Source organism: Stenotrophomonas genospecies 3, assembly GCF_054473855.1.
The window spans coordinates 113,854-168,570 of sequence record NZ_JBTMUR010000002.1 but is presented as its reverse complement, the minus strand read 5'-3'; the positions used below and the strand labels follow the sequence as shown (position 1 = coordinate 168,570).

The 54,717-nt window shown below is 66.5% G+C and carries 57 protein-coding genes and 2 pseudogenes (2 of these 59 cut by a window edge); 24 read left to right on the top strand and 35 right to left on the bottom strand.

Annotated features, from left to right (window positions below):
- The 12 genes from narI to moaA form a co-directional block, all read right to left on the bottom strand.
- On the bottom strand, positions 1-139 hold the 5' portion of the coding sequence (gene narI / locus ACX9OT_RS03180; protein WP_010485313.1) for a respiratory nitrate reductase subunit gamma. The gene continues 569 nt to the left of window position 1, outside the view; 139 of the gene's 708 nt are visible here — the first part of the coding sequence; its start codon is at positions 137-139; its stop codon lies off the left edge, out of view.
- Entirely contained in the window at positions 136-816 is a 681-nt protein-coding gene (narJ, locus tag ACX9OT_RS03175) for a nitrate reductase molybdenum cofactor assembly chaperone (protein WP_459000880.1), read from the bottom strand. The genes narI and narJ overlap by 4 nt, the downstream gene beginning before the upstream one ends.
- Positions 816-2,360 (bottom strand): nitrate reductase subunit beta, encoded by a 1,545-nt coding sequence (narH, locus tag ACX9OT_RS03170; RefSeq protein ID WP_012511273.1) that lies wholly within the window; start codon positions 2,358-2,360, stop codon positions 816-818. Before narH ends, narJ begins: the two co-directional genes overlap by 1 nt.
- Positions 2,360-6,115 (bottom strand): nitrate reductase subunit alpha, encoded by a 3,756-nt coding sequence (locus ACX9OT_RS03165; protein ID WP_459000878.1) that lies wholly within the window; start codon positions 6,113-6,115, stop codon positions 2,360-2,362. Before ACX9OT_RS03165 ends, narH begins: the two co-directional genes overlap by 1 nt.
- 72 nt (positions 6,116-6,187) lie before the next feature.
- Positions 6,188-7,606: a NarK family nitrate/nitrite MFS transporter gene (locus tag ACX9OT_RS03160; RefSeq protein ID WP_459000876.1), complete on the bottom strand. Its 1,419-nt coding sequence runs from the start codon at positions 7,604-7,606 to the stop codon at positions 6,188-6,190.
- A 145-nt stretch (positions 7,607-7,751) separates the two neighbouring features.
- Entirely contained in the window at positions 7,752-8,117 is a 366-nt protein-coding gene (locus ACX9OT_RS03155) for a hypothetical protein (protein ID WP_459000874.1), read from the bottom strand.
- Complete coding sequence (gene mobA, locus ACX9OT_RS03150) at positions 8,114-8,662, bottom strand: molybdenum cofactor guanylyltransferase (RefSeq protein ID WP_459000872.1); 549 nt, start codon at positions 8,660-8,662, stop codon at positions 8,114-8,116. The genes ACX9OT_RS03155 and mobA overlap by 4 nt, the downstream gene beginning before the upstream one ends.
- Before the next feature lie 138 nt (positions 8,663-8,800).
- Positions 8,801-9,301, bottom strand: coding sequence for a molybdenum cofactor biosynthesis protein MoaE (locus ACX9OT_RS03145; RefSeq protein ID WP_459000870.1), 501 nt, complete (start codon positions 9,299-9,301; stop codon positions 8,801-8,803).
- 3 nt (positions 9,302-9,304) lie between these two features.
- Positions 9,305-9,565 carry a MoaD/ThiS family protein gene (locus tag ACX9OT_RS03140; RefSeq protein ID WP_006371550.1) on the bottom strand — a complete coding sequence of 87 codons (261 nt, stop codon included), beginning with the start codon at positions 9,563-9,565 and terminating at the stop codon, positions 9,305-9,307.
- Positions 9,565-10,818, bottom strand: coding sequence for a molybdopterin molybdotransferase MoeA (locus tag ACX9OT_RS03135; protein WP_459000867.1), 1,254 nt, complete (start codon positions 10,816-10,818; stop codon positions 9,565-9,567). The genes ACX9OT_RS03140 and ACX9OT_RS03135 overlap by 1 nt, the downstream gene beginning before the upstream one ends.
- Complete coding sequence (moaCB, locus tag ACX9OT_RS03130; protein WP_459000865.1) at positions 10,818-11,813, bottom strand: bifunctional molybdenum cofactor biosynthesis protein MoaC/MoaB; 996 nt, start codon at positions 11,811-11,813, stop codon at positions 10,818-10,820. Before moaCB ends, ACX9OT_RS03135 begins: the two co-directional genes overlap by 1 nt.
- A gap of 8 nt (positions 11,814-11,821) precedes the next feature.
- Positions 11,822-12,802, bottom strand: coding sequence for a GTP 3',8-cyclase MoaA (gene moaA, locus ACX9OT_RS03125; RefSeq protein ID WP_459000863.1), 981 nt, complete (start codon positions 12,800-12,802; stop codon positions 11,822-11,824).
- Between the two features lie 194 nt (positions 12,803-12,996).
- On the opposite strand from moaA, the gene ACX9OT_RS03120 reads away from it, so the two are divergent.
- The gene (locus tag ACX9OT_RS03120) at positions 12,997-13,401 is read left to right on the top strand and encodes a ribonucleotide reductase subunit alpha (protein ID WP_075677990.1); all 405 of its coding nucleotides are present in this window, start codon (positions 12,997-12,999) and stop codon (positions 13,399-13,401) included.
- Here ACX9OT_RS03120 and ACX9OT_RS03115 read toward each other — a convergent pair.
- Positions 13,395-13,724, bottom strand: coding sequence for a hypothetical protein (locus ACX9OT_RS03115; protein ID WP_459000861.1), 330 nt, complete (start codon positions 13,722-13,724; stop codon positions 13,395-13,397). The two genes, ACX9OT_RS03120 and ACX9OT_RS03115, sit on opposite strands and share 7 nt — an antisense overlap.
- A gap of 569 nt (positions 13,725-14,293) precedes the next feature.
- On the opposite strand from ACX9OT_RS03115, the gene ACX9OT_RS03110 reads away from it, so the two are divergent.
- Positions 14,294-14,668: a hypothetical protein gene (locus ACX9OT_RS03110; RefSeq protein ID WP_459000859.1), complete on the top strand. Its 375-nt coding sequence runs from the start codon at positions 14,294-14,296 to the stop codon at positions 14,666-14,668.
- Between the two features lie 45 nt (positions 14,669-14,713).
- Here ACX9OT_RS03110 and ACX9OT_RS03105 read toward each other — a convergent pair whose 3' ends face one another.
- A complete protein-coding gene (locus tag ACX9OT_RS03105; RefSeq protein ID WP_049462758.1) occupies positions 14,714-15,049 on the bottom strand; it encodes a DUF6984 family protein in 336 nt (111 codons plus the stop codon).
- A 220-nt stretch (positions 15,050-15,269) separates the two neighbouring features.
- On the opposite strand from ACX9OT_RS03105, the pseudogene ACX9OT_RS03100 reads away from it, so the two are divergent.
- A pseudogene (locus ACX9OT_RS03100) lies at positions 15,270-15,531 on the top strand (IS3 family transposase); the annotation flags it as partial.
- 37 nt (positions 15,532-15,568) lie between these two features.
- On the opposite strand, the gene ACX9OT_RS03095 reads toward ACX9OT_RS03100, so the two are convergent.
- A complete protein-coding gene (locus tag ACX9OT_RS03095; protein ID WP_229298137.1) occupies positions 15,569-16,144 on the bottom strand; it encodes a hypothetical protein in 576 nt (191 codons plus the stop codon).
- 4 nt (positions 16,145-16,148) lie between these two features.
- Positions 16,149-17,426: pseudogene (locus ACX9OT_RS03090) on the bottom strand (RHS repeat-associated core domain-containing protein); the annotation flags it as partial.
- A gap of 264 nt (positions 17,427-17,690) precedes the next feature.
- On the opposite strand from ACX9OT_RS03090, the gene ACX9OT_RS03085 reads away from it, so the two are divergent.
- Complete coding sequence (locus ACX9OT_RS03085) at positions 17,691-18,539, top strand: aspartyl protease family protein (RefSeq protein ID WP_459000856.1); 849 nt, start codon at positions 17,691-17,693, stop codon at positions 18,537-18,539.
- 1 nt (position 18,540) lies between these two features.
- On the opposite strand, the gene ACX9OT_RS03080 is transcribed toward ACX9OT_RS03085, so the two are convergent.
- Complete coding sequence (locus ACX9OT_RS03080; RefSeq protein WP_107433727.1) at positions 18,541-19,170, bottom strand: cation efflux transmembrane domain-containing protein; 630 nt, start codon at positions 19,168-19,170, stop codon at positions 18,541-18,543.
- A gap of 84 nt (positions 19,171-19,254) precedes the next feature.
- Here ACX9OT_RS03080 and ACX9OT_RS03075 point away from each other — a divergent pair, with 84 nt between their 5' ends.
- Positions 19,255-19,665, top strand: coding sequence for a MerR family transcriptional regulator (locus tag ACX9OT_RS03075; protein ID WP_107433728.1), 411 nt, complete (start codon positions 19,255-19,257; stop codon positions 19,663-19,665).
- A gap of 73 nt (positions 19,666-19,738) precedes the next feature.
- A complete protein-coding gene (locus ACX9OT_RS03070; protein ID WP_459000854.1) occupies positions 19,739-21,721 on the top strand; it encodes a TonB-dependent receptor plug domain-containing protein in 1,983 nt (660 codons plus the stop codon).
- On the opposite strand, the gene arsH is transcribed toward ACX9OT_RS03070, so the two are convergent.
- Positions 21,722-22,450: an arsenical resistance protein ArsH gene (arsH, locus tag ACX9OT_RS03065; protein ID WP_049462762.1), complete on the bottom strand. Its 729-nt coding sequence runs from the start codon at positions 22,448-22,450 to the stop codon at positions 21,722-21,724.
- 17 nt (positions 22,451-22,467) lie between these two features.
- Here arsH and ACX9OT_RS03060 point away from each other — a divergent pair, with 17 nt between their 5' ends.
- The 7 genes from ACX9OT_RS03060 (at position 22,468) to ACX9OT_RS03030 (ending at position 26,329) form a co-directional block, all read left to right on the top strand.
- Positions 22,468-22,797 (top strand): ArsR/SmtB family transcription factor, encoded by a 330-nt coding sequence (locus tag ACX9OT_RS03060; protein WP_107433730.1) that lies wholly within the window; start codon positions 22,468-22,470, stop codon positions 22,795-22,797.
- Positions 22,798-22,812: 15 nt separating this feature from the next.
- Positions 22,813-23,316: an arsenate reductase ArsC gene (locus tag ACX9OT_RS03055; protein ID WP_459000851.1), complete on the top strand. Its 504-nt coding sequence runs from the start codon at positions 22,813-22,815 to the stop codon at positions 23,314-23,316.
- A gap of 14 nt (positions 23,317-23,330) precedes the next feature.
- The gene (arsB, locus tag ACX9OT_RS03050; RefSeq protein ID WP_132811141.1) at positions 23,331-24,362 is read left to right on the top strand and encodes an ACR3 family arsenite efflux transporter; all 1,032 of its coding nucleotides are present in this window, start codon (positions 23,331-23,333) and stop codon (positions 24,360-24,362) included.
- 161 nt (positions 24,363-24,523) lie between these two features.
- Positions 24,524-24,871 (top strand): RcnB family protein, encoded by a 348-nt coding sequence (locus ACX9OT_RS03045; RefSeq protein WP_459000849.1) that lies wholly within the window; start codon positions 24,524-24,526, stop codon positions 24,869-24,871.
- A gap of 72 nt (positions 24,872-24,943) precedes the next feature.
- Positions 24,944-25,231 carry a hypothetical protein gene (locus ACX9OT_RS03040; protein WP_459000847.1) on the top strand — a complete coding sequence of 96 codons (288 nt, stop codon included), beginning with the start codon at positions 24,944-24,946 and terminating at the stop codon, positions 25,229-25,231.
- On the top strand, positions 25,228-25,854 hold the full coding sequence (locus ACX9OT_RS03035; protein ID WP_459000845.1) for a hypothetical protein: 627 nt from the start codon (positions 25,228-25,230) through the stop codon (positions 25,852-25,854). The genes ACX9OT_RS03040 and ACX9OT_RS03035 overlap by 4 nt, the downstream gene beginning before the upstream one ends.
- Positions 25,855-25,936: 82 nt before the next feature.
- On the top strand, positions 25,937-26,329 hold the full coding sequence (locus ACX9OT_RS03030; protein ID WP_032129972.1) for a diacylglycerol kinase: 393 nt from the start codon (positions 25,937-25,939) through the stop codon (positions 26,327-26,329).
- Positions 26,330-26,378: 49 nt separating this feature from the next.
- On the opposite strand, the gene ACX9OT_RS03025 is transcribed toward ACX9OT_RS03030, so the two are convergent.
- From ACX9OT_RS03025 to ACX9OT_RS03005, 5 genes are all read right to left on the bottom strand, one after another.
- On the bottom strand, positions 26,379-27,134 hold the full coding sequence (locus ACX9OT_RS03025; RefSeq protein ID WP_134951469.1) for a DUF3307 domain-containing protein: 756 nt from the start codon (positions 27,132-27,134) through the stop codon (positions 26,379-26,381).
- A 96-nt stretch (positions 27,135-27,230) separates the two neighbouring features.
- Positions 27,231-27,707 carry a hypothetical protein gene (locus tag ACX9OT_RS03020; protein WP_071227913.1) on the bottom strand — a complete coding sequence of 159 codons (477 nt, stop codon included), beginning with the start codon at positions 27,705-27,707 and terminating at the stop codon, positions 27,231-27,233.
- A 36-nt stretch (positions 27,708-27,743) separates the two neighbouring features.
- Positions 27,744-27,923: a hypothetical protein gene (locus tag ACX9OT_RS03015; RefSeq protein ID WP_071227912.1), complete on the bottom strand. Its 180-nt coding sequence runs from the start codon at positions 27,921-27,923 to the stop codon at positions 27,744-27,746.
- Between the two features lie 2 nt (positions 27,924-27,925).
- On the bottom strand, positions 27,926-28,357 hold the full coding sequence (locus tag ACX9OT_RS03010; RefSeq protein ID WP_071227911.1) for a hypothetical protein: 432 nt from the start codon (positions 28,355-28,357) through the stop codon (positions 27,926-27,928).
- 62 nt (positions 28,358-28,419) lie between these two features.
- Entirely contained in the window at positions 28,420-29,337 is a 918-nt protein-coding gene (locus ACX9OT_RS03005; RefSeq protein ID WP_459000841.1) for a M14 family metallopeptidase, read from the bottom strand.
- 145 nt (positions 29,338-29,482) lie between these two features.
- Between ACX9OT_RS03005 and ACX9OT_RS03000 the strand changes: the two genes are divergently transcribed.
- The 6 genes from ACX9OT_RS03000 (at position 29,483) to ACX9OT_RS02975 (ending at position 37,542) form a co-directional block, all read left to right on the top strand.
- A complete protein-coding gene (locus tag ACX9OT_RS03000; protein WP_071227909.1) occupies positions 29,483-30,136 on the top strand; it encodes a DUF3348 family protein in 654 nt (217 codons plus the stop codon).
- Between the two features lie 10 nt (positions 30,137-30,146).
- Complete coding sequence (locus tag ACX9OT_RS02995; protein ID WP_459000839.1) at positions 30,147-32,411, top strand: DUF802 domain-containing protein; 2,265 nt, start codon at positions 30,147-30,149, stop codon at positions 32,409-32,411.
- The gene (locus ACX9OT_RS02990) at positions 32,408-33,046 is read left to right on the top strand and encodes an OmpA family protein (RefSeq protein ID WP_459000837.1); all 639 of its coding nucleotides are present in this window, start codon (positions 32,408-32,410) and stop codon (positions 33,044-33,046) included. The genes ACX9OT_RS02995 and ACX9OT_RS02990 overlap by 4 nt, the downstream gene beginning before the upstream one ends.
- Complete coding sequence (locus ACX9OT_RS02985; protein ID WP_459000835.1) at positions 32,976-33,413, top strand: DUF2894 domain-containing protein; 438 nt, start codon at positions 32,976-32,978, stop codon at positions 33,411-33,413. Before ACX9OT_RS02990 ends, ACX9OT_RS02985 begins: the two co-directional genes overlap by 71 nt.
- Positions 33,414-33,744: 331 nt before the next feature.
- Complete coding sequence (locus ACX9OT_RS02980) at positions 33,745-36,063, top strand: TonB-dependent receptor (protein WP_459000833.1); 2,319 nt, start codon at positions 33,745-33,747, stop codon at positions 36,061-36,063.
- Positions 36,064-36,084: 21 nt separating this feature from the next.
- Positions 36,085-37,542: an esterase-like activity of phytase family protein gene (locus ACX9OT_RS02975; protein ID WP_459000831.1), complete on the top strand. Its 1,458-nt coding sequence runs from the start codon at positions 36,085-36,087 to the stop codon at positions 37,540-37,542.
- A gap of 209 nt (positions 37,543-37,751) precedes the next feature.
- Here the strand turns inward: ACX9OT_RS02975 and ACX9OT_RS02970 are convergent, their stop codons facing one another.
- From ACX9OT_RS02970 to ACX9OT_RS02925, 10 genes are all read right to left on the bottom strand, one after another.
- Positions 37,752-38,198: an REP-associated tyrosine transposase gene (locus ACX9OT_RS02970; protein ID WP_459000829.1), complete on the bottom strand. Its 447-nt coding sequence runs from the start codon at positions 38,196-38,198 to the stop codon at positions 37,752-37,754.
- A 133-nt stretch (positions 38,199-38,331) separates the two neighbouring features.
- A complete protein-coding gene (locus ACX9OT_RS02965) occupies positions 38,332-39,090 on the bottom strand; it encodes a 2,3-dihydro-2,3-dihydroxybenzoate dehydrogenase (RefSeq protein ID WP_071229058.1) in 759 nt (252 codons plus the stop codon).
- Positions 39,081-42,971 carry an enterobactin synthase subunit F gene (locus ACX9OT_RS02960; RefSeq protein ID WP_459000827.1) on the bottom strand — a complete coding sequence of 1,297 codons (3,891 nt, stop codon included), beginning with the start codon at positions 42,969-42,971 and terminating at the stop codon, positions 39,081-39,083. Before ACX9OT_RS02960 ends, ACX9OT_RS02965 begins: the two co-directional genes overlap by 10 nt.
- A complete protein-coding gene (locus ACX9OT_RS02955; RefSeq protein ID WP_049462779.1) occupies positions 42,968-43,225 on the bottom strand; it encodes a phosphopantetheine-binding protein in 258 nt (85 codons plus the stop codon). Before ACX9OT_RS02955 ends, ACX9OT_RS02960 begins: the two co-directional genes overlap by 4 nt.
- Positions 43,225-43,857, bottom strand: coding sequence for an isochorismatase family protein (locus tag ACX9OT_RS02950; protein WP_049462780.1), 633 nt, complete (start codon positions 43,855-43,857; stop codon positions 43,225-43,227). The genes ACX9OT_RS02955 and ACX9OT_RS02950 overlap by 1 nt, the downstream gene beginning before the upstream one ends.
- Positions 43,857-45,509, bottom strand: a complete 1,653-nt coding sequence (locus ACX9OT_RS02945) for a (2,3-dihydroxybenzoyl)adenylate synthase (RefSeq protein ID WP_459000824.1) — start codon at positions 45,507-45,509, stop codon at positions 43,857-43,859. Before ACX9OT_RS02945 ends, ACX9OT_RS02950 begins: the two co-directional genes overlap by 1 nt.
- Positions 45,506-46,699, bottom strand: a complete 1,194-nt coding sequence (locus ACX9OT_RS02940) for an isochorismate synthase (protein WP_132810298.1) — start codon at positions 46,697-46,699, stop codon at positions 45,506-45,508. Before ACX9OT_RS02940 ends, ACX9OT_RS02945 begins: the two co-directional genes overlap by 4 nt.
- Positions 46,696-47,892: an MFS transporter gene (locus ACX9OT_RS02935; protein ID WP_071229063.1), complete on the bottom strand. Its 1,197-nt coding sequence runs from the start codon at positions 47,890-47,892 to the stop codon at positions 46,696-46,698. The genes ACX9OT_RS02940 and ACX9OT_RS02935 overlap by 4 nt, the downstream gene beginning before the upstream one ends.
- 154 nt (positions 47,893-48,046) lie before the next feature.
- Positions 48,047-48,376, bottom strand: coding sequence for a DUF3817 domain-containing protein (locus tag ACX9OT_RS02930; protein ID WP_223276944.1), 330 nt, complete (start codon positions 48,374-48,376; stop codon positions 48,047-48,049).
- A gap of 107 nt (positions 48,377-48,483) precedes the next feature.
- Complete coding sequence (locus ACX9OT_RS02925; protein ID WP_107432391.1) at positions 48,484-49,419, bottom strand: TIGR03571 family LLM class oxidoreductase; 936 nt, start codon at positions 49,417-49,419, stop codon at positions 48,484-48,486.
- Between the two features lie 66 nt (positions 49,420-49,485).
- Here ACX9OT_RS02925 and ACX9OT_RS02920 point away from each other — a divergent pair, with 66 nt between their 5' ends.
- The 5 genes from ACX9OT_RS02920 (at position 49,486) to ACX9OT_RS02900 (ending at position 53,511) form a co-directional block, all read left to right on the top strand.
- On the top strand, positions 49,486-49,935 hold the full coding sequence (locus tag ACX9OT_RS02920; RefSeq protein ID WP_107432390.1) for a GNAT family N-acetyltransferase: 450 nt from the start codon (positions 49,486-49,488) through the stop codon (positions 49,933-49,935).
- 119 nt (positions 49,936-50,054) lie between these two features.
- On the top strand, positions 50,055-51,575 hold the full coding sequence (locus ACX9OT_RS02915) for a thioredoxin family protein (RefSeq protein ID WP_459000820.1): 1,521 nt from the start codon (positions 50,055-50,057) through the stop codon (positions 51,573-51,575).
- A gap of 399 nt (positions 51,576-51,974) precedes the next feature.
- Positions 51,975-52,604, top strand: a complete 630-nt coding sequence (locus tag ACX9OT_RS02910; protein ID WP_049462787.1) for a superoxide dismutase — start codon at positions 51,975-51,977, stop codon at positions 52,602-52,604.
- Positions 52,601-53,176, top strand: a complete 576-nt coding sequence (locus tag ACX9OT_RS02905; RefSeq protein WP_100468778.1) for a flavin reductase family protein — start codon at positions 52,601-52,603, stop codon at positions 53,174-53,176. Before ACX9OT_RS02910 ends, ACX9OT_RS02905 begins: the two co-directional genes overlap by 4 nt.
- Positions 53,176-53,511: a tetratricopeptide repeat protein gene (locus tag ACX9OT_RS02900; protein WP_008267331.1), complete on the top strand. Its 336-nt coding sequence runs from the start codon at positions 53,176-53,178 to the stop codon at positions 53,509-53,511. The genes ACX9OT_RS02905 and ACX9OT_RS02900 overlap by 1 nt, the downstream gene beginning before the upstream one ends.
- A gap of 5 nt (positions 53,512-53,516) precedes the next feature.
- Here ACX9OT_RS02900 and ACX9OT_RS02895 read toward each other — a convergent pair whose 3' ends face one another.
- Complete coding sequence (locus ACX9OT_RS02895) at positions 53,517-54,665, bottom strand: fatty acid desaturase family protein (protein ID WP_071229068.1); 1,149 nt, start codon at positions 54,663-54,665, stop codon at positions 53,517-53,519.
- An 11-nt stretch (positions 54,666-54,676) separates the two neighbouring features.
- Positions 54,677-54,717 carry the final stretch of a ferredoxin reductase gene (locus ACX9OT_RS02890; RefSeq protein WP_071229069.1) on the bottom strand. Its footprint extends 1,030 nt past the window's final position, so 41 of the gene's 1,071 nt are visible here — the last part of the coding sequence; its start codon lies off the right edge, out of view; it ends in the stop codon at positions 54,677-54,679.

The following is a 54,717-nucleotide window of genomic DNA, read 5'->3' as shown; positions in this document are numbered from 1 at the left end:
TGTCCGACAGCATCTGGCTGGAGCCGGTGCGCCAGGTGTACATGGCCTTGTCGTAGCGGGCCCAGCTGCCGATCAGCAGCACCGCCACGGCGATGTACGGGTAGTACTGGAAGGCGAATTGATGCAGGGAGTAACTCATGGCTGGACCTCTCGATGCGAAGGACGGGCCGGTGAACGCACGGGCGGCTTGCAGTCTTCGGCAGGGGCTTCGGCGCCGAAGCGCACCGCCTCCTCCTCCCACAAGCGGTCCATGGCCTCGGCGGTATCGTCGCGGACTTCCTCGCTGGCACGCTGGCGCAGCGCCTGCAGATCGGCCTTGCCGTCGCCGGCTTCGACCAGGATCTCGAACAGCACCCGGTGCGGCAGCCCACGCTCGGCGGCACGCGCCGCCAGCATCCCGGCGATATGGCCGATGTGGTGCAGCCACTCGCGGGCCTCGCTGCCGGGGCGATGGGCCAGGAACTCCAGCAGCAGCGGCAGGTAGTCCGGCAACTCGCGCGCATCCAGTTCGAAGCCGTTGCGGCGGTAGGTCTCGACCAGATCGACCATGGCCTGGCCGCGGTCGCGCGATTCGCCATGGATGTGTTCGAACAGCAGCAGGCTCATCGAGCGGCCACGGTCGAAACTGGCCAGCCACGCCGCCTGCGCATCCAGCGCATCGGTGTCCAGCAGCTGCTGCACGAAGCTGCGCAACTGCTGGCGGCGGGCGGCATTCAGCGCCGGGTCGTCGCAGGCGGCGAGCAGTTCCTTGCCGTGCTCCCACAGTTCCTCGCGGGGGTAGTCCAGCAGCACCCCGACCAGCTTGAGCACGCTCATCACACCACCTCCTTGCGGCGGTGGTTCGGGCCCTTGTCCACCACGAAGGTGGTGCTCTTGCGCTGGCCGAACAGGTCGGCCGGGCTGTCACCATTGCAGCCGTTGCCGAAGGTGAAGCCGCAGCCGCCACGCTCGCCGAAGGCATCGTTGGCGTACTCGCGGTGGCCGGTCGGAATCACGAAACGGTCCTCGTAGTTGGCAATGGCCAGGTAGCGGTACATCTCTTCCACCTGGGCGATGCTCAGTCCGGTCTGTTCCAGCACGGCGGTGTCTTCCACGCCGTCCACGTTCTTGGCCCGGCGCCAGGCACGCATCGCCATCAGCCGCTCCAGCGCACGCACCACCGGCGCCTCGTCACCGGCCGTCAGCAGGTTGGCCAGGTAACGCATCGGAATACGCAGCGAAGCCACGTCCGGCAGCTCGCCGCTCATGCCCACGCGGCCACGTTCGGCGGCGGACTGGATCGGCGACAGCGGCGGCACGTACCAGACCATCGGCAACGTGCGGTATTCCGGGTGCAGCGGCAGCGCCAGCTTCCAGTCGATCGCCAGCTTGTACACCGGCGACTGCTTGGCCGCATCCAGCCAGCTGTCCGGGATGCCCTCCTTGCGCGCGGCGGCGATCACCGCCGGATCGTTCGGGTCCAGGAAGATATCCAGGTGGGCCTGGTAAAGGTCCTTTTCGGCGGCCACCGAAGCGGCCTCGGCGATGCGGTCGGCGTCGTACAGCATCACGCCCAGGTAGCGGATGCGGCCCACGCAGGTCTCCGAGCACACCGTCGGCTCACCCATCTCGATGCGCGGGTAGCAGAAGATGCACTTCTCGGACTTGCCGCTCTTCCAGTTGTAGTAGATCTTCTTGTACGGGCAGGCCGACACGCACATGCGCCAGCCGCGGCACTTGTCCTGATCGATCAGCACGATGCCATCTTCCTCGCGCTTGTAGATCGCACCCGAGGGGCACGCCGACACGCACGCCGGGTTCAGGCAGTGCTCGCACAGGCGCGGCAGGTACATCATGAAGGTCTTCTCGAAGGCGCCGTAGATCTCCTTCTGCACCTGGTCGAAGTTGTAGTCGCGCGAGCGCTTGCTGAACTCCGAGCCGAGGATCTCCTCCCAGTTCGGGCCCCACTCGATCTTCTGCATGCGCTCGCCACTGATCAGAGAGCGCGGCCGCGCGGTGGGCTGGTGCTGGCTGTCCTTGGCGGTGTGCAGGTTCTGGTAGTCGAAATCGAATGGCTCGTAGTAGTCGTCGATCTGCGGCAGGTCCGGATTGGCGAAGATCTTCGCCAGCATGCGCCAGCGGCCACCGGCGCGCGGCACCAGCTTGCCGGCGCGGGTGCGTACCCAGCCGCCGTTCCACTTGTCCTGGTTCTCCCATTCCTTCGGGTAGCCGATGCCCGGCTTGGTTTCCACGTTGTTGAACCAGGCGTACTCGACACCCTCGCGCGAGGTCCAGACGTTCTTGCAGGTGATCGAGCAGGTATGGCAGCCGATGCACTTGTCCAGGTTCAGCACCATCGCGATCTGTGCACGGACCTTCATCACACCACCTCCTTGCTGGCCGATGCCGAAGCACCAGCGGGCTGTTCATCGTCCAGCCAATCGATCTTGTCCATCTTGCGCACGATCACGAACTCGTCGCGGTTGGTACCGCAGGTGCCGTAATAGTTGAAGCCGTACGCCAACTGCGCGTAGCCGCCGATCATGTGGGTGGGCTTGAGCACGATGCGGGTCACCGAGTTGTGGATGCCACCGCGGGTCCCGGAAATCTCCGAGCCCGGCACGTTGATGATGCGTTCCTGGGCGTGGTACATCATCGCCATGCCCGGCATCACGCGCTGGCTGACCACCGCACGCGCGGCAATCGCACCGTTGACGTTGAACAGCTCGATCCAGTCGTTGTCGACGATGCCGGCGCTGCGCGCGTCGTCCTCGCTGATCCACACGATCGGGCCACCGCGCGACAGCGTCTGCATGATCAGGTTGTCGCTGTAGGTGCTGTGGATGCCCCACTTCTGGTGCGGGGTGATCCAGTTCAGCACGATCTCCTTGTTGCCGTTCGGGCGCTGGTTCAGCAGCGGCTCCACCGTGCGCGTGTTGACCGGCGGCCGGTAGCCCATGAAGGCCTCGCCGAAGTCGATCATCCACTCGTGGTCCTGGTAGAACTGCTGGCGACCGGTCACCGTGCGCCACGGAATCAGCTCGTGCACGTTGGTATAGCCGGCGTTGTAGCTGACGTTGTCGTCCTCCAGGCCCGACCAGATCGGCGAGGAAATGATCTTGCGCGGCTGTGCCTGGATGTCACGGAAGCGGATCGCCTCGTGCTCCTTGCCCACCGCCAGGTGGGTGTGCTCGCGGCCAGTGAAGGTGCCCAGCGATTCCCACGCCTTCACTGCGACGTGGCCATTGGTTTCCGGTGCCAGGTGCAGGATCACCTCGGCCGCGTCGATCGCGGTCGAGATGGCCGGGCGGCCCTGGCTCACGCCCGCGTCGTGCACGGTGTGGTTGAGCTTGCCGAGGAATTCGACCTCGTGCTTCGTGTCCCAGCTCATGCCCTTGCCGCCGTTGCCCAGCGTGTCCAGCAGCGGGCCCAGCGAGGTGAACTTGCGGTACAGGTTCGGGTAGTCGCGTTCCACCACCGTCATCGACGGCATGGTCTGGCCCGGGATGGCCTCGCACTCGCCCTTCTTCCAGTCGGCCACGCCGAACGGCATGCCCAGCTCGTTCGGGGTGTCGTGCAGGGTCGGCACCAGTACCAGGTCCTTCTCCACGCCCAGCACACCCGGCGCCATCTCGCTCACCGTGCGGGCGACCTCCTTGAAGATCTCCCAGTCGCTGCGCGATTCCCAGGCCGGGTCCACCGCCTTCGACAGCGGGTGGATGAACGGGTGCATGTCCGAGGTGTTGAGGTCGTCCTTCTCGTACCAGGTCGCGGTCGGCAGCACGATGTCCGAGTACAGCGCGGTGGTGCACATGCGGAAGTCGAGCGTGACCAGCAGGTCCAGCTTGCCTTCCGGTGCCTCGTCACGCCACGTCACTTCCTCCGGCTTGATCGCCCCCATCTCGCCCAGGTCCTTGCCCTGCAGGCCATGGCGCGTGCCGAGCAGATGCCGCAGCATGTACTCGTGGCCCTTGCCCGACGACCCCAGCAGGTTCGAGCGCCAGATGAACATCATGCGCGGGTGGTTCTGCTGTGCATCTGGATCGGCAAACGCGAAGTCCAGCGAGCCGTCCTTGAACTTGCCCAGCGCGTAGTCGGCCGGGGCCACGCCGGCCGCTTCGGCCTCGCGCGCCAACTGCAGCGGGTTGCGGTCCAGCTGCGGGGCACACGGCAACCAGCCCATGCGCACCGCGCGCAGGTTCAGGTCGGCCAGGCTGCCGCTGTACTTGCTCGCATCCGCCAGCGGCGACAGCAGTTCGTCCACCTGCAGCTTCTCGTAGCGCCACTGCCCGGTGTTGAAGTAGAAGAACGAGGTGCCGTTCATGTGGCGCGGCGGCCGGCTCCAGTCCAGGCCGAACGCCAGCGGCTGCCAGCCGGTCTGCGGGCGCAGCTTCTCCTGGCCCACGTAGTGCGCCCAACCACCACCGGTCTGGCCCACGCAACCGCACATGATCAGCATGTTGATCAGGCCGCGGTAGTTCATGTCGTTGTGGAACCAGTGGTTCATGCCGGCGCCGACGATGATCATCGAACGGCCATGGGTCTTGTCGGCGGTACGCGCGAACTCGCGGGCGATCTCGATCACTTCCGCACGCGACACGCCGGTGATGCGTTCCTGCCAGGCCGGGGTGCCCGGCACCATGTCGTCGAAGCTCGATGCCACGTTGCCGCCGCCAAAGCCACGGTCCACGCCGTACTGGGCCAGCAGCAGGTCGTAGACCGTGGCCACCAGGGTCTCGCCACCCTCGGCCAGGGCCAGGCGACACACCGGGATGTTGCGCTCAAGCACGTCGTCGGCCGGCGCGGCAGTCCAGCCGTCGGTCTCGATGCCACCGAAGTACGGGAAGCTGACCGCCTCGATGCCCTCATGGGCGTCGGCCAGGCTCAGCCGCAGGCGCGTATCGGCGCCCTTGCTTTCCTTCTCCTCGATGTTCCACTTGCCCTTCTCGCCCCAGCGGAAGCCGATCGAGCCGTTGGGCACCACGATCTGGCCGCTGTTCTCGTCGTAGGCCAGCGTCTTCCAGTCCGGGTTGTTGGCTTCACCCAGCCCGCCCAGTTCACTGGCACGCAGGAAACGGCCCGGCACCAGGCGGCCGTCGTCGCGGCGCTCCAGGCGCACCAGCATCGGCATGTCCGAGTACTGGCGGCAATAGTCCTGGAAATACTGCGAGGGCGAATCCACATGAAACTCGCGCAGGATCACATGGCCGAAGGCAAAGGCCAGTGCCGCGTCGGTGCCCTGCTTGGGGTGCAGCCAGTGGTCGGTCAGCTTGGCCAGCTCGGAATAGTCCGGGCAGATCGCCACCGTCTTGGTGCCGTTGTAGCGCGCCTCGGTGAAGAAATGGGCATCGGGCGTACGCGTCTGCGGCACGTTCGAGCCCCAGGCGATGATGTAGCGGCTGTTGTACCAGTCGGCCGATTCGGGCACGTCGGTCTGCTCGCCCCAGATCTGCGGCGAGGCCGGCGGAAGGTCGCAGTACCAGTCGTAGAAGGACAGGCAGGCGCCGCCCAGCAGCGACAGGTAACGCGCGCCGGCGGCGTAGGACACCATCGACATCGCCGGAATCGGCGAGAACCCGACCACGCGGTCCGGGCCGTACTGCTTCACCGTGTACAGGTTGGAGGCGGCGATGATCTCGTTGGCCTCTTCCCACTGCAGGCGCACGAAGCCGCCCATGCCGCGGCGGGTCTTGTACGAACGCGCCTTCTCCTTGTCCTCCACGATGCTGGCCCAGGCATCGACCGGGCCCTTGCTCTTCCGTGCTTCGCGCCACAGGCGCAGCAGCGTGCCGCGGATCAGCGGGTACTTCAGCCGGTTGGCGCTGTACAGGTACCAGGAATAGCTGGCGCCACGCGGGCAGCCACGCGGTTCGTGGTTGGGCAGGTCCGGGCGCGTACGCGGGTAGTCGGTCTGCTGGGTCTCCCAGGTGACCAGGCCGTTCTTGACGTAGATCTTCCAGCTGCACGAACCCGTGCAGTTCACGCCGTGGGTGGAACGCACGATCTTGTCGTACTGCCAGCGGGCGCGGTAACTGTTTTCCCAGTCACGGCCCTCGCTCTTGGCGAATCCGTGGCCATCGGCAAAGGTCTGGGGGTCACGCTTGAAGAACTGCAAGCGATCGAGGAAATAACTCATCGGGGGTCTCCCTTTGCGGACATCGGCATCGTGGCTGTGTGTGTCATCTGGCTGCGGTGCGTTTTCATGTCGTCAGCAGGGTGTCTCGGCACCGCGCCGGTAGTACCACCACCAGGTCACGGCCAGGCAGGTGACATAGAAAACAACGAATCCGTACAGCGCCATGTCGGGGCTGCCGGTCAAGGTGATGGACGAGCCGTAGCTCTTGGGAATGAAGAAACCGCCATAGGCACCGATCGCACCGGAGAAACCGACCACCGCGGCCGACTCGATGCTGGCCTGGTGCGCGGCCGTGGCCTTGCCTTCGGCGTTGTCGTTGGCCGACCAGCGCTCATGCAGGGTGCGGAAGATCACCGGGATCATGCGGAACGTAGTGCCGTTGCCGATGCCACTGAGCACGAACAGCGCCATGAAGCTGAGCAGGAAGCCATGGAAGTTGCCGCCCTGGCCGTGGCTGGGCAGGAAGTGCAGCACGCCGAACACCGCCGCGATCATCAGCGCGAACACCCAGAAGGTCAGGCGTGCGCCGCCCCAGCGGTCGGCCATGCTGCCACCCACCGAGCGCATCAATGCGCCCAGCAGCGGGCCGATGAAGGCGTAGGCCAGCGGGTTCACGTCCGGGAACTGGCTCTTCACCAGCATCGGGAAGCCGGCCGAGAAACCGATGTAGGAACCGAAGGTGCCGATGTACAACCAGCACATCAGCCAGTTGTGCTTGCGGCGGAAGATCACCGCCTGCTCGGAGAACGACGAGCGGGCGCTGGTCAGGTCGTTCATGCCGAACCAGGCCGCGATGGCGCACAGCGCGATGGCCGGCACCCAGATGAAGCCGGCGTTCTGCAGGAACAACGGCGCCCCGCCCTCCGCCGTGGGCTGCGGTGCACCACCCAGCGCACCGAACACGCCCACGGTGATGACCAGCGGGATCACCGCCTGCGCCACCGACACGCCCACATTGCCCAGGCCGGCGTTCAGGCCCAGCGCCAGGCCCTGCTTCTGCTTGGGGTAGAAGAAGGAGATGTTGGACATCGACGACGAGAAATTCGCGCCACCGAACCCGCACAGGATCGCGATGGCTACGAACACCCCGTACGGCGTGGCCGGGTCCTGTACCGCAAAGCCGAGCCAGAGCGTCGGCGCCAGCAGCGAGGCCGTGGACAGCGCGGTCCAGCGGCGGCCACCGAAGATCGGAATCACGAACGAATAGAAGATGCGCAGCGTGGCCCCGGACAGGCTGGGCAGCGCCACCAGCCAGAACAGCTGGTCGGTACTGAAGTTGAAGCCGATCTTCGGCAGGCTGATCGATACCGCCGAGAACAGCACCCAGACCGAGAAGGCCAGCAGCAGCGAGGGAATCGAGATGACCAGGTTGCGGGTAGCGACCCGCTTGCCGGTGCGCGCCCAGTAGCCGGGGTCCTCCGGCGTCCAGTCGCTGATGACGCGACCCGGACGGGCAGTGCTGCGGACAACAGGATCGCTACCGACGGTCATACATGGCTCCAAGGCTGTGGAATGACGTGGGTACTGCGTTTCAAGTTGTGACCCGTCGTCATGCAGCCATTAGGCCGCGCAGCAACAACGACGGGGTTGATCTGGATCAATCAGGGGCCGGTTTCCACCGTGCCCCTGACAAATGTCAAACCGATGGTGCGATGGTGCGGCGGGTCACCCCGCGCTGGCGCACGCTGTCGCGCACGTCCACATCGAACTGCAGCTGAAGCTGGCTGCCATCTTCCAGGGCAATGTCGAACGGCAGGCCATCCCGGCACGGCAACCGCGCCGCCAAGGCCTCGACGGCCGGGCGCGGCAGTACCAGGCGGCAGAAGGTGCCGCCATCGAGCAGCACCGGTTGATCACCGCCATGCAGCGACACCGCAATGCCCCAGCCCTCGATGCCGCCAAAGCGGGTCATGTTCTCGACCGATTCACCGGCCAGCAGGCGCGCCAGTTCGGCCTCGTCCAGGCGAAGCCGTACTGATTGATCCTGCAACTGCACTTTCATGACGCAACATCCTCCCATTGTTCGGGGGTATTGCAGTTGACCAGGCAGGCTTCGTCAACGCTTTCCAGCAGCAGCGCGTACATCTGCAGGCGGCGCTGGAAGGCCTGTACCGAGCGCGGCCCGTCCGCATCATCCAGCATCGCGGCCAGCACGCTACGAGTGGCATTGTCCACATTCAACCGCATGGGAAAGGGATGCCCGTCAAAGATCGTGCATGCGCCCTGCCCCTCGGCAGCCAGCCGTTGCAGCAGCCGTGGCGCCAGCAACGGCGTATCCACCGCTACCACCCAGGCCGGGCTGTCGGGCATCTGCTGCATCACGCTGTGCAGTCCACCCAGGGGACCGCAGCGCGCCACCTGATCGGGGATGCCACCGAAGGCCGGATAGTCGCCGCTCACCCACACCCGTTCGGCGCCGGCCTGCAGCAGCAGGCCACGCATGTGTTCCAGCAGGGTGCGCCCCTGCCACGGCAGCAGCGCCTTGTCTCGCCCCATCCGGCTGGACAGGCCGCCGGCCAGCACGATGCCGTTGATGGTTCCATTCATGGTAGAGCCACACCATGCGTGGCTGCGCCGGTTGGATACGCGGGAACGGCCCCATCCACGCATGGCGTGGATCTACTGAACCCCACGGCCATCCAGACATTCGGTGGTAGAGCCACGCCATGCGTGGCTGCAGCGGACTCAATGGTGGTGGTCGTGCGCATGGTCATGGCCATGTGCGGGTTCGTTGTCCGCATGGCACAGGCTGCAGCCCTCGCTCCACTCGCTGTCGCCGTCCTCATAATGTTCCTGCTTCCAGATCGGGCACTGGTGCTTCACCGCCTCGATCAACTGCCGGCAGGCCCGGAACGCCTCGTCACGGTGCGGGCTGCCCGCCGCCACCACCACCGCCACATCGCCGATACCCAGGCGGCCCTTGGCGTGGGCCACATACAGCTTCAGCTTCGGTCCAAACGTAGCCTCGACCTCGGCCGCCAGTCGCTTGAACTCGTTCAACACCAACGGCTCGAACAGGTCATAGGTGATCCCGGTCACCGGCCGGCCGATGTTGACGTCGCGCACCTTGCCGATGAACACATCGATGCCACCGAAACCCGGATCGGACACCGCAGCGATGCCCTCGGCCGGATCGATCGACGCCTGCGCGCGATCCACCACTTTGGCGATGATCTTCTTGCTCATGGCTCAGCCCCCGCTTACCGGCGGCAGGATCGCCACCCGGCCATCGTCGGGGAGCGCCTCGTGGTCACGCAGCACGCGTTGCTGGTCGGCAAACGCCGAGTAGTCCAGCAGGCCCGCGCGGAAGCCCGGCCAGCGCGCAGGCAGCAGCTCGCGCAACGCCTGGCGCAGATCGGCCACAGTGCCACCGGCTACCTCCACCGCGATCTCGCGGCTGGCATCCAGATCGGAAAATGCACCGAACAACTGCAGATTCACCTGTTTCATCATGACTCCTGGCTCGCCAGCTGCACCGGGTCATGGTGACCCCAGCCCTGTACCCGCACCGGCGTGCCAGCGGTGGCCAAGTCGCCCTCGGCCTCCAGCACCACCCAGGCGTTGGCCTGCAGCATGGACATCAAACGGAACGATTCCTGCCCGGACAGCACGCGCGCACTCAGGCGCCCCTGCGCGTCCACTTCCACCCGCGCACGCGCGTGGAAGCGCAGGCCCGGCGGCTTGCGCACGTCGGCCTGCAGCGGCAGCTGCAACACGGTTTCCGGTGCCAGCCCCAACAGGCGGCGCAGCACCGGCTCCACGAAGAAGCGCTGGCCCACGGCGGCCGAGACCGGGTTGCCGGGCAGACCGAAATACAGCGCACCATTGGGCAGCACCGCGAACAGCAACGGCTTGCCCGGGCGGATCGCCACCTTGTGGAACACGATGCGCGCACCACGGCCACGCAGTGCATCGGGAACGAAATCGTAGCGGCCGGCCGACACCGCGCCCGTACTGATCAGCAGCTGCGCGCCGGCAGCCAACGCTTCATCCAGCACCGCATTGAACGCCGCCACATCGTCACCCACCGTGCCCTGCCACACCACTTCGGCACCGGCGGCCTGCAGGCGGCCAACCAGATACGGCCGGTTGCTGTCACGGATCTGGCCGGATTCCAGCGTCTGCGCCGCCTCGGTCACCAGCTCCTTGCCGGTGGCGATCACTGCCGCCTTCGGCCGCGCCACCACCGCCACCTGGCCCACGCCGATGGCATGCAGCAGGGTGCGCGCATTGATATCCAGCACCTGCCCGGCCTGCAGCACACGTTCGCCGTCGCTCACATCCTGGCCGCGCAGGCGCACGTTCTGGCCCGCCTTCACCGTGCCCTTCAAGGCGATACGGGTCGGGCGCCCATCCTCGCTGGCGAGGACGTCCACGTTCTCGACCGGCACCACCGTATCCAGCCCAACCGGCATGCGCGCTCCGGTCATGATTTCCCAGGCACCCTCGCCGCCCTCGGCACCGGCATCGCCGGCCGCCTGCCAGCCCTGCACCGCGAATTCGGTACCGGCTTCGAACGTCGTGCCGTTGGCGCGCAGCGCGAAACCGTCCATCGCAGAATTGTCGAACGGCGGCAGCGACTGCCCACTGATGATGTCACTGGCCAGAGTGCGGCCGCCGGCCTCATGCAACGGCAGGCGCTCGGCCGGCAGCGGCGTGGCCGCATCCAGCAGGTGCTGCAGGGCTTCGCTATAGGCAATCATCAGTGGCCACCACCATCGACCATCGCCAAAGCGTGGCCCAGCACCGGCGCCAGAATATCGAGGCACTGCGCCGCCGCCTTCGGGCTGCCCGGCAGTGCGAACACCAGCATGTTGCCCAGCTGCACCACCTCGGCGCGGCTCAGCCAGGCCATCGGCGTGTGCTGTGCGCTCAGTGCCCGCACCATCTGCGCCAGGCCATGCACCGGCCGTGCGTTCAAGGAACGCAGCGCCTCCGGGGTCAGGTCACGCGGGCCCAGCCCGGTACCGCCGGTGCACAGGCACAGGCGCACGCCCTCGGCGGCCAGTGCCTGCAGGCGGCCAGCCAACGGCACGATGCCGTCGGGCAAGATCTCGGCGGCCACGACCTCACCGCCCAGCTTTTTCAGGCCGCTCACCAGGGTTGGGCCGGACACATCTTCATAGGTGCCCTCGCTGGCGCGATCGCTCAGCGTGATCACCGCGCAGGCCGCGCCCTCCAGGCCCTTCGGCGCACGCGGCTTGAAGCGCGCGCGCTCGGCATCGTCCATGCCATCCGGGTGCAGCCACACGCCGCGCTTGCCGCCTTCCTTGAACAGCAGGCGGATGCCTTCGATGCGCAGGGCCGGTTCCACCGGCTTGCTCAGGTCGTACAGGGTCAGCAGTGCCGCGTTGACGCCAGCCAGTGCCTCCATCTCCACGCCGGTGCGCGCCTCGCTGGCGCACTCGCACCACACGCGGATTGCCTCCCGTTCCGGCAACGGCGCGCAGAACACCTGCACCAGTTCCAGCGGCAGCGGATGGCACAGCGGCATCAGCATCGAGGCCATCTTGGCACCCTGCAGGCCGGCAATCTCGGCCATCACCAGCGCATCGCCCTTGGGCAGGCGGCGCTCGACGATCAGCGGATAGGCCACCGGGCCGGCATGCAGCTCGCCCACCGCCACCGCACGGCGGCGGGTGATGCGCTTGTCGCGGACATCGGCCATGTGGAAGGCCGCATTCAATTCCCCACTCATCGTGTTGCTCATCCTCCGATGGAGGCCAGGTGCGGGGTCAGCCCGGTCTGGCCCTGGTGCAGTCCATGCCCGGCCGCTTTCAGGCCAAGCTGTGTGGTGATGCGTGCCAGCAGTGCGTCATGGTGGTCGTCGCTCTGCAGCAGCGGGCGCAGCGGCACGCCGAACTCGCCGAACAGGCACAGCCGCAGGTCGCCCTTGGCGGTCACCCGCAGGCGGTTGCAGCCCTTGCAGAAGTCACGCGAATACGGGGCGATGATGCCGATGCTGCCGCGATGGTCCGGATGCCCGAACTCCCGCGCTGGGCCGGCGTCGGCCGCGCGCGGCTGTTCGTGCCAGCCGGCCGCCAGCAGCTGCTCGATCACCAGGTCGGCGCGCAGGTGGTGGCGCTGGAAATAGGCTTCGTTGTCGCCGGTGCGCATCAGTTCGATGAAGCGCACGCTGAAGGGGCGGTCGCGCAGGTAGTCCATCCACTGCGGCAGCTCGTCGTCGTTCAGGCCGCGCAACAGCACCGCGTTGAGCTTGATCGCCGGCAGGCCCAGCGCCTGTGCCAGGGCCAGGCCCTGCTCGATCTCCGGCAGGCGGTCATGCCCGGTGATGGTTTTGAAGCGTTCGCGCTGCAGGCTGTCCATGCTCACGTTCAGCGCGGTCAGGCCGGCGCGGTGCCAGCCCGGCAGGCGCCGCGGCAGCAGCGTGCCATTGGTGGTGATGGCCACCTTGCGGATGCCCGGCACTGCCGCCACGGTGGCGATGATCTCGTCCAGGTCCTTGCGCAGGCTGGGCTCGCCACCGGTCAGGCGGATCTTGCTCATGCCCAGCGCGGCAAACGCACGCACCAGGCGCGCGATTTCATCCACCTGCAGGAAGCGTGGGCGGCCATCGGCCTGGTAACCGTCGGGCAGGCAGTAACTGCAACGGAAGTTGCAGGCTTCGGTCAACGACAGGCGCAGGTACGGAAAGCTGCGTCCGAAACCGTCGGTGAGTTGGCTCATGGCTGGTCCACCTTGTTGCTCCACCGTCTTGCCTGTACCCGGAACGGCCCGGAAACCCTCATCTGCTGGAACGATTGCCAGAGTACGCGGCAGTCAGTTCCATGGGCATGACTTAAATCAATCGTCTTCGGCCCCGCGCGGCAGGCGTTGTGGCAGCATGCGGCTTTCCGTGCAGCGGGCGTGTGACAACCCTCATGATGATGAACGATTTCCAGCAGCTGCTGCACGCCGCAGGCCAGCAGGCTGAACCGCAACGCTTGTTGTTCGTATTCGTGCGCGCCGAGCTACCCGAATCGCCCACCAGCGACCAGCGCGACCGGCATGACCGCCGCGAGGGCGGCACCCTGTCGCCGGTGCTGTGCGTGGACAAGCTGCCGGCCGAGGTGCCCAGCTTCCAGGCGCTGGCTACGGAATCGACCACCACCGGCATCGACTGGGACCTGGTCTTCGTGGCGGCGCTGGACGGCCGCGCCGGTTTCGCGCCCAACAGCGACGAAGCCGCGCGCCCGCTGCAGCTGATGGTCAACGCCATCCATGACGGTCAGATCGGCCGCTTCGCCGCCTTCGACCGGGGCGGCGAGCCCGTTCAGTTCTATTGAGCCACCAGCTGCAGGGTCAGGAAGAAGATCACCAGCACGGTGTTCAGGCCCCACGCCACGGTCAGCCCACGCGCCGCTACGCCCAGGTTGGGGTTGTGCGCGGTGGGAGCCGCCCGCCAGACCGCCGGGATGATCCAGCCGGTATAGAGCAGCAGCACGGCAAATACCCCCAGCAGCAGCGTGGTGCGCTGGTTGGCCAGGGCCCAGAGGGCTGCCGCCCACAGAATGTTGCTGGGAATCACGCCCTGCAGCCAGAACACACTCCAGAGGCGGCAACGGCCCTGGGCGTCGGGGGTTGGGTGCAGCGAAGCGGTCGCGGTCATAAGTCTCCTTCTGGTTAGGAAACGTGCTGGACCAGCCTGCGCTTGGTGGCTGGGAACGTCAACCCGAGTCGCACGTCACGCTTTGGCGCTGCTGGGGCCCGGCCAGGCTCGACTCAGCCTCGCGCGGAGCCTGTCGCCATCGCCCCTCCCCACCCGCTTCCTTTCCTCGCCCAACCTCGACACCTGTCGCAGATTGCACGGTGCGGGCGGATCACCGCGCCAGCCCGCGCTGGCAGTGCTTAACAGCGTGGGAGAATGCCGAAAGCGTCTCCAATCGAGCGATGTTTGCAACTCTTCTGATTGGCATTGCACAGCGCCAGGGGCTCAGATGGCGTGCCACCGGAAAAGGGTGGCCGGGCTTCGAACACCCGAGTTGATGTTGATGTATGCGCTTGCCAGCCGGCGTCACCTCAGCGTGGCGCCGGCTGGCAATCCGTCTGCCGGCTATGGCGGGCGGTGCGTGGGGGCCTTCGGGCCCGCCGGACTGACATCAACCCGGTGTTCGAACCACGTACCGTCCGCCACTTTTATGAGTGGCGGCTACCGATTGCCCTGCACGGAGCCTTGCCATGAACGAATCGGACTTCCCGCATCTGCACGCCTACCGCAGCGCCGCCCACGACGACGGTTCGCCACAGGCTGTGCCCGCAGTGGACAGGAACACCTTCATTGCCAACCTCCATCGCATCTGCGTCGGTGCGGCGGCCGATGGCCAACCCTGGCGGGAGCGGCATCAGCTGCCCGGGCGCTGCCTGGCCCTGGCCGATGCCGATTGCGCGTTGAGCGGGTTGCGTGTGGTGCTGGAAATGCTGCTGGCGGCGGAGCGCACCCGCCAGAACGGCGAACCGGAAGAGTACGTGGGCGACCGGGTGATGGAGGGTTTGGTACTGGCCAGCCAGTCATTGTGCGCGCAGGCGGTGGGGCGGTTGCAGCCTGAAGGGTGAATGCCATGCGCCACGGCCTTCAGCGAGGACCGCTCTCAGCAGGCGTCAGTGCTCGCTGAAAGCACTTCTCAGATCGACGCCGATGATCGAAGAGAAGTCCACCTTCCACAGCTCCAGCTCGAAGAGTTGATCGTGATTATCCAGGCACAGGGTGACTCTCACCGGCACGCCGTCAGCATCGGCAAGCATGGCCGTGGCAATGTCACTGCCGAAGAGCTGGGTCGTGCTGGACAGGAACACCACGCCCCCGAATCCGACGACACCCACATCCTCCACCTGAGCGAGCGCCAGATCCTTCAACAACCGTTCGGACAGCTCTGTCGTCTCCGGCAGCAGCCTGTGGATGAGGGAGACCTCGTCGGGGGTGAGGAATCTGGGCACGGGATGTCCTTCAGGGCACTGCACCCGCCATCGGCAGATGCTCGATCCGCCATGTCCTGGCGCAGATGAGAATGACGCTTCCGGTCGAGCTGGTCTCGAGACGGAAACACTTCAGGCCGGACAGCGGATAGCCGACCGCCTTCCAACGATCAAGAAGATCAGCAAGTCCCGGCTCGTTATCGTCAACCCTGGCGAACTCAATTCGCTCTTCACCCAGTAAAACTGGCAGAGCGTTCTGCGCGAGCAGACATCCTGTGCAGCATGAGCCGGATAGGAAACAGCCATGACAACGCATCGATGGAGAACTTCTTCCAGCGACAGTAGCGGGAACATACAATGCAGAGGATCTAAAGCAATCACGACGAGACACGCGCAAACGTCGCCCTGCACATCGAGATGTTCTAGAACCCAAGACAGCGCCACCGCTCCAGCGACGAGCCGCCCCAATAAAGTTCGAGACGCAGCAGGCACTTGGCGGCTGATGGCTACCCGGGAAACACTGGACGATTAACCTTTGGATCAGGCCCCGCCCAGCTTCTTAACATTCTTCTCCTTCACCACGTCCAGCATCGATTTGACCGCCTCAACTCCATGATTCAGGGCCACTATTAGAGAATCGCAAAGTTTCAGATCATGATCATCCAACGCCGGGACTAGTTCCTTCAGCAACTTCAGCGCTAGATCCGTCTTGCCTAATAGCGCCAATGCAGTTGCATGATTGATATGAGCGTGAGCACCTCTCAAGCCCCGCGTCTCAAGAAATGATGCAAATTCCATCAAGGTCATTGAAGACTTCGCTTCAATAACGTTTCGCAGCTCGATCGATGAAAGAATGCTCTCAACCACATCATCGTCTGCCATTTGATCCCTTCCGATAAACGGCCGATCCGCGATTCGGCTGCTGTAGGAAAGATGCGGCCCAAAGGAGTCAAACAATGGAAATACAAAATTCCATACATAGAGCCCCCTTGGGACGAACTCCAGAACAATTCCTTGTGCCACATAGTCATAGTCACTTCGGAAAAAATATCCGCTTGACCCGCCGATCAGGCCGGACCTTTTCCGCAGAAGGCTGCAAATGTATCGCTTGTTCATCTTATCAACGGCCTTCAGGCTTAAGTTCCACCACGAGAGTTCCCTCGGGGAGATTCTTGACGTACTTATTGTACTGATCCCAGGAGATGTAAGCCCAACCAGTCTTCAGATCGAAGATGGCTTGAGGTGCATCAACTGGGCCGTACACAGCGTCCGCCCGTGAGGACCCCGGGTACCCATACCTAACAACCCTACGGCCAGCGTAGCTCACCTCAGTCGCATACTGAGACGTCGGGCATGTGGTATCCACCAGGCGCTTGAACTCACTATGGATGAGCGTTCCGCGTATCCAAGGCAGTGAGCAACGCCATCCACAGGTGGCGTCAATGGTGGACGCTGCTTGGTTTGCCAGCCTCTGGAGCCGATTTCCGACCGCCTGCAACTCCGGTGAAACAGGTACGGCCTGAGGTATGTATTTTTTATCGGCCAAGCCTAGCGGATCGACACGGCCAGTGGGATCTCCGCTTCCATACGCGAACGAGTTCAGTCCACCCATCAACCCAATTGGATCGCTCTGGGTATACCGCCCCACTGCCGGGTCGTATTCCCTCCGATAGTTGTAGAACAGCCCACTCGCATCCGTCGCCTGTTGGCCCGGGAATCGCAGCGCCAACTCGAATGCCACGCCATCGCCGTCCGGGTCGGTACTCGGAATCTGGTTGCCGAACACCTCGCTCTTGTTGCTCCACTCCCAGATCGCCACATCGCGCGCCGGGTCGATCACCACGCGCGGCGTACCCAGATGGTCCGGCTGGATGTAGGCCAACTCCGGCACACCTTCGCTTGGCACGCTGATCAGCGCCACCGGGTAGTTGTCCAGCCAGATGGCCTGCTGCTGCGCCTGGCCCGTGGCCGAGTAGTTGCCCAGCCACTGCCCTGCTTCGTTATACAGAGTGATCTGTGCAGCGCCACCAGCCGGGGTGCGCAGCACGCGCTCGCCGCGATGGTTGTAGGCGTAGCTTTCCAGTACGGCGTTGCCTTGCTTCACCGCGTTCATGCGGTTGGCATCGTTGTAGATGAACGTCTTGCCGCCGATGCTGGTGGTGTTGCCCACCGCGTCATGGTTGCGCGCTTCACCATCCACCGCAGTCAGGCGATGACTGGTTGCGGGATAGGTGTAGCTGGCAGTGCCCGCCGAAGTGGTCAGCGCGGTGCGATTGCCGGTGGCGTCGTAGGCATAGGTTTCAATCGGCGTGCCGGTCGCACCGTCCTGGGTCTGGGTCAGGCGACCCAGCGCGTCGTAGGCGTACTTGGCCAGTACCGTCGAGCCAGTGCCGTTACGGTGACATGTTCAAGTCAAGGCCCGCGACATCCGTCACATTTCCACCCGCGCGGATTCCAGATCCAGCCGATTACCGCGACAGCTTTCGGAGCAGCCTGCGGGCAGGAAACACCTGCAACCGCCTGCATCCCTCAAGCATCAGAAGATCCTGGACACCCATGGAACAGGATCATGAGGCGCATTCCCCCGCATCGCCGTACCGCACTCGGCACTCGCCGTTGGCGCAGCACTGCCATCGCCATCCTCACTCTGCTGACGCTTCCCGTGGCCACCCTCGCCTCACCCGTGGCGGATAGCACCTGTACCCTCCCCGCCCGCCCGGGCGAGCGCATCATCGACGTTCCCTTTGACGTCATCGACGGGCGCATCCATGTGCAGGTGCAGGTCAACGGCAGCGGCCCCTACCGCTTCGCCATCGATACCGGCGCCAGCGGCATGGCCCGCGCGGACAGCCGCCTGGTGCGGAAACTGACGCTACCTGCGGACGCCAGCACCCACCACTCCGACGGCGTGCAGACAGCGCGAGCCGACACAGTGCGCATCGACGCCCTGGCGCTCGCCGGGCTGCGCCACAGCGACGTGACCGCGCTCACCCGCGACTACAACGCACGCCAATCCAAAGACGCAGTGTTCGACGGCATCCTTGCGCGCGGATTCTTCGCTGATGGCGTGCTGATCATTGATTACCCCCAACGGCGCCTGCAGTTCCGCCGCGACATCGACCTCCTGCCCGCGCAACCGGACACGCTCGCCTACTCACGCGCCTTCCGCATCCCGGTGACGATTGGAACAGTGACCACAGAGGCGCAGCTGGACACCGGCGCCAACGTCGCGATGGTGCTGCCCACGGCACTCTTCCGGCGGGCAGCCGGTGCCGCAGTGACCACCGGGGATCGACTGACCCTCAGTCACGGCGAGGTCGATGGCGGACATGCACAGCTGGATGTTCCCGTGTTGATCGGCGGCCTGGCGCTGCAGGGGCTGGACGTACGGGTGTCCGACCGCTATCCGGAAGCGGTGGTGGGCGCCCATGCGCTGCAGGAAGCAGTGGTGCTGATCGATCAGCGCAGCCAACGTGTGGCAATCTGCCCAAGCAGGCCCCATCGCAACTGAGTCACTGTCGGCGTGCTGCCCGCCATGCCAGCCACGCTTCAGCGATCACGCCCACTGCCGACCTCAGGAACAACAGGGCGATCACTGCGCCAACGACAATATCCGGCCAGCCGCGCCCGGTCATGGCCACGCCACCCGCGGCCACCAGCACGCCCAGGTTCGCGGCCACGTCATTGCGCGAGCACTCGAACGTGCTCTTCATGTTGATGTTCAACCTGCGGAATCGCCATAGCAGCGCCAAGCAGGTGAGGTTCGCCACCAGGGCAATGCCACCGAACACCAGCATCAGCGTGCTGGATGGTGGCACCCCGTTGACCAGCTTGCCGGCCACTTCGAACACGATGAACACGAAGAAGGCCAGGATCAGCAGACCCTTGGCCAGCGCCGCGCCCGCCTCCCAGCGCGCGCCCCGGTTTACCGCCCACAGGCTCAGGCCATAGACGATGGCATCCCCCAGCATGTCGACCGCGTCGGCCTGCAGGGCGCTGGATCGCGCGGCAAGGCCCGCGCCGAACTCGATGAAGAACATCGCCAGGTTGATTGCCAGCACCGCCACCAGCACCCGCCGTTGGGCGCTGTGCAGCGCTATCGATGCCAGCTCCTGGCGTTTGTGGCCGCAGCACTGGTCCATGGGGGCGCTCCGCCGGGCGCGCCCGGGCTTGAAATGAAAGGGAACTGCCTTTATCAACCTTGTAGCCCCTACAAGGTCAAGCCCATGACAGCCCCACTCACCATCGGCCAGTTGGCCCGCCAGACCGGCACCAAGGCAGAGACCATCCGCTATTACGAAAAGATCGGCCTGCTGCAGCCGCCGCTGCGCTCGCAGGGCAACTACCGCTGCTACGACGCACAGGATCAACGGCGGCTGGCATTCGTGCGCCGTGCACGCGAGCTGGGGTTCGCCATCGAGCAGATCCGCGAACTGATCGCCTTCGGCGAGCAACGCGAGCACGAGTGCAGTTCGGTGGATGACGTGGTGAAGGCACACATTGCCGACATCGCGCGCAGGATTGCCGACCTGCAGGCGCTGCAGGGCGAACTGCAGCGGATGATCGGCAACTGCCCCGGCGGGCGCGTGGCCGACTGCCGGGTACTGGAAGCCCTGCGGCCCGCGCCGGCAGCTTGACCTTGTAGCCGCTTCAAGGTTTACAACGCCGGGTCACTTCGCCACCGTGCGGCCTGGCCGCCCTGACGACACCATGCCCCAGTACCTGCGTTCCACGCCCCTGTTCCTGGCACTCACTACTGCACTCCTTGCCAGCACCGCCCCCGTTTTCGCGCATGAGCCTCCTGCGGCGCATGAAGGCCATGGCGACGAAGCAGTGGAACTGGACGCGGTGACGGTGCAGTCCACACGCTCGGGGCGCCGGGTATCGGACGAGCCCATCCGCGTGGACGTGGTATCGCAGGAAGAGATCGAAGAAAAACAGCTGATGTCGCCCGGCAACGTATCGATGCTGGTCGCCGAGACCGCCGGCGTGCGCGTGCAGAACACCTCGCCAGGCATGGGCGGATCGAACATCCGCATACAGGGACTTCGGGGACGCTACACGCAGCTGCTTGCAGACGGTCTGCCGTTGTATGGAGGGCAATCGTCTTCCATCGGCCTGCTGCAGATCCCGCCTACGGATCTGGGAAGTGTGGAGATCATCAAGGGCAGTGCTTCGGCGCTGTATGGGCCGGCTGCGCTGGGCGGCGTGGTCAACCTGATCTCGCGCCGCCCTCGCGACACCCGCGAGGCCGAAGTACTGCTCAATGCCACCAGCCGTGGCGGTCAGGACCTTACCGGCTATGTGGCCGGCCCGTTGGACGGACACTGGGGCCTGTCGATGGTGGGCGGCTATCACCGCCAGGATCGGCAGGACCTGGATGGCGACGGGTGGGCGGACATGCCTGGCTACGAACGCATGACCCTGCGCCCCCGCGTGTTCTGGGAATCGGAGGACGGCGCGCGTGCGTTGCTGACCGCGGGTGCTACCCGGGAAAACCGCCAGGGCGGCACCCTGCCCGGCCGGGTGGTGGCTGACGGGCAGCCCTTCACATTGAGCCAGCACACCGAACGCTATGACGCTGGCGCCGTGGTCGACCTGCCCATGCGTGAAAGCGATCGCCTGCAGCTGCGCGCTTCGGCAATGACCACACGCCATCGGCACCGCTACGGCGCATCGCCGGAAAACGACACCCATCAGACCGGCTTCGCCGAGTTGAGCTATGGCTCAGGTTTCGGCAACACGAATTGGCTGGCTGGCGTGGCCGCGCAGCAGGACCGCTTCCGCTCGCGCCAGTTCCAGTCCTTCGACTACCGCTATACGGTACCCGCTGTATTCGTACAGGCAGAGCAGACGCTGCTCGATGATCTGATCCTGTCAGGCAGCGCACGCTGGGATGAGCACAGTGCCTATGGCAACCACTTCAGCCCGCGCCTGTCACTGCTGTTCCGCCCTCGCGACTGGACCGTGCGTGCATCGCTGGGCAAGGGATTCCATGCACCCACGCCCTTCGTGGAAGAGATCGAGGCTGCAGGATTGTCACGACTCGAACCACTACAAGGCCTGCGCGCCGAGACGGCGACCACCGGTGCCATCGATGTCGGCTATGCGCAGGGCGCCTGGGAAGCGAATCTGAGTCTGTTCGCATCGAACATCGATCATGCGGTCCGATTGGTTGATTCCACGACGATGCCCGGCGAGCGCGTGCAACTGGTGAATGTGCAGGGCATGACCCGCACACTTGGCAGCGAACTGTTGCTGCGCTACCGCTGGCAGGACGTCACGGTGACCGGCAGCTACGTCTACACCGACGCGCGGGAGCCCGGCGTGGAGGGAGTTGGCCGCAGGACGGTCGCACTGACTCCACGCCATACTGCCGGACTGGTCGCGATGTGGGAGCAGCATGGCCGGGGCCGGGTCGGCCTTGAAGCGTACTACACCGGAATCCAGGCACTGGATGACAACCCGTGGCGCCAGCGCAGCCGGCCGTATGTAGAGCTGGGCGCTCTGGGTGAAATCGTATTGGGCAAGGTCAGCCTGTTCCTCAACCTGGAAAACCTGCTCAACGTGCGACAGAGCGGCTACAACCCGATGCTGCGCCCACGCCGCGCCGTCGACGGGCAGTGGACGGTGGATGCCTGGGCGCCGTTGGAGGGTTTCGTGGTCAACGGCGGCATGCGCGTGAAGTTCTAGTCAGACGCCGGTCGCTCCCGCCGCCCGCGCCAGCTCCACCGCCAACGCATCGCCCTTGCGCTCGCTGTAACGGTCCACGAGGTAGTCGGCGCGGCCGCGGGTGAGCAGCGTGAACTTCACCAGTTCTTCGACCACATCCACCACACGATCGTAGTAGGGCGAAGGCTTCATCCGCCCGTCTTCGTCGAACTCCTGCCAGGCCTTGGCCACCGACGACTGGTTGGGAATGGTCAGCATGCGCATCCAGCGGCCCAGTACCCGCAGCGTATTGACCGTGTTGAACGACTGCGAACCGCCGCAGACCTGCATCACCGCCAGCGTCCGGCCCTGGGTCGGCCGCACGCTGCCGTCTTCCAGTGGCAGCCAGTCGATCTGGTTCTTGAACACGCCGGTCACCGTGCCGTGCCGCTCCGGGCTGACCCACACCTGCCCTTCCGACCAGTGCGACCACTCGCGCAGCCGCTGCACTTCCGGATGCCCCTTGTCCACGCTGTCCAGCAGCGGCAAGGCATGTGGATCGAACACGCGCGTTTCGCAGCCCAGATGCTGCAGCAGGCGTTCGGCCTCCAGTGCCAGCTTGCGGCTGAACGATTGCGGACGCAGTGAGCCATACAGCAGCAGGATGCGTGGCGGTCCCTGGCGTTCGGCCGCCAACCGCTGGTGATCTGGCTGGGGAAGCGAAGCCTCCCTCAGATGGGGCAGCGAAGGACTTGTGATTGGCTTGTTCATTCGACTATTCTAGAAATATGGAAACATCAAATGCAATCACTGCGCTCACCGCACTCGGCCACGCCACCCGCCTGGCAGCCTTCCGCCTGCTGGTCGAAGCCGGCCCAGCCGGTCGCATGGCCGGCGACATCGCCACAGCCCTCCAGGTTCCTCCCGCCACCCTCAGCTTCCACCTGAAGGAGCTGGTACAGGCCGGCCTGGTCGAGAGCGAGAGCCAGGGCCGCCACGTCTGCTACCGCGCGAACTTCAGCGCAATGACCGGCCTGATCGAGTACCTCACGCACAACTGCTGCGCCGGTTCGCCCAGCGAACAGTGCGCGCCGTTGGGCAATCCCTGCAGCTGCTGATTCGGAAACGCCATCATGTCCCGCTCCATCCTGTTTCTCTGCACCGGCAACAGCGCCCGCAGCGTGCTGGCCGAAGCCACCCTGCGCGCGTGGGGCGGCGACCGCTTCACGGCCTACAGTGCCGGCAGCCACCCGACCGGCAAGGTCAATCCGTTCGCGCTTGCACAGCTTCGCGCCGAAGGCATGCCGGTCGCGGGACTGCGCAGCAAATCCTGGGATGAGTTCGCCGACGCGGCTCCGATGGATCTGGTGATTACCGTCTGCGGTGCGGCGGCAGCGGAAGCCTGCCCGGTGGTGTTCGGTGATTTCATCCGCAGCCATTGGGGTCTGCCGGACCCGGCCGCGGTAGGGGGCAGCGATGCCGACAAGGCTGCCGCCTTCGCCCACGCGCATGCCATCGTGAAGGCACGCGTGCAGGCCCTGCTGGCGCTGCCCGGGCACGTGTGGCAGGACCGCGGAATGCTGCAGCAGGCGCTGGACCAGATCGGCCATCTGCTGCCGGCAGCGCGCACGCCATGAGCACAGCGGCACCCATGGGCCTGTTCGAGCGCCACCTGACGCTCTGGGTCGCGCTGTGCATCATCGTCGGCACGCTGCTCGGGCACTTCCTGCCAGGTGCTTTCGCCTCCCTGGCGGCGGCTGAAGTGGCCAAGGTCAACCTTCCGGTGGCGGTGCTGATCTGGCTGATGATCATCCCGATGCTGCTGAGGGTGGATTTCGGTGCCATGCGCCAGCTGGGGCAGCACTGGAAAGGCATCGGGGTGACGCTGTTCATCAACTGGGCGGTGAAGCCGTTCTCGATGGCGCTGCTGGGCTGGCTCTTCCTGCGTCACGTCTTTGCGGACTGGCTGCCCGCCGGCCAGATCGACAGCTACATCGCCGGCCTGATCCTGCTGGCGGCCGCGCCCTGCACGGCCATGGTGTTCGTATGGAGCAACCTGTGCCGCGGCGATGCCAACTTCACACTGAGCCAGGTGGCACTGAACGACGCGATCATGGTGGTGGCCTATGCGCCGGTGGTGGCGCTGCTGCTGGGGCTGTCGGCCATCACCGTGCCGTGGGATACGCTGCTGCTGTCGGTCGGCCTGTACATCGTGGTTCCGGTACTGGTGGCCGCATTGCTGCGGCGCTGGATCCTGTCGCGCCATGGCCAGCCCGGGCTGCAGACGGCGCTGCGCCGGCTGGGGCCACTGTCACTGTCGGCGCTGCTGCTGACGCTGGTGCTGCTGTTCGGGTTCCAGGGCCAGCAGATCGTGCAGCAGCCGCTGGTGATTGCGTTGATCGCGGTCCCGATCCTGATCCAGGTCTATTTCACCTCCGGCCTGGCCTACCTGCTCAACCGGCGCCTGGGTGTGGCGCATTGTGTGGCCGGGCCGTCGGCACTGATCGGCGCAAGCAACTTCTTCGAACTGGCGGTGGCGACGGCCGTGGGCCTTTTCGGTGTCCACTCCGGTGCGGCGCTGGCCACGGTGGTGGGGGTGCTGATTGAAGTCCCCGTGATGCTTTCGGTGGTGAAGATCGTGAACCGGTCACGCAACTGGTATGAGGTGCGCGAGCGCGCTTGAGGCGGCCATGCCGGAGGCGGCGGCGTCGTGCCCGAGCCGCCAGTTGCAACGCCGTGGAATGCGCCCTGCTGCTACGGTGACAGCTCAGAAGTCCGTTCACATTCCTTGATCCATACTCCACGGCACGACGCCGCATGCAGCGGCAAGGCCCGGAGGTTGCAATGTACACCGCACGCTTGTTCGCCATTGCTTTGACCACGGCTGCCGCGCTGGCCGCGGCACCCGCCTTCGCCGATCCGCCGCACCATGCGCGCGGCAACGGGCCACCGCCGCACGCCGGTGGCCCGCACAACCGTGATGCACCGCCGCCGGGCTGGCAGAAGAAGGCCTGGCGTCGCGGCGAGCGCCTGCCATGGGCGGAAGTGGACCGCCGTTACTGGGTGGATGACTATGCGCGCTACCACCTGCGCGAGCCGGGCCGCGACCAGCGCTGGGTCCGGCAGTCCGATAGCGAGTACCTGCTGGTGGAGATTGCTACCGGGTTGATCATCGACGCGCTGCATCGTTGAATGAGGGGATGCGCCGGGGCGCTGATGTAACGAAATGCCCCGGCAGCATCCCCTTGTCCCCGGAAGCTGCAGATGCAGACATCAAGAGCACCACTCGCCCTCCTCGCGCTTCTGCTGTCAGCGTCGCCAGGCCATGCCGGCAACAACAGCCCAGCCCACAGTCCAGCCGATGAAAAAGCCATCGAACAGGTGGTCGAATCGTTCCGCACCTCGCTGATCAACAAGGACAAGCCGACCTACATGGGCCTGTTCTTCTCCGACAAACCGGAAGACTTCGATCCGCGATTCACGCAGCCCGGCCGAATGAGTGATCTGTCAGACTGGTGCCCACCGTTCGTCCATGCCAGCCAGACCCGATGACCCGGATTGCCGACCTCAGCGCCGACCAGCTCGCCCACCACGCGCTCAACATCTTCATCGCCCAGGGCCGTCACGTGGAAGGCGCCCGCGTGATCTACCGGGCGTTGCAACTGGACCCGCATCATCCCGGTGCGCTGCGCTGCCTGAGCGATTTCCTGGCCCACGAGGGCACCGAGCCCTTCGCGGCAGTCACGCTGGAACACGCCCTGTCCGGCGCCGTTCCACTGAATGACGATGCGCGCCGGATGCTGGATGACCTGCGCTTCCTCGACATCTGGTCCTGGGGATTCTCCCGGCACGTCTCCGGCGAAACCAACCTCAGCGGCGAAGCATTCAAGAACCGCGAGGATTTCGTGTTCGATGGCCCGGCCTATGCGGCCTTCCTCAACACGGTCACCGAGCCGGCCGGTTCTCTGCAGGGCGCCTTCCAGGCGGCCGTCCGCATCTGCGGGCTGATGTCCGGCCTGCTGCGCCACCCGGAGAAGGACAATCCGGCGTTCGATGATGTGCTGCGATCCTCCGCCTTCGTCGAGACCGAGGCGTACCCGGCATGGCTGACCTCGCCGGCGGACGATCTGGATGCCCTCGACCAGGCCATCCAGGCGCAGCGCCAGGCCGGCTGAAGGAAAATCCAACGGGCGTCCGACGCTTTCCCGACGCCCGCCTGCACATCCTGTCGTGAGATCACTTCATGGCAGGACCGGCATGCAGCCCCCCTCCCCCAAGGACAGCGGTAAATACCCGCATGGCAAGACCGGCCTTCGCCGCATCTTCTACACGCTGATCCATTCGCGCGACGGCTTCATCGCCACCTTCCGTGGCGAAGCCGCCTTCCGGCAGCTGTTGCTGCTGCATGCGCTGCTGATCGCCACCGCGTTCCTTCTGGACATCAGCCAGGTCGAACGCGCCGTGGTGCTGGCCGTCTGCTTCATCAGCCTGCTGGTGGAACTGCTCAACTCGGCCATCGAAGCGGTGGTCGACCGCATCTCGCTTGACCACCACCCACTGTCCAAGAACGCCAAGGACATGGGCAGCGCCGCCCAGACCACCGCACTGCTGATGGTCGGCACGGTGTGGGGCGTGATCCTGCTGGGTTAGCTCGCGCCCGACCCGCCGGGCATGGCCCGGCGCCACAACGCCGCAGCCGCTAGCGCCAATGCGAGATGGCGAGCTTGGTCAACATGGTTGCGGCGATGGCCCAACCGAAGCTGAGCATGGTACCGATGATCACATATTCGGTGTGTGCCCGCGCCTGCCGGTCGGCGAAGCGCAGCACCGATTTGGCGGCCAGCATCAACCCCACGCCCTCCGGCTGGCCCAGCAGCAGGAACATGAAGATCAAGCCTCTTTCCAGCCGCCCGATATAGCGCCCTGCGGTCTGCATGCCCTTGTGATCGTCGCTCTGCACGGCTGCGGTCGTAGGCGCCGATTCGGCGCTTCCCATATTGAGTCCTGCCGTGAACGGCGCAAGCAGCTTCTCCACCAGGACGCCGCCGACGTTGACCACCAGGATCAAGCCGCTCGCGATCGACATGCCCTGATACATCAACAGTTGGACCTGGGTCGGGATCATCCCGTACCAGCCATCGCGGGCAACGTGAGGGAACATCAACGCGATCAACACGATGAAGGCGATATGCACCAACTGGTCAATGACGAATGCGTGCACGCCATCGGGGAGCCAATGCACCTTGATCCAGTCCATCACCGCATGGCTGAAACCGATGATGAGATAGACCCATGGGTTGATTGAACCGGTCAGCGCGGCGATGACGAGCAGCACCACTGCTACGTGCAGCAGCAGGCCATGCAGTTCCTGCTTGCGCGCGATCATCTTCGTGGTCTGCAGCACGAAATCGGCGACAAGGTGAGCGGTCAACAGTACGAGCAGCGTTTCAAGCATGTCCTTTCTGCCTGTGAGTCCTTCCTGTGGCTCGCGTCGCGATAGCCAAGTCGCCGCCAAAAGCAACGAAATTTAGTTGCTTAAGCCAAAGCAACGCTATTTAGTTGCTTTTCCAGAACCATGAACACTCCCGTACGGCTGCATCAGTGCACGTTCAGCCGCGGTGATCAGCGCCAGCAAGGCAAAGACGCCAGCATCGTGATAGACCCGGTTCACCGATTGTCGGTGCCGGTTCAACGCATTGGCAGCTTCCAACTGCGAGGGGGCATCGGGGATCAGAAACAACGACGCCACCTCAGCCTGACTGCGTGTCCAGCGCGCGACAATAACATCGCAGGCAGACACCACTGCCGGTAACCAGTACAGATCCTCCCGTTGTACTGGCAGGGCTACGTCCATGTCCTGCGTGCGCCCCATGGATTCAAGCAACCGACCGGACAGCACGAATGCCTCACCCAGCGAACGCGACACCGCCTTCCGGTCCAATGCCTCTACCGTACCCAGTCCAATCGCGATCCGCGTGCGCGCCCGCGACTCCGACGCGGCAAGCTTGGCCTTGATCCAGGTCGCCAACCTCAGGAAACCGTGCGGCTGGGTGACCGCCAGCTGCTAGGCGTCGCCCCGGTAGAACTCGGGGCCGACAATGCCCGGCAAAGGCCACTCCATGGCCTGGGCCACGGCCACGGAAATCACTTCACGGACGTCATCAATGGTGGCCGCGTCCATCTCCGTGGACTTGACCAGGTCGCCGGTAAGCACGGCAATCAGATCAGACGATGTATCGGGCATGTTCATACCTTGGGCTGCACAGGCTGTACCTCACAGGACATCTGCGGCTGGCCAGCGCCGGCCACATCTGTGCCGGGCCCGCTCAACGCCATTCTACCGTCGTAGCGGTTGATCACCGCCTGCAACGTGCCCGCGCCAGCGATCGAAGGAAAATCCAGCCGATACAGGTTCGCCTCCACCTCCAGCTTGCCCGCGCGCGCGCTCGGACGGTTGACCCAGACCACCGACGCCTGGCCGGAGTCCAGGATCAACACCATCGGCGCCTGGGGCGTGGCGCTTGTGCTGCTGCAGGACAGCTGGATCACCCGCGGCGGCGTCAGATCGAGCGCCGACAGCTTGCATCCACCGAGTGCGGTCGTCGCCACCAGGACCGACACGAGTGATGGCCGGAGCAGAATCTTGGTCGTGGTCTTCGCCCGATCGTAACCCGACAATCGATCCTATGACCGGCGCATCGTGCAGGAACCTGCCGGGTCCGCTTGCACGTCCACGTGCCTTACTTCGTCAGGGCGAAATCCAGGCCTGCGCACACCGCCGCCACCTGCGCATCATTGCATTCCTGCGGGTTGGTGCGCGGGCTGTCCGGGTAGACCTCGGTGGTGGTGGCAAAGCGCGCGTCGGTGAAGCCGGCGCAGGCGCCGATCGAACGCGACTCACCCCAGACCACGCCTGGCGACTGCAGCGGCAGGCCGACTAGGTTGCCTTCGGCGTCTGCGGGGGCGATGTGGGTGATGGGCGCCACTGCGGCGATCAGGGCCTTCTGGAACTCGGCCTGCGGATTTTCACTGTTGCCGATCACGTAGAAGCCATCCGGAATGGTGTCGCGCTCGAACGGCTTGCCGTCACGGGCGCAGCGCGCCGGATCGAACTCGTGCAGGTCGCTGTCGGTGGTCTCGTGCAGGTCCAGGTGCACCAGCAGGTTCGGCTTGCGCTCGGCCACCCAGCGCATCAGCGCGGAGGCTTCCTCGATCTGGCCGCCGTCACGGAAGCTGCGGTTCGGGTCGATGGCATCCGGGTTCCAGCGCTGGATGCGCTCGTAGCCCCACGGGCTGACGCACGGCGCCACGATCAGGTTCAACCGGCCCAGGTAACGCTCGGCCTGCTGTTCCAGGAACTGCAGGGCGCCATGCACGCCGCTGGTCTCGTAGCCATGCACGCCGCCGGTGATCAGCGCGGTCGGCAGCGCCGGGTTCCAGTTGTGGTTGACCACCGCGAACAGCGGGTAGTGGTCCGGCGCATAGTCCAGCTGGCCGTACTGGATCACATCGAAGCTGTCGTCCAGGCGCTCGAGCGCGGCCACCACGTCGTCGTGGTAGCTGCGCTGGCGCTGCTGGCGCGCCCGCCACTGTGCGCGTTCCGCGTCGCCCCAGGGCTGTCCGGGGGTGCCGATCGGGTAGAACTGCGCAACAGTCATGGGGTACTCCAAGGGTCGAACGGGATGGGTGCAGCCGGTCATTCTAAGCCTTGTCGCGCCTGCGGGTCCCCTCCCCCCGCCCCGCCTTCATCCAGGCAGGGTCATCTGGTTGTAAAATCAACGGTTTTTGGCCCCTCACCCCTTGATGGCGAAAGCAGCGCAGCCGGTCCTGGGTGGACCGGAATTCCTCCGCCTGCTCGCCCGTCTCAGCGACGGCGCGATGCCGGCCAGCAGTCCCGCCCTGACCGATCGCCTCGGCCAATGGGTGGACTGGAGCCGTGCCGTGGCCCTGTCCGGGGCGCTCGGCGGACGCCTGCCCGAGCCGGGTGAGGCCACCGAAGCGGCCGGGGATGTGCTGGACGACTGCGCCCAGGCCCATGCCAGCCTGCTGGCCTCGATCAGTGAGGATGCCGAGGCCGAGCGCCTGCTGGACCTGGCCGAAGCCGCCGCCGCACCCAATTTCGCATCGCTGCGCCAGCGCTACCGGGTGCTGCAGCAGGCCATCCAGACCGCCACCGGGCGCCTGCGCGGCCGCCTGCGCGACCAGCTGATGCAGGTTTCACCCGAGCTGGCACGGCTGGCCGAGGTCGATGCGGTGATGGAACAGACCCTCACCCCGCGCGAGCACAGCCTGCTGGCCACTGCGCCGGCGGTGCTCGGCGCCCGTTTTGAACGCGTGCACGGCCAGCCCGGCTGGCGCGCGGCCTTCCGCCATGACATGCGCACCCTGCTGCTTGCCGAGCTGCAGCTGCGCTTCCACCCGATCGAAGGGCTGCAAGACGCCCTGCGCTCCCACTGACCGGAACACCATGTCCAGAACTGCTTTCCATGTCGTTGTTTTCCTTGTCGGCCTGCTGGCCGTGTGCTGGATCGGCATTGGCTACGTTTCGGTGCATCCGCTGGGTGCAGCGGTGGCGGCGATCATCGCGGCCTGCTACATCGCCGGTGGCGTGGAGCTGTACCGTTACCGCCAGGCCAGCAACGGCCTGCGCAGCGCGCTGAGTGACCTGTCCAGCGCGAAGGAAAGCCTGGCCCCCTGGCTGGAGCGCGTGCCGTTGGGCCTGCGCAACGCCGTGCGCCTGCGCGTGGAAGGCGAGCGCACCGCCCTGCCCGCGCCGGTGCTGACCCCCTATCTGGTTGGACTGCTGGTGCTGCTGGGCATGCTCGGCACCCTGCTCGGCATGATGGACACGCTGCGCGGCACTGGCCTGGCCCTGCAGAGCGCGACCGACATGGCCGCCATCCGCGGCTCGCTGGCCTCGCCGGTGCAGGGCCTGGCCGTGGCATTCGGCACCTCGATCGCCGGTGTGGCCAGCTCGGCCATGCTCGGCCTGCTGGCGGCGCTGCTGCGCCGTGACCGCCTGCAGGCCGTGCAGCAGCTGGACCGTGCCATTGCCGGCGACCTGCACCCGTACTCGCAGGCCTGGCAGCGCGCCGAATCGCTGCGCCTGCTGCAGGCACAATCTGCCGCGCTGCCGGCGCTGGTCGACCGCCTGCAGGCGATGACCAGCACCTTCGAACAGCACAGTGCGGCCGCCAATGAGCGCCTGCTGGCCGGCCAGGCCGAGTTCCTGACCCAGAGCCAGGCGCTGCAGGAACGCCTGGCGGTCTCGCTGCAGCAGTCGCTACGCGAAGGTGCCGAGGCCAGCGCCGCCGCCATCGGTGGCGCGCTGCAGCCGATGGCCGAGACCACCCTGGCCGGACTGGCCCACCATGGTGAGGCGCTGCATGCGCGTGTCGAGCAGGCGGTGCAGCAGCAGTTGTCTGGCCTGAGCGAAGGCTTCGAGCGCAGCCGCGTGGCGACCGAGGCCAGCTGGGCCAAGGCGTTGAGTGAACAGATCCAGACACAGCAGGCACTGGTCAGTGATCTGCGTCAGCACCTGCAGGCCTTCAGCGATGGCCAGGGCACGCAGGCCGAAGCACTGGTCGCGCGCATCGGCGAGCGCCTGCATGCCGATGCCAGCGGCAATGCCGAGGCCTGGCGCGCCGCCGCCGAACAGCAGCAGGCATTGAATACCGCGCTGGTCGAACGCCAGCAGCAGGCATTGCTGGCCACCAGCGAGCATCTGGACGCGCGTGCGCAGGCGCTGCTGCAGGCACTGGAACAGCATCACAGCGCCAGCCAGTCGCTGCTGCAGGATCACGAACAGCAGCGCTCGCAGCAGTGGCAGTCCGCACAGGCCGCCACCGCGACCGCGCATGCCGAACTGCAGGCCCGCCTGGACAGCCGCGAGCAGCAGCGCCAGGCGCGCTGGGACGCGGTCAGCGCCGAGCTGCAGCAGGCCCACGCCACCCTGCAGGCACAGCTGCAGGCCGGCGACGAAGAGCGCCTGCAGCGCTGGAGCGATGCCTTGCAGCATGTTTCCACCGACCTGGCCGAGCGCCTGCAGGCCAACGGCGAACGCCTGGCCGCGCAGCAGCAGCAGGTCTGCGACACGCTGGCGGCCACCGCACGGCAGATTGGCGAGAACGGTCGCGCCCAGGCCAGTGCCACGCTGGCGGAAGTGTCCACCTTGCTGCAGACCGCGGCCGCTGCACCGAAGGCCGCCGCCGACGTCATCAACGAGCTGCGCAGCACGCTCTCCGAGAGCCTGGTGCGCGACAACGCGATGCTGGAAGAACGCGGCCGGCTGCTGGCCACCGTGCAGACCCTGCTGGATGCGATCAACCATGCCTCGCACGAACAGCGCACCGCCGTGGACGCGCTGGTCGGTGGTTCGGCCGAGCTGCTGGAACGCGTCGGCAACCGCTTCACCGACCATATCGCCGCCGAGACCGGCAAGCTGGATGGCATTGCCGCAGCGCTCAGCGGCAGCGCCGGTGACGTCGGCCAGCTGGCTGGCGCCTTCGGCGATGCGGTTGCGCAGTTCGGCAGCGCCTCCACCGAGTTGTCCGGCCGCCTGGAACAGATCGGCGGCGCACTGGATGCCTCGCTGGCCCGCAGCGACGAGCAACTGGCCTACTACGTGGCGCAGGCACGCGAGGTGGTCGACCTCAGTCTGCTGTCGCAGAAGCAGGTGATGGAAGAACTGCAGCAGCTGGCCGCGCGCCGCGGCAAGGCCGGCAGCGCATGAGCGACGAGCTGGAGGTCGACGGCGGCTCACACGCCCCGATCTGGGCCGCCTTCGGCGACCTGATGTCGGTGCTGCTGGGCGCGTTCGTGCTGATCCTGGTCGGCGTGGTTGCCGTGCAGCTGGAGCTGTCGCAGCGGCTGGACCGGGAAGTGAAGCAGCGCCAGGCCGAAGCCAAGCGCCTGCAGACCCTGGAACAGGCACTGGCCGGCCCGTTGGCCGCCGGTCGCGTGACCTTGGTCGATGGCCGCATCGGTATCAGCGGCAGCGTGCTGTTCGCGCTGAACTCGGACCAGCTGCAGCCGGAAGGCCAGGAGCTGCTGCGCAGCCTGGCCGCACCGCTGGCCGCCTATCTGGGGACGCGCGAAGAGATCCTGATGGTCAGCGGCTTCACCGATGACGCGCCGGTGCGCGAAGGCAACCGGCGTTTCGCCGACAACTGGGAGCTGTCCGCGCAGCGATCGCTGACCGTGACCCGCACGTTGATTGCCGATGGCGTACCGGCCGATGCGGTGTTTGCCGCCGCGTTCGGCAGCGAGCAGCCGGTCAGCTCCAATGCCAGCGAAGATGGCCGCGCGCGCAACCGTCGCGTGGAAATCGCACCGATTGCCAAGCCCAAGGCCGCGGATGCCAAGTAAGCCGCCCGCACTGGATGGCCTGCGCGCACTGGTGCGCGATCTCGATGCGGGATCGCGTTCGCTGCCGCATTACCCGCAGGTGCCGATGCTGCAGCAGGTGCAGCGCGAGTGGTCGGAACTGCGCAGCGAACTACAGGTACGCCGCTCGCTGCGCACCGAGGCCCCGGCCGATGGCGGTCCGCTGAATTCGGCGGTGCTGGTGCAGCGCATGCTGGACACGATGCAGGCGACCAGCCCTGGCTACCTGCGGCATTTCATCGACTACGTGGACACCCTGTCGTGGCTGCAGGCGCTGCAGGATGGCGCCGCCAGCGGCAGTGATACCGCGAAGCCAAAGCGCACGCGCAAGCCGCGCAACGCGGGTTGATCGCGCGTTGATGCCGACCTCGTTCGGCGCTGCCTGAACCGATAGGCCGGACCTGCCCTGGTAGATGCCAACCTTGGTTGGCGCTCCTGCGACAGAGCAGCGCAGCGTCTGTTCGACGCTGCGCATGCCAACCAAGGTTGGCATCTACCAATGCATGCGTCCGCATGCCACGCGCATAGCAGTGTCACCAGACAGTCATCTGTCTAGCGCACCATTTTCACGTTGACCCACCGCGCCTGCAGCGCCACCGGTCGCATCGGTTGTCTCCCCTTTTGAACTCCATGAGCTCCGCGCCCGTGCGGTGGCTCGTGCCTGCCTGAGTGTCCGTAACATGACGAAGACTTTGTTGGCCGCTGCGCTGTCGATCGCGCTCGCTCCCGCGGCCTGGGCGCAGGATGCTGCCCCGACCTCCACTGGCACGTCCGCCACCGATCTCGATGCGGTTTCGGTGATCGGCAGCGGTGAAGCGCGCCAGGTGCAGCGCATCACCCGCGAGAACCTCGACATCCTGCCGCCGGGCACCAGCCTGCAGAAGACGCTCAATCTACTGCCGGGCGTCAACGCGCAGTCGGCCGATGCACTGGGCACCAACGAGCAGTCGATGACACTGAGCCTGCGGGGCTTCAACTCCACCCGCCTCGGCTACACGCTGGACGGTGTGCCGCTGGGAGACGGCGCGTACAACAACTACAACGGCCTGACCATCAACCGCGCGCTGATCAGCGAGAACATGGCCGGCGCCGAACTAGCGGTGGGCATCGGCAGCCTCGGCACGCCGTCCACCAGCAACCTCGGCGGCACCATTTCCTATACCTCCGACCGCCCGGCGCAGGAACTCGGCGGCCGCGTGGTGCAGACCTTCGGCAGCGATGCCAACCGCCGCACCTTCGTGCGCGTGGACAGCGGCGAGTACAACGGCTTCTCCGGCTACGTTTCCGGCATGAATGCCGTCTCCGATCTGTGGAACGACCAGACCGCCTACAACAAATCCACCACCAAGCAGTTCAACGCCAAGGGCGTGTGGAACTTTGGCCGCGGCCAGATCACCGGTTTCGTCGATACCTCGCGCACCACCCAGGCGGACTACTTCTATCTGTCCAAGGACGAGATGTCGCGCGGCCTGGGCTGGGACTGGGGCGGCTACGCGCCGGACTGGAACAAGGCCGTGGCCAAGGCCTACTGCAACACCGCTAGCTTCAATGCGAAGAAGTGCGACAGCAGCGGCCCGGACAAGGATGCCGATGGTGCCTTCACCGCCGGGCAGATCCTGCGCGACGATAACCTGTACTACCTGGCCGGCGACTTCTTCCTGGCCGATGGCTTCAGCCTGCGCGCCCTGGCCTACCACCACGATGACCGCGGCGAAGGCCACAACTGGAACAGCGGCGCCTGGTCGAACAAAGGCACCGCACAGGAAATCCCGATCATCTTCCGCAACACCATCTACACCATCGACCGCGATGGCGGCACGCTGTCGTTCGACTGGGAGCTGGGCGCGCACCGCATCGAAGGCGGCGTCTGGTACGAGCGCAACACCAGCAGCGCCGAGCGCTACCAGACTGCGGTGGACGGCCCGCGTGACCTGAGTGGCATGAACACCCTGCCCTCCGATGTCGGCGTGTTTGCCCAACGCACCCGCTGGAAGACTCACCAGTTCTTCCTGAAGGACACCTGGCGCCTGCTCGACGACCGCCTGACTCTGGAGTTCGGCGCCAAGAGCCCGCACGCCACCTCCGATGCACAAGCGCTGCCGGGCGATGCGAAGACGCCGATCTCGCCGACCTCCAACAACCAGTTCGCCACCGGTTCGCTGAAGGCCAGCAAGAACTTCCTGCCCAGCATCGGCGCCAACTTCCGCCTGGCCGAGCACCACGAAATCTTCGCCAGCTACGCCGAGAACATCGCCATGTTCCAGGGCGGCTTCAAGCTGGGCCCGCAGGCGGTCAGCCAGGCGACCTGGAACGCTCAGGGCAACCTGAAGCCGGAGGAGTCACGCTCGCTGGAAGCCGGTTACCGCTTCGTCACCGATACCCTGCAGGCCTCGATCGCGGCCTACAACGTGCGCTTCGACAACCGCCTGCTGCAGTACAACCCCTGTGACTCGCGCCAACCGGTCGGCCCGACCTGCGGCAACCGCTTCTACAACGTTGGCGGCGTCGACAGCCGCGGCGCCGAGCTGACCGTACTGTGGACCCCGAACGAGCACTTCAGCTGGTACACCTCGGCGTCGTTGAACCGTTCGACCTACGCCTCCAACTACGTGCAGGCCGGTGTCGAGCAGCAGATCAAGGGCAGGATCCAGACCGACACGCCCAAGCAGCTGCTGGCCACCGAGATCACCTGGCGCGACAACGGCTGGTTCGCCAGCCTGCGTGGCAAGTACACGGGCGAACGCTTCTACACCTACAGCAACGACCAGGGCTTCGGCGGCTTCACCGTGTTCGACCTGGCCGGTGGCTATGACTTCGGCCAGGTCGGCTTCGCCAAGGGCATGCGCCTGTCGTTCAACGTGACCAACCTGACCAACAAGCGCTACGCCAGCAACCTGGATTCGAGCGTGTTCGCGCCCAGCGACCCGGCCGGCAAGCTGTACGTGTTCCATGCCTCGGCACCGCGCCAGGTGTTCGGTACGATCGACCTTCGCTTCTGATCTTCCGCCCGGAGTCCACTGATGCTCACGACCGCCCTGCTGCTGGCCACCCTCTCCGCCAGCGGATACTCCGCTCCGCATGAGGCAACGGGTGCACCACCGCGCACCCTGCAGCTGGGCGGTCGTACCAATGTGGACAAGGGCCTGGTCGCTGCCGGACGGTTGCCCGCGGGCACGGTGGACTTCCTCGGCGATACGCTGGGCTCGTTTTCGTCGCTGGCGGTGCAGCCCGGCACCTGGAAGCGCACCGCCAGCGGCTACGAAGGCGTGCTCTGGACCCTGCCCGACCGCGGTCGTAATGATCCCGAGGCCGGCCTGTTCTACGACTACGCCGGTCGCGTGGAGCGCATGCAGCTGCGCATCGACGTTACCCCGGGCAAGCCTGCGCTTGGCACGCTGAGCATGGTGCCCGACAAGGGCGTGGTACTTAAGGATTTCAAGGGGCAGCCGTTCACCGGTGCCGACCCGGGTGAGCACACGATCACCCAGCGCGAGGTGGTGCTGCCCTCACCGGCCAGCGGCGCAGGCGCGGGCAAGGTCTCGCTGGATGCGGAGTCGCTGCAGTTCACCGCCGATGGCCACTTCTACATCGGCGATGAGTACACCGCCAACGTCTACTACTTCGATGCACAGGGCCAGCTGCAGGGCGTGATCATGGCGCCGCCGGCGATCCGTCCGCAGCGCGATGGCAAGCCCGCCTTCGGTTCGCTGGCGGCGCCGCAGACTGGGCGCCGCAACAACCAGGGCGTGGAAGGCATGGGCCTGTCCCCCGACGGTACCCGCCTGTTCGTGGCCCTTCAGAGCGCGACGCTGCAGGACAGCGCAAAAGGCAACGCGGCCGGGCGCATCAACACCCGCGTGCTGGTCTACGACGTGACGGCCTCGCCGACGCCGCAGCAACCGATCGGCCATTACGTGATGGCCCTGCCCGCCTATGCACACGACAGCAAGGGCAAGCTGGACCGTACCGCCGCGCAGAGCGAGCTGCGTGCACTGGATGCCCACCGCTTCCTGCTGCTGGCCCGCGATGGCAACGGACTGGGCAAGGACGGCGATGACCCGATCGTCTACAAGTCGGTGCTGCTGGTGGATGTGGCCGATGCCAGCAACCTGGCAGGAAGCAACTATGAGTCCGGTACGGCCTCGGTGCTGGCCGACCCGGCGGGCACCGTGTTGAAGGACGGCATCGTGCCCGCACGCAGCGACGAACTGCTGAACCTGCTCGACCGCCCGCAGCTGGCGCGTGCCGGCCTTGACCTGAACACCAAGCGCGGCCCGCATGCCGGGCTGCTCTCGGAAAAGTGGGAAGCCATGGACGTACTGCCAGCGCTGGACCCGCAGCATCCGAACGACGTGCTGTTGCTGATCGGCAACGACAACGACTTCATCGCCCGCCACTGCCGCATGCAGGGCCAATCCTGCGACAGCGCGTACGACAACGACAACCGCGTTCTGGTCTACCGACTGACCCTACCCTGACTGCAACGGGTTGTGCCGGCCGCTGGCCGGCAACCGCCATGTTCGAACCCCTGGTAGTGCCGGCCGCTGGCCGGCATCACGCCCATATCGACCACGCATGCGGATACTCGCCAACCTGCGGGGCAATACTGGCGCGTACCGGGTTCGCCAGGATGTACAGCGCCTGCTCAGCCCTCACCGCAACCGGTAGTGCCGGCCGCTGGCCGGCATCACGTCCAGGCCGACCACGCATGCGGATACTCGCCAATCTGCTGGGCAATACCGGCGCGTACCGGATTCCCCAGGATGTACAGCGCTTGCCGCGCCAGCGACTCCTCGGCCCTCACGGCATGATCGAAGTAGCCTGGCTGCCACACCGTACTTCGACGACCCGCCAGGCGATTCAGGGCAAGCGCGCTCGACGACTTCATTCGGCGCGCAATGTCTGGAAGATGAGCTGCACGCAGCTCGAACATCCAGTGGACATGATCCGGCATGACGACCCATGCGAGTGACTGTACGAGCCCGCGCTGTTCGATGTAATGAAGCTGGTCGATTACACATGCCACTGCAGCTTCGCTTTCAAAGAGCCGGCGGCGCTGATGTGTGGTCGTTGTCAGAACGTAGACCTGACCGACAATGGAACGCCGGCCCAGGCGGAGGCGATGGCTGCTCATGCCCCATGGTGGAGCGATCATTGCGCGTTGAACGTCAGGCCATGCCTCGATGGATGTTCGGAGATGTCTGAAGTTGAATGAGGTTGCCGGCCAGCGGCCGGCACTACCATTGCCGGCAGGCGGCCGTCGGGGCTCACCCGCGCAGGGTGGCGCCGCCGTCGACGTACAGGTCGCTCATTGCCACGTGCCCGGCCTGCTCGGAGAGCAGGAACATCACCGAATGAGCGATGTCTTCCGGGGTGGCCAGCTTGCGCAGCGGGATGCCGGCCTTGTACGTCTCCAGGCTGCCGGCGATCACCCGCTCGGCACCGTGCGCGTCCTGCCACATGCCGGTCTGCATCGGGGTCAGCGTTGAACCCGGGGCGACGATGTTGCAGCGGATGCCCAGCGGCGCCAGTTCCAACCCGAGGCAGCGGGTGAACATCGTGGCGGCGGCCTTGGACGCGGCATAGGCGGCCATGCCGTGCCGCGGCACGCCGGCGGCGTTCGAACTGACGGTGACGATCGCGCCCTGACCACGCGGTGACATCACCCGCGCCAGCGCACGCCCAACATGGAACACGCCATCGGCATTGACTGCGAACACCCGGCGCCAGTCGGCATCTGTGGTCTCCGCAACAGCTCCCACATGCAGAACACCCGCCACGCTGGCGGCAAGGCCAATGGGCCCGATGCCGGCTTCCACACGATCCACCAGGGCGTCCACCGCTGCGCTGTCGGTCACGTCGAGTGCAAACGCCTGCACACGTGCATCCACCACCGCGGGCGCCTCACGGTCGGTTGCCACCACCGTGCAGCCGGCCTCGGCCAACAGCCGTACCAGGGCCTCGCCGATGCCGCCGGCGGCGCCGGTCACCAGTGCCACGCGACCTTCAAAGCCGGTCAACTGCATGTTGCGATCTCCTCTTGCTCATCCCAGTGGCGCAGGCGCGCCGACAACCACGGTGCCAGCTGCGCCACCGCATCGCGGCCGGTCAGCTCGGCATGCAGGAACGGCAGTTCCAGCGCCTGCACCCTGCGCGCGTGCGTGCGCCACAACGCCGACTGCAGCTGCGGCCGCGCCTGATGATCCCGGCCAGCGCGCACGTGCACCAGCGTGCCGTCGAACGGTTGGTGGATGTGTTCGCGGATCAACCGGTTGGTGCCGGTCACCGCACGCACCACGCCATCGAGCACTACATCCGGCAGGCTACCGAGCGCACTACCGCCACGGCGCAGGAAACCAAGAATGCGTTCACGGCTGTCCAGCTCCGGATGCGCCTCCGGGTCATGGCCTGCAATCGCCAGCAGCGCACGCAATGCGGCGATGGCATCGGGTTCCGGCTCAGCCCGCCAGCATTCGCTGGGGTAGGCGTCGAGCAGCACCAGTTCACCGACTTCACGCCCGATTTCATGCAGGCGCACCGCCATCGCCTGGGCGAGGATGCCCCCCACCGACCAGCCCAGCAGATGCACCGGTCCCTTCGGCTGCAACGTGACCACCCGCTGCACATAGTCATTGGCCATGGCTTCGATGCTGGACGGCAACGGCTGCTTCGGATCCAGCGCGGGCGACTGCAGGCCATATACCGGGCGTGCCGGCTGCAGGGCGCGCGCCAGCGTTCGGTAGTTCCAGGCGATGCCACCGGCCGGGTGCAGCACGAACAACGGAGTGGGCCCGTCAGCATCAGTGGCAGCCAACGAGATCACCGGCCCCAACGCGTGGTCGGCCAGCGCCGGCGGTTCGCGAATGCGCGTCGCCAATGCGGCCACGGTCGGCTGCGCGAACAAGGCACCGAGGCCGAGGTCACAGCGCCAGCGTTGTTCGATCGCCAGCAGCAGGTGCACCGCGGACAGCGAGTCGCCGCCGAGGCTGAAGAAGTCCGCATCGACCGCCACGGGCGCTTCACGCCCGAGTGCCTGGGCAAACAGCACCGCCAGCTCCTGTTCCAGCGGCGTGCGCGGCGCCAGTCCGGCAATCTCGTTCTGCGGCGGCTTCGGCAACGCGTTGCGGTCGAGCTTGCCGTTGGCGGTCACCGGCCACTGATCCACGCCAACGAACGCCGACGGCACCATGTAGTCCGGCACGCGCGTGGCCAGGTGGCTGCGCAGCATCACGGCATCGGCAAGCGCCGCTGGCACATAGGCCACCAGCCGGGCATCACCGGGTGCATCCTGGCGCAGCAGCACTTCCACCCGCTCCATGCCCGGCAGCGTACGCAGTGCCGCCTCGATCTCGCCCAGCTCGATGCGCAGGCCGCGCAGCTTCACCTGGTGGTCGCTGCGGCCCAGATATTCGACTGCGCCGTCACTGCGCCAGCGCGCCACGTCGCCAGTACGGTAGATGCGCTCCCCTGGCAGGAAGGGATCGGCCAAGAAGCGTTCGGCGGTCAGGTCATCGCGACCGAGATAGCCGCGCGCCAGCTGCACGCCCCCCAGATACAGGTCGCCCGGCACACCCACCGGCAGCGGCTGCATCCGCGCGTCCAGCACGTACAGGCGGGTGTTCCAGACCGGGAAGCCGATCGGTACCGGCCGTGAGCGGTCCTGCGCCGAAGCCGGCCAGTAGCTTACGTCCACGGCCGCTTCGGTCGGGCCATACAGGTTGTGCAGTTCGGCCTGCACGCGCCCATGGAAACGATCACGCAGCGATGCGTCCAGCGCCTCGCCACTGGTGAACACGCGGCGCAGCTGCAGGTCTTCGGAGGCCGGCGCGGCAAGGAACGCGTCGAGCATCGACGGCACGAAATGCGCGGTGGTGATGCCATGCGCACGGATCAGCCGCGCCAGCTCGGTCGGATCGCGATGCGCGTCCGGACCCGCCACCACCAGCGTCGCGCCGCACAGCAGCGGCAGGAAGAACTCCCAGACCGAAACATCGAACGTGGCCGGGGTTTTCTGCAGAGCACGGTCATCGGAACGGATGCCGTAGTGCTCGCGCATCCACAGCAGGCGATTGACGATGGCACGGTGCTCGATGACCACGCCCTTCGGCTCGCCGGTCGAACCGGAGGTATAGATCACATAGGCTGCATCGCTGGGCGCCGGATCGGCCCACGGTGCTGCGAAACTCAGCGCGGTCCATTGATCGGGGGCAAGCACCGGCACGCCGTCCATGCGCGCCGATACCTCTGCCGCAGCCAGTACGCACGCCGGCTGCGCCGAGGCGAGAATACGCGCGAGGCGCTCATCGGGATGGGCAAGGTCCAGCGGCAGGTAGGCGGCACCCGCACGCAGCACCGCCACCAGCGCGATCACCAGTTCCAGCGAGCGCGGCAATGCCACCGCCACCACACTGCCCGGACCGACCGCCATCGCGCGCAGTTGTGCCGCCAGCGCGAAACTCCGCGCTTCCAGCGTTGCGTAGTCCAGCGTGGTGTCGCCGAACACCAGCGCAGGCGCGTGCGGATCACGGTCCATGCCCTGCTGCAGCAGTTCAACCAACGTAGTCTGTGGCAGCGCATGCGCGGTGGCATTGAAACCATGCACCACCTGCTGCGCTTCTGCGACGGTGGCCAGCGGCACCGCCGCGATGTCTCCGGCCTCCAGCGCCGCCGATACGAAATGCAGCAACCGGGTCGCGTGCGCCTCGACATCCTCCCGACTGTACAACGCGGGATTGGCTTCGATCTCCAGATCCAGCAGGTGCTGGCCGTCGCCACGGAAGCCCAGCGTCAGATCATCCACCGGCCCGGTGCACAGCACTTCCAGCGTCGCCCGCACGCCGTTCAGTGCCAGTGGCTTGTAGAACGGCTGCACATTCACCAGCGGACCGTGCAGGCGCTGCTGCGCGCCCACCAAACCCATGTCCCGGCGCAACTGCTCGCCACGGTAGCGGCCGTGCTTGCGGCCCTGGCTGAGCTGCCGGCCCAATGCCCGGGTAAACGCCTCGACACTGCCCTCGCCGGCCGCCACCCGCAGCGGCAGCACATTCATCACCATCGCCGGCACCCGCGCCGATGCGTTGCCGAGCCGCCCCATGTAGGGCACGCCCAGCACCACCTCATCGGCCGCGCTCATCCGCCGCAGATACTCGGCAGACAACGCGGCCAGCACATCCGGCCACGGCTGCAACCAGCGTACCGATGTCTGCAGCAGCCGTTCGCGGAACGGCGCATCCAACGGTTGCACCCAACGCAGCGCGTCGTCACTGGCCGCCAGCGTACCGGCCAGGCCCACGCCCGCCGGTGCGCCCTGCAACTGCTCGCGCCACCACTGCCCCGCCTGCGCGCGGCGCGGGTCGGCACGGTAGGCGGCATCATCGACCAGCACGCCCGCCAGCCTCGGCAGCGGCTCATCCGTACGACCGGCATACAATGCGCACACGCGATCAGTAAACAGCGCCATGCCGTAACCATCCGCGGCCAGATGATGCACGCGCAGGTACCAGACCCAGCGCTGGCCACCCAGATCGAACAACACCTGCTGGCTTATGCGGTCGCGGGTCGGATCGACCGCGCTGATCCGGTCGGCCTGCATCAGGGCACGCGCCGCCGATGCCGGGTCTGTCTCGCCGGATAGATCGCGCACCGACAGCAGCGGCACGTGCGACGGGTCATGCCACTGCAACGGCTGGCCGTCGGCCCCCTCGGCAAAGCGCAGTGCGAAGGCCTGAGCTTCGCCCGCTGCCTGGTCTGCCGCGGCGACGAACGCGGCCACATCCAGCGCACCCTCGATCCACACCGCATGCGCGGTATTGAACGACGGATTGTCCGGCGCCAGCCGCTGCGCGAACCACAGCCCCGACTGGGCCTCGGTCAGTGCCACCGGCGTGGCCAGCGCAGCGGCGTTCATGCGTTCTGCGCGGCCTGCAGCTTCTGCACCACACCCCACCACTGGCGCAGCGTGGTGTGCTCGGCCAACTGCGAGAACTCCAGCGGCAGGCCGGTGTTGCCCCAGGCCAGGACCAGGCCCAGCATGCGCATCGAGTCCAGGTCCAGATCGATCAGGTTGTCGTCGTCACCGATCTCAGCCGGCGTGCACTCCAGCACGCGCGCAACGTCGGCACGCATCCGCTCCAGATCCAGCGCATCACCCGTGGCAGCCATCACAGCACCTCCAGCAACTGATCGGTGGTCATCGGCACGCCACAGGTGCGTGCGATCCAGTGCAGCGCCTGATCGTGATCGGCACGCGAAAAATCCGCCACCGCATCGGCTGCGATGAACGCCTCGATATCGCGCTGGAACGCCTCCACCACGGTCGCGGTGCAGCCGATATGGGCGTACACGCCGGTCACCAGCAGCTGGTCGCGGCCACGCACCCGCATCAGCGTCTCCAGGTTGCTGCGCTGGAACGCGCTGTAGCGGTGCTTCACCAGCACATGCTCGCCCGGCTGTGGTGCCAGCGCCTCGATGATCGGCTCATGATCGGCACTGCGGCGCATGCCCGGGCCCCACAGGTCGGCCTGCAGGCCACGGTCGCGGCGGTCCTGGTCGCCATGCTGCGCGGTGTAGAACACCGGAATGCCATGTGCGCGACAATGCGCAAGCAGGCGCGCGATGTTGTCCACCGCCGGCCGCAGCGGCGCGTTTCCCGCATCGAACGCGGCCAGGAAGTAGCGCTGCATGTCGTGTACCAGCAGCGCGACACGATCGCGTTGCGGGCGCCAGGGCCCGCGCGCCTGCGGCAGTTCGGCAGCGGTCGGCAAGGAATAGTTGGTGATGCGGGGCAGCGCCATCAGCGCGTTCCTCCTGTCTGTTGCAGATGACGCGCACGCAGCTGCGCGCGCAGTTCGCGGCGGCTGATCTTGCCGACCGCGGTGGTATCGAAACTGTCGACGAACACGACCTGGTCCGGCACCTTGAACGCCGCCAGGCCGCGCGTACGCATCCAGGCTTTCAGTGCCGGCGCCTTGATCGGCTCCCCCTGCTGGATCACGAACGCGCAGCTGCGCTCACCGAGATACTCGTCGGGAATGGAGACCACGGCGGCGTCGAACACACCAGGGTGGGCCAGCAAGTGATCTTCAATCTCCTCGGCGGAGATTTTCTCGCCCGCCCGGTTGATGTGGTCACCGGCACGGCCCTGCACCACCAGATAGCCGCCGGGCAACTGCTGCACGCGGTCACCGGTGCGGTAGAACCCATCGTCGGTGAACGAGCGCGCGTTGGCCACCGCATCGTTGTGGTAACCACGGATGGTGTACGGGCCGCGGGTCAGCAGATGGCCCACTTCGCCTTCGGCCACCGGCTGGTCGTGGTCATCGACCACGCGCACTTCGTCGTCCGGACTGATCGGACGGCCCTGGCAGGCCACGATCAGTTCCTCCGGATCATCCAGCCGGGTGTAGTTGACCAGGCCTTCGGCCATGCCAAACACCTGCTGCAGGGTGCAGCCCAGGCCGTCGATCACTCGCCGTGCGGCTTCCGGTACCAGTTTGGCGCCGCCTACCTGCAGTACCTGCAGGCTGGACAGGTCGTGCTTGCTCGTAGCCGCTGCCTGCGCCCACAGCAGCGCCAGCGGCGGCACCAGTCCGCAGCAGGTCACCTGTTCGCGGGCGATCAGCGGGAAGGCCGCATCCGGGCCGGGACCGGGGCTGAGCACCACGCGGGCGCCGGCATACAGCGCACCGAAGAAGCCGGGCGAACTCATCGGGAAGTTGTGCGCGGCCGGCAGCGCGACCAGGTAGACGCTATCGCGGTCGATGCCGCAGAGGTCATTGCTGGCGCGGAACGAGTAGATGTAGTCGTCGTGCGTGCGCGGGATCAGCTTGGACAGGCCGGTGCTGCCACCGGAGATCTGCAGGAACGCCACCGACTGCGGGTCCGGGTCGGCCGGCAGCTGGCTACGATCGCCCTGCAGCGCCTGCAGCGCGGCGAACTCCGCCGCATCGCCGTCGATCACCACGTGGCGAACGGCCGGCACTTCGACCTGCAGCGCCCGCGCCAGGCCGCGATGATCAAAGCCATCGTGCAGGTCGGCAGTGATGTAGGCACTGGCCTCGGCCTTGTTGGCGAAGTGCACCAGCTCGGTGATGCGATGCGCCGGCAACGCGTATACCGGCACCAGACCCGCACGGAACAGCCCGCATATGGTGGTGATGAATCCGGCGGTGTTGCCCAGCTGCACCAGCACCCGCTCACCGGGCTGCAGGCCGAGGGCCAGCAGCCCGGAACCGATGCGACCGGCTTCGTGCCACAGCTGCGCGTAGCTCAGGCGGACGTCACCGGCGACCACCGCGATGTCATCCGCATAGCGTTCCGCGCGCTCGCGCAGGAACGCCGGGAAGGTCTCGCCGCGCCAGTGACCGGCCTCGCGATAGCGCGCCATCAGTTCATCAGGCCACACCTGCTGCAGTGGCAGGCGGGAGGAATCAGTGGAGGTAGTCATGCGGCAGGCTCGATGACGGGCGCGGATTCCTGGACACCCAGCGCGTTCAACAGGGCAGCGAACTTCGCCGCGGTTTCGGCCACCTCGGCCCCGGGTTCCGAGTCGGCGACGATGCCGGCACCTGCATACAGGCGCAGCTGCGTGCCCTGCAGGCGTGCGCAGCGGATCGCCACGTACCAGTCGCCGTCACCCTGCGCATCCAGCCAGCCCACGGCGCCGGCGTAGAAGCCGCGCGGCACCGGTTCCAGTTCGCGGATGCGCTGCAGTGCCGCCAGCCGCGGCGTCCCGCAGACCGCCGGCGTGGGGTGCAGCTGTGCCAGCAGTTCGGCGGCAGACGTCTGCGGATCCTTCAGGGTGGCATGGATGCGGGTGCCCAGGTGCCACATGCTGGCGGTGGCATGCAGCACCGGCCGAGGCTGTGCATCGATGTGGCTGCAGTACGGTGCCAGGCCCTCGACGATGGCGTCCACCACATGGCGATGCTCGTCATGGTCCTTGGTCGAGGCCAGCAGCGCCTGCGCGGCACGCTCGTCCTCGGCAGCATCGGCGCTGCGGCGTGCTGACCCGGCGAGCGGATGCGACAACAGTTCGGCACCGCGCTTGCGCAGCAGCAGTTCCGGGGTTGCCCCCACCAGCCACGCCGGCGCCTGGCCCAGCTCCACCGGCAACGGCACCGCGTAGGTCGCCACCGACGGATCCGCGCCCAGGCGTGCCAGCAGCACGTCCGGCGACAGCGCCTGGCGGGTGCGCGCCAACAGGCTGCGCGCCAGCACCACCTTGTGCAGGTTCTGCTCGGGCGCACGCAGGACCTGCACCGCCGCGGCAACCGCTGACGCATAGTCCTGCGGCACAGGCTCGGCCCGCAGGGCGCCGTCCAGCGGCGGTGCGGCCTGCGGTTGCAGTGCCAGCGCAGGCAGCAGGCGCTCGGGCTGGTACAACGCATCGTCCGCGCGCGGTTCGAACGGCACCGCGCCAACCAACAGGCCCGGACCACCGCGCTGCTGGGCAAAGAACTCCGAAACGCGCTCAGCCAGGGTTGCCAGCGCGCCACTCGGCAGCGCGGCGCGGCACCCGCGTGCGTGCACGTGCTGGCCCGCATGCTGCAGCAGGAACAGCGACGCGTCGTCGGTGTTCTCCTGCGGCGCTGGCGCAGCCTCTGGCCACGCGCCCTGCATCAGGGAATCGTTCATGGGGTCTCCTTCATCCGATGCGCTGCGGCCAGCGCGCACAGCAACAGCAGCAGCGCGCCGACCAGCAGGTAAGGCAGGCTTGGCCCGCCGCGATACAACAGCGTGCCGAGCATCGGCCCGGCCACCATGCCCAGCCCCTGCGCGGCAGCGACGGTGCCGGCGGCGGCGCCCTGCTCGTGCGCCTCCACCGCATCGGCGGCCAGCGCCTGGAACGAGGGGAATACGAAGCCCATGCCGAACGCGGCCAGCGCGTACGCCGCCGGCAACTGCCAGCCCTGCTGCACGCCTGCCACCGAGGCAAAGCCAATGCCGGAAATCAGGGCGCCAAGGACGATCCAGCGGCGTGGATGGACCTCCAGCTTCATCACCAGTGCCTGTGCCAGGATCAGGCCGACGCCAACCGCTGTGAGTGCAATGCCGGCCATGCGCGCGCCCGCCGCTGCATCCAGACCGAGGCGGTCGATCGCGAAGAAGCCGACCGTCACCTGCGCGATGGTCACCGAGACCATGGCGATGAACGCCGCCAGCTGTGGCAGGCGCAGGCGTGGATCGAGACGGCTCATCGGCTGGCGGCGTTGCGCAGCAGCGCTCTCCACCGGCGGTGTGGCCGGCAACCGCCACGCCAGCAATGCCAGCGCAAGCAGCGGCAACAATGCGGCCACATACAGCGCCAGCGACAGATTCGTATAGGCCAGCCAGCCAGCGGCGGCCGGGCCAAGCACCATGCCGAGTGCGTTGGCGCTGCCCAGGCGGGCTAGGAATTTCGCACGCTGCCCGGTCGGTGCCTTGTCGGCGATCAGCGCGGCAGCGGTAGGAGGCACCGCGGCGTAGAACAGGCCGATCAGGCCACGCGCACCGACCAGCACGAGCACCGATACCAACACAGGCGGCACCGCCTGCAGGGCCACGTCGATGAACACCGCCAGCGCGATGTAGACCACGGTGTAGGCACTCATCGCCAGCATCAGCACGCGCTTGCGGCCGATGCGGTCGCTGAGCTGGCCCCACGGGCGCGCGGCCAGCATCCACAACACACCGGCGGCGGTGACCGACAGGCCGGCATGCCACTCGGACAAACCGAGCATGCGGACCACCGGGCCGATCACGGCGACGAAGGACATCATCGCCATGGTGCCGATCAGGGCAGCCAACACCAGCGCCGGCAAGCCGGGAACGACGGGACGTGCGTGCATGAAACACCAGCCGTAACAGGAAAGGATGGCCGGGCGCGTCTGTACGCCCCCGCCCGGCATCAGTCCTGCTCAGGGCCCGATGCCATCCTTAAATGATAACGGCTCGTATTTGCATTTAATACCCATTCTCTTGAATGGTCATGCAACAGTGGGTTCAGCGCATTGCACGCAGGCCCAGCAGACCACGGCGCTTGAACCACCACTCCAGCGGCAGCGTCACCAGCGGCGGGATCGCTGCCAGCAGGGCCAGGGCACTGGCCCACCACGGCCAGCGCAGCCGCACCGCCGCGAACAGAGTGACCGCCACGTAGACCAGGAAGGCCACGCCATGCAGCGGCCCGAACAACTTCACCAGCGCCACGTTGGCCATCGGGCCGTATTTCATCCACATGCCGATGAGCAGGCCGGCCCAGGTCACGGCCTCGATGAAAGCGACCGCCGCGAACAGGCGTCCAGCCGAGTGCATGGGGGAACGTTGGGTCATGCGGAGCTCCAGCATCGGGATATCAAATGCGAATGATACGCAGATGCGAACCCCATGTAGAGTCGAGCCGTGCTCGACTGCTGGAACGTGTCCACCAAGGTGGACACCTACCGGAGCACATCCGGCAGAACCTGCTCGCCGATCTCGCGCAGCACCGCGTCCATCGGCCGTCCGTTGTCGACCAGATTGAACATCACGTGCGCCACACCCTGCGCATGCACGCGCCGCAGATAGTCGCGCAGCCCGTCGCGGCCGACCTTCAGGCCCAGCGGCAATGGTTCGGCTGGCGCCTGCGGATCCGCCTGCAGGTCCAGCAGCATCGACTGCACGAACGGCTTGCCTGGCCCGCCGCGCTGCACGAGCGCCTGCTGCCACAGGCCGATGCGTCCTTCCTGCGCAACCTCCTCGCGGTGATAGGTGGCCCAGCCTTCGCTTTCACGCGCGATCCATTGCAGGCTCTGCCGCGCAGTACCCACCACCAGCATCGGAATCCGCGTTGCCGGCGCCGGCAACACGTCGAAACCACCGGTCGCCTGCAGTACGGCGGTCCGTTCATCGGCCTCTGGTGACAACGCTGCGCGCAACAACGTCCAGCGCTCACGGAACGCCGCCGCCCTGCCCTCCAGATCCTCACCGAACGCGGCAAATTCTTCCGGGCGGTCACCCGAACCCAGGCCCAGTACGAAGCGCCCGCCACTGATCCGGTCCAGGCTCAAGGCCAACTTCGCCACCTGCAACGGCTGCCGCAGCGGCAGCACAATGGCTGCGCTGCCGACCACGATGCGCTCGGTCGCTGCAGCCAGCATGCCCAGCCACAGGAACGGGTCATCCAGCGCACTCGCTGTTGCATCCGGGCCCTGCGGCACCATCAATGGCACGTCGCGCGTCCATAGCGCGGCGAAGCCAAGATCATCGGCCAGCCGTGCGATGCGCCGCGCCTCGTCCGGATCGGCCAGTCCATGCGCCGCAACCGGCGTCATCAGGCCCAGGCTCAGTCCTTGTTGAGGAAACAACGAAGCATGGGCGGGATTGAATTCACTCATGCCGCCAGCTTAGCCTGCAGGCCTGCGGCAACGATGACGCGCCGCCCACCACTGGAAGAACACTACATGCTGACGATCCGCCCTGCCCACGTCGATGACCTGCCCGCGATCAGCGCGGTGTGCCTGGCTGCGTTCACTGCAGCGGTGGCGCCTTCGCTCAGCGCTGCCGGTATCGCCACCTTCGGCAGTGTCGCAGCAGCCGACGCATTTGGTGCGCGCCTGCAGGGTGACAACCACATCCTGGTGGCCGAACAGGATGCGCGCGTGGTCGGCGTGGTCGAACTGAAGGAGGGCCGGCACCTGGCAATGCTGTTCGTCGATCCCGCCTGCCAGGGCCAGGGCATCGGCCATGCCTTGTTCGAAGCCGTGCTGCCGCAGGTACGCGAGCCGGTACTGACAGTGCGCGCCTCGCTCAACGCAGTACCTACCTACCTGCGCTATGGCTTTGTGCTGGATGGCGAGGTCGGCGAGATCAACGGGCTGGTGTACCAGCAGATGGTGCGGGCAGCGGCCTGAAGGCATCCGTCCGGCAATGCCCGGTGGGCGTCATGCCCCGCGGCACGCCTGTCATAAACAAACTGAATCAGCAGGCTCCCCGGCGGTTCCTACAATGGCCTGTCACCCTGCCCTTCGAGATGCTGCCGATGCGCGTCGCGCTTTCCGTGTTGCTGCTGGCCTCGGCGCTGAGCGCCTGCACCCCGGCCCCGGTATCCACCGCCAACTCCGCCGAGGCACCCGCGCCGGCATCCGCCATCGCCTGGCGCCAGGGCGATGTGGACGATGCCTTCGCCGAAGCCGCCGACAGCGGCAAGCCGGTGCTGCTGTACTGGGGTGCGGTCTGGTGCCCGCCGTGCAACCAGCTCAAGGCGGGCCTGTTCAAGGACCCGGCCTTCATCGCGCTGACCAGCAAATTCGTTCCCGTCTACCTGGATGGCGACGAGGAAGGTGCGCAGGCCTGGGGCGAACGCTTCGGCGTACGCGGCTATCCGACCCTGATCGTGCTGGACCCACAGCGCAACGAAATCACCCGCGTGGCCGGTGGCAATGACGCCGCCGAACTGACCCGGGCCCTGACCGTCGCTGCAGGCCGCCGCAGTGCTGTTGCCGCCACCTTGGCCACAGCGCTGGCAACGCCGGACCGGCTGGCCGCCGAAGACTGGCAGGTGCTGGGCGACTATGGCTGGGAAGTGGACGCCAACCGCCTGGCCGGCGAGCGCAGGAGCCAGGATGTGCTGCGCCAGTTGTCCAAGGCGGCACCCGACGCCGCCCTGCAGCGCCGTTTCGCCCTGCTGGCTCTGGCTACAGCCGAAAAGCCCGATGCCTCGCCCACCGAAGTGCGCGAGCTGCTGCAGGCCGTACTGGCACAACCGGCGGAAGTGCGCCGCAACCGTGAATTGCTCGGCTATGCAGGCGTGCAGCTGGTCAAGCAGGCCAGTGCCGGGCCGGCCACCAGCAACACGCTCGGACAGCAGCTGCTGGTCGCACTGGAGCGTGCAGACGCCGAGCGCGGTGACCGCGCCGACGACGCGTTGTCGCGTGCGCTGACCGAAGTATCGCTGGCCCGCCAGCAACAGCCCAAGGGCGCACTGCCCGCGCCGCTGGTCGAGCGGGTCAAGCAGCGCGTGGCCGCTGCCGATGCCGCCGCCACCGATGCGCATGCACGCCAGGCCACGATCAGCAGCGCGGTGTACGCATTGCGCGAGGTAGGTGACGACGCGGGTGCCGAGGCACTGTTGCTGGCCGAGCTGAAGCGCAGCGAGCAGCCGTACTACTACATGCCCGAGCTGGCCGAACTGGCCGAGCAACGCGGCGACGCCGCCGGCGCGCTGGAGTGGTTGAAGCGCGCCTACGATGGTGCACAGGGCCCGGCCACCCGCGTGCAATGGGGCGTGCTGTACGTGGAAGGCCTGCTGAAGCTGGCGCCGGACGATGCACCACGCATCGAGCAGGCGACCGCGTCGCTGATCGCCGAACTGGAGGCACAGCCGTCGGGTTACCACCAGCGCACTCGCCAGCGCTTCGAGCGACTTGCCGGGCAGTTGAAGGCGTGGAGCGGCAAGCACCAGGGTGCGGAGACGCTGGCACGGCTGCAGCAGCGGATGCAGCAGGCGTGCGGTGACCAGGTGGATGGCGCGTGCAAGGACTGGTTGAGCTGAGTTGATGAAAGCGCTGGCGGCGGGTTCGCCTGCCGGCGCTTTTGTTGATCCGTGTGGGAGGGGGCGGGGGCCGCTGGCCAGGACACGCAAAAGCCCCTCCATGGTGCTCGATGGCGCCATCCTTGGCGCCAACGGTCCTGTCCAGCGGCCCCCGCCCCCTCCTGACAGTTTCCTGCGAGCGCGGGCAGCGCTTCAGCGCGCCGGTGAGGGTTCGGAAAGCGGGTTCTGGTAGTGCCGGCCGCTGGCCGGCAACCCGACCTTCGCTGAATGCCGGCCAGCGGCCGGCACTACCATGCCTCCGTCTTGACCTCTTGATCTATTGACCTCAACCAATGTTGAGGTGCGATAACAGTCTCCCCACGGCCAGCCCGTCTGGCCTTCCCCACGGAGATTGCTTCGATGTCGTACTCGCTTCCCCCGCTCCCCTACGCCTACGACGCCCTCGAGCCGCATTTCGATGCGCGCACGATGGAGATCCACCACAGCAAGCACCACCAGACCTACGTCAACAACCTCAATGCCGCCATCGAGCAGGCCGGCATCGCCGAGCAGCCGGTCGAGGCGCTGATCGCCAACCTCGATGCCGTGCCCGAGGCGCAGCGTGGCGCAGTCCGCAACAACGGCGGTGGCCACGCCAACCACAGCCTGTTCTGGACCGTGCTCAGCGCCAACGGCGGCACGCCCGATGATGAGCTGGCCGCCGCCATCGACCGCGATCTGGGTGGCTTCGATGCCTTCAAGGAGGCCTTCACCAAGGCCGCGCAGACCCGCTTCGGCAGTGGCTGGGCCTGGCTGACCAGCGATCGCGACGGCCGCCTGAAGGTTGAAAGCAGCGCCAACCAGGACAGCCCGCTGATGGGTGCAACGGTCGGCCTGTCCGGCAATACCCCGATCCTCGCACTGGACGTCTGGGAACACGCCTACTACCTGCACTACCAGAACCGCCGCCCGGACTACATCGGTGCGTTCTTCAACATCATCAACTGGGCCGAGGTCGGCCGGCGCTACCGCCAGGCCCGGGCCTCATGAGCGGCGAGACACTGCCGTACGCCGGGCCGTGGGCGGGGGTCTTCCCCGCCCCGGCCCCGGTGCCGTCGGTCGAGATGCCGCCGCGTGCCCTGCGGCGGCTGCTCGGCCACTTTCCTACCGGCGTGGCCATCGTCTGCGCGCGCGATGCGCAGGGCAAGCCCATCGGCCTGACCATCAATTCGTTCGTGCCGGTGTCATTGCAGCCGCCACTGGTGCTGTGGAACCTGGCGTTGCACGCGCAGAGTCTTTCCACCTTCCAGCGCGCCACCCGCTTTGCGATCAGCGTGCTGGCGGCCGACCAGGAAGCACTGGCCCGGCGCTTTGCCGATCCGCAGGTACGCAACCGCTTCGACGGTCTGGTATTGCTGGATGACGACGAGGACGCCCCGCCACGCATCGCCGGTGCGGTAGCGCATCTCACCTGCACCCGCCATGCGCAGTGGCCGGTGGGCGATCACCTGCTGCTGGCCGGCCGCATCATCGAAGTGCACGAGAACGGCGGCGCGCCACTGTTGTTCCATCGCGGCCGCTTCCAGCCGGGACCGGCCGAGCTGCTGGTGGAGGTGCGCTGATGAACATCGAGGCTTTGGAATGCATGCTCGCCAGCGGCAAGGACGGCGCGCTGCTGCGCTTCGGCCTGGGCAAGGGCTGGCTGGATGCCGGCAACCCGGTGCGCGCGGCAACCCATCTGGGCCGTTGCGTGGTGCTTGATCCGCAGTATTCGGCGGCGTGGAAGCTGCTGGGCAAGGCCTGGCTGGCCAGTGGCCAGCCGCAGGCGGCGCGCGAAGCGTGGCAACGCGGGCTGAGCGTGGCCGGCAGCAAGGGCGACCAGCAGGCACGCAAGGAAATGCAGGTGTTCCTGCGTCGCCTGGACCGCGAACAGGCGGCCCTGGCGAAGGCGGGCTGAGTCGATCAGCCCGCGTTGGCCGATGCCGGTGCGGACATGATGTCCGACATCGGCAGGCGGCGCGGCTTGCTCGGGAACGCGTGGCGCAGGATACGCCAGACCACCTGGCCGAACTGGCGCGGCAGCGAGCCGTTGTTGTAGTGCTGGCCGTAGCGGCGGCAGATGTCCTTCACTTCCTTGGCGATGGCCGCATAGCGGTTGGCCGGCAGGTCCGGATAGAAGTGGTGCTCGATCTGGTGGCTGAGGTTGCCCGACAGCACATTGATCAGGAAGCCACCACTGATGTTCGACGAACCGCGCAGCTGGCGCAGGTACCAATGACCGCGCGACTCATTGCGCAGGCACTCCTTCGGGAAGGTTTCCGATTCAGCGGTGAAGTGGCCGCAGAAGATGATCACATAGGTCCAGATGTTGCGCAGGCCGTTGGCGACCAGGTTGCCCAGCATCACGGTGAGGAAGAACGGACCGGCCAGCAGCGGGAAGAACACGTAGTCCTTCAGCACCTGGCGCAGCATCTTGCGCGCCACCGGACGGGTCTGCAGCCACATCGCACGGCTGCTCATGCGGCCCTTCAGCCAGCGGCCCAGGCGCAGGTCCTGCGCGGCCACGCCCCACTGGAACAGCAGCGCGAAGATCGGCGCGATGATCGGCTGCAGCAGGTAGAACGGCTTCCAGCGCTGTTCCGGGAAGATGCGCAGCAGGCCGTAGCCGATGTCATCGTCCATGCCACGCACGTTGGTGTAGGTGTGGTGACGGAAATTGTGGGTCTTGCGCCAGTTGTCGGCGGTGGCAACGATGTCCCACTCGTAGGTGTTGCCGTTGAGCTTGGGGTCGCCGGTCCAGTCGAACTGGCCGTGCATGACGTTGTGGCCCAGCTCCATGTTCTCCAAGATCTTCGACAGCGCCAGCAGCAGCGTGCCGGTGATCGCGGCCGGCCACAGCAGCGGCATCCAGAACAACGGCGAGAACGCCGCCAGGAACAGCAGGCCACGGCCACCCACGCCGAACCAGCGCACGGCGGCGGCCACGCGGCGGATGTAGCGGGTATCGGAGGCGCCGAGGCTGCCGATCACACGGTCGCGGATCGCGTCGAGTTCCTCACCGAAGGCATGCATCTCGGCGGTGCTCAGGGCACGGTCGGTAGCGCGGGTCATGGCAGGCGTCCTCAGAGATCCAGGGTCAGGTCGGTGGTCGGTGCGCTCACGC

Coding starts and splice junctions, on each gene's coding strand:
- ACX9OT_RS02930 (WP_223276944.1), bottom strand. CDS start 48,376: ATGACCCAACGTTCCCCCATGCACTCGGCTGGACGCCTGTTCGCGGCG.
- ACX9OT_RS03140 (WP_006371550.1), bottom strand. CDS start 9,565: ATGAAACAGGTGAATCTGCAGTTGTTCGGTGCATTTTCCGATCTGGAT.
- ACX9OT_RS02955 (WP_049462779.1), bottom strand. CDS start 43,225: ATGGCTGCCACGGGTGATGCGCTGGATCTGGAGCGGATGCGTGCCGAC.
- ACX9OT_RS03015 (WP_071227912.1), bottom strand. CDS start 27,923: ATGCCCGATACATCGTCTGATCTGATTGCCGTGCTTACCGGCGACCTG.
- ACX9OT_RS02925 (WP_107432391.1), bottom strand. CDS start 49,419: ATGAGTGAATTCAATCCCGCCCATGCTTCGTTGTTTCCTCAACAAGGA.
- arsH (WP_049462762.1), bottom strand. CDS start 22,450: ATGAACAAGCCAATCACAAGTCCTTCGCTGCCCCATCTGAGGGAGGCT.
- ACX9OT_RS02920 (WP_107432390.1), top strand. CDS start 49,486: ATGCTGACGATCCGCCCTGCCCACGTCGATGACCTGCCCGCGATCAGC.
- ACX9OT_RS03120 (WP_075677990.1), top strand. CDS start 12,997: ATGATGATGAACGATTTCCAGCAGCTGCTGCACGCCGCAGGCCAGCAG.
- ACX9OT_RS02940 (WP_132810298.1), bottom strand. CDS start 46,699: ATGAACGATTCCCTGATGCAGGGCGCGTGGCCAGAGGCTGCGCCAGCG.
- ACX9OT_RS02970 (WP_459000829.1), bottom strand. CDS start 38,198: ATGAGCAGCCATCGCCTCCGCCTGGGCCGGCGTTCCATTGTCGGTCAG.
- ACX9OT_RS03155 (WP_459000874.1), bottom strand. CDS start 8,117: ATGAAAGTGCAGTTGCAGGATCAATCAGTACGGCTTCGCCTGGACGAG.
- ACX9OT_RS03055 (WP_459000851.1), top strand. CDS start 22,813: ATGTCCCGCTCCATCCTGTTTCTCTGCACCGGCAACAGCGCCCGCAGC.
- narH (WP_012511273.1), bottom strand. CDS start 2,360: ATGAAGGTCCGTGCACAGATCGCGATGGTGCTGAACCTGGACAAGTGC.
- ACX9OT_RS02960 (WP_459000827.1), bottom strand. CDS start 42,971: ATGAACGCCGCTGCGCTGGCCACGCCGGTGGCACTGACCGAGGCCCAG.
- ACX9OT_RS02950 (WP_049462780.1), bottom strand. CDS start 43,857: ATGGCGCTGCCCCGCATCACCAACTATTCCTTGCCGACCGCTGCCGAA.
- ACX9OT_RS03030 (WP_032129972.1), top strand. CDS start 25,937: ATGCAGCCCCCCTCCCCCAAGGACAGCGGTAAATACCCGCATGGCAAG.
- ACX9OT_RS03095 (WP_229298137.1), bottom strand. CDS start 16,144: ATGAACAAGCGATACATTTGCAGCCTTCTGCGGAAAAGGTCCGGCCTG.
- ACX9OT_RS02985 (WP_459000835.1), top strand. CDS start 32,976: ATGGCCGCGCGCGCAACCGTCGCGTGGAAATCGCACCGATTGCCAAGC.
- narJ (WP_459000880.1), bottom strand. CDS start 816: ATGAGCGTGCTCAAGCTGGTCGGGGTGCTGCTGGACTACCCCCGCGAG.
- ACX9OT_RS02915 (WP_459000820.1), top strand. CDS start 50,055: ATGCTGCCGATGCGCGTCGCGCTTTCCGTGTTGCTGCTGGCCTCGGCG.
- ACX9OT_RS03110 (WP_459000859.1), top strand. CDS start 14,294: ATGAACGAATCGGACTTCCCGCATCTGCACGCCTACCGCAGCGCCGCC.
- ACX9OT_RS03000 (WP_071227909.1), top strand. CDS start 29,483: ATGGCGAAAGCAGCGCAGCCGGTCCTGGGTGGACCGGAATTCCTCCGC.
- ACX9OT_RS02910 (WP_049462787.1), top strand. CDS start 51,975: ATGTCGTACTCGCTTCCCCCGCTCCCCTACGCCTACGACGCCCTCGAG.
- ACX9OT_RS03160 (WP_459000876.1), bottom strand. CDS start 7,606: ATGACCGTCGGTAGCGATCCTGTTGTCCGCAGCACTGCCCGTCCGGGT.
- ACX9OT_RS02895 (WP_071229068.1), bottom strand. CDS start 54,665: ATGACCCGCGCTACCGACCGTGCCCTGAGCACCGCCGAGATGCATGCC.
- ACX9OT_RS02975 (WP_459000831.1), top strand. CDS start 36,085: ATGCTCACGACCGCCCTGCTGCTGGCCACCCTCTCCGCCAGCGGATAC.
- ACX9OT_RS03035 (WP_459000845.1), top strand. CDS start 25,228: ATGACCCGGATTGCCGACCTCAGCGCCGACCAGCTCGCCCACCACGCG.
- ACX9OT_RS02905 (WP_100468778.1), top strand. CDS start 52,601: ATGAGCGGCGAGACACTGCCGTACGCCGGGCCGTGGGCGGGGGTCTTC.
- ACX9OT_RS02965 (WP_071229058.1), bottom strand. CDS start 39,090: ATGCAGTTGACCGGCTTTGAAGGTCGCGTGGCACTGGTGACCGGCGCC.
- ACX9OT_RS02945 (WP_459000824.1), bottom strand. CDS start 45,509: ATGACTACCTCCACTGATTCCTCCCGCCTGCCACTGCAGCAGGTGTGG.
- ACX9OT_RS02935 (WP_071229063.1), bottom strand. CDS start 47,892: ATGCACGCACGTCCCGTCGTTCCCGGCTTGCCGGCGCTGGTGTTGGCT.
- mobA (WP_459000872.1), bottom strand. CDS start 8,662: ATGAATGGAACCATCAACGGCATCGTGCTGGCCGGCGGCCTGTCCAGC.
- ACX9OT_RS03080 (WP_107433727.1), bottom strand. CDS start 19,170: ATGGACCAGTGCTGCGGCCACAAACGCCAGGAGCTGGCATCGATAGCG.
- ACX9OT_RS03135 (WP_459000867.1), bottom strand. CDS start 10,818: ATGATTGCCTATAGCGAAGCCCTGCAGCACCTGCTGGATGCGGCCACG.
- ACX9OT_RS03165 (WP_459000878.1), bottom strand. CDS start 6,115: ATGAGTTATTTCCTCGATCGCTTGCAGTTCTTCAAGCGTGACCCCCAG.
- ACX9OT_RS02980 (WP_459000833.1), top strand. CDS start 33,745: ATGACGAAGACTTTGTTGGCCGCTGCGCTGTCGATCGCGCTCGCTCCC.
- ACX9OT_RS02990 (WP_459000837.1), top strand. CDS start 32,408: ATGAGCGACGAGCTGGAGGTCGACGGCGGCTCACACGCCCCGATCTGG.
- ACX9OT_RS03025 (WP_134951469.1), bottom strand. CDS start 27,134: ATGCTTGAAACGCTGCTCGTACTGTTGACCGCTCACCTTGTCGCCGAT.
- ACX9OT_RS03040 (WP_459000847.1), top strand. CDS start 24,944: ATGCAGACATCAAGAGCACCACTCGCCCTCCTCGCGCTTCTGCTGTCA.
- ACX9OT_RS03060 (WP_107433730.1), top strand. CDS start 22,468: ATGGAAACATCAAATGCAATCACTGCGCTCACCGCACTCGGCCACGCC.
- ACX9OT_RS03145 (WP_459000870.1), bottom strand. CDS start 9,301: ATGAGCAAGAAGATCATCGCCAAAGTGGTGGATCGCGCGCAGGCGTCG.
- ACX9OT_RS03075 (WP_107433728.1), top strand. CDS start 19,255: ATGACAGCCCCACTCACCATCGGCCAGTTGGCCCGCCAGACCGGCACC.
- ACX9OT_RS03005 (WP_459000841.1), bottom strand. CDS start 29,337: ATGACTGTTGCGCAGTTCTACCCGATCGGCACCCCCGGACAGCCCTGG.
- ACX9OT_RS03045 (WP_459000849.1), top strand. CDS start 24,524: ATGTACACCGCACGCTTGTTCGCCATTGCTTTGACCACGGCTGCCGCG.
- ACX9OT_RS02995 (WP_459000839.1), top strand. CDS start 30,147: ATGTCCAGAACTGCTTTCCATGTCGTTGTTTTCCTTGTCGGCCTGCTG.
- arsB (WP_132811141.1), top strand. CDS start 23,331: ATGGGCCTGTTCGAGCGCCACCTGACGCTCTGGGTCGCGCTGTGCATC.
- ACX9OT_RS02900 (WP_008267331.1), top strand. CDS start 53,176: ATGAACATCGAGGCTTTGGAATGCATGCTCGCCAGCGGCAAGGACGGC.
- moaA (WP_459000863.1), bottom strand. CDS start 12,802: ATGAGCCAACTCACCGACGGTTTCGGACGCAGCTTTCCGTACCTGCGC.
- moaCB (WP_459000865.1), bottom strand. CDS start 11,813: ATGAGTGGGGAATTGAATGCGGCCTTCCACATGGCCGATGTCCGCGAC.
- ACX9OT_RS03070 (WP_459000854.1), top strand. CDS start 19,739: ATGCCCCAGTACCTGCGTTCCACGCCCCTGTTCCTGGCACTCACTACT.
- ACX9OT_RS03115 (WP_459000861.1), bottom strand. CDS start 13,724: ATGACCGCGACCGCTTCGCTGCACCCAACCCCCGACGCCCAGGGCCGT.